General features: G+C 63.0%; 48 protein-coding genes, 3 pseudogenes and 1 riboswitch. Of the genes and pseudogenes, 24 read left to right on the forward strand and 27 right to left on the reverse strand.

All coding sequences use genetic code 11. The features are described from left to right. Positions 1–136: 136 nt before the first annotated feature. The 4 genes from FFS23_RS12415 to FFS23_RS12430 form a co-directional block, all read right to left on the reverse strand. Entirely contained in the window at positions 137–550 is a 414-nt protein-coding gene (locus FFS23_RS12415; protein WP_249340660.1) for a VOC family protein, read from the reverse strand. A gap of 317 nt (positions 551–867) precedes the next feature. Continuing rightward, entirely contained in the window at positions 868–2,157 is a 1,290-nt protein-coding gene (locus tag FFS23_RS12420) for a DUF3526 domain-containing protein (RefSeq protein ID WP_137898840.1), read from the reverse strand. After that, positions 2,154–3,593: an ABC transporter permease gene (locus FFS23_RS12425; protein ID WP_137898841.1), complete on the reverse strand. Its 1,440-nt coding sequence runs from the start codon at positions 3,591–3,593 to the stop codon at positions 2,154–2,156. The genes FFS23_RS12420 and FFS23_RS12425 overlap by 4 nt, the downstream gene beginning before the upstream one ends. Then, complete coding sequence (locus FFS23_RS12430) at positions 3,590–4,327, reverse strand: ABC transporter ATP-binding protein (protein WP_137898842.1); 738 nt, start codon at positions 4,325–4,327, stop codon at positions 3,590–3,592. Before FFS23_RS12430 ends, FFS23_RS12425 begins: the two co-directional genes overlap by 4 nt. 99 nt (positions 4,328–4,426) lie before the next feature. On the opposite strand from FFS23_RS12430, the gene FFS23_RS12435 reads away from it, so the two are divergent. From FFS23_RS12435 to FFS23_RS12470, 7 genes and pseudogenes are all read left to right on the forward strand, one after another. Next, entirely contained in the window at positions 4,427–7,063 is a 2,637-nt protein-coding gene (locus FFS23_RS12435) for a TonB-dependent receptor plug domain-containing protein (protein ID WP_212742964.1), read from the forward strand. A 90-nt stretch (positions 7,064–7,153) separates the two neighbouring features. Continuing rightward, on the forward strand, positions 7,154–7,555 hold the full coding sequence (locus tag FFS23_RS12440) for a DUF2946 family protein (protein WP_038658556.1): 402 nt from the start codon (positions 7,154–7,156) through the stop codon (positions 7,553–7,555). 83 nt (positions 7,556–7,638) lie between these two features. Further along, positions 7,639–9,852: pseudogene (locus tag FFS23_RS20465) on the forward strand (TonB-dependent receptor). Positions 9,853–9,896: 44 nt separating this feature from the next. Further along, positions 9,897–10,274, forward strand: coding sequence for a PepSY domain-containing protein (locus tag FFS23_RS20725; protein WP_212742965.1), 378 nt, complete (start codon positions 9,897–9,899; stop codon positions 10,272–10,274). Further along, entirely contained in the window at positions 10,177–10,497 is a 321-nt protein-coding gene (locus FFS23_RS12460) for a metallophosphoesterase family protein (RefSeq protein WP_212742966.1), read from the forward strand. Before FFS23_RS20725 ends, FFS23_RS12460 begins: the two co-directional genes overlap by 98 nt. A gap of 1,399 nt (positions 10,498–11,896) precedes the next feature. Continuing rightward, a complete protein-coding gene (locus FFS23_RS12465; protein WP_137898845.1) occupies positions 11,897–13,138 on the forward strand; it encodes a hypothetical protein in 1,242 nt (413 codons plus the stop codon). A 16-nt stretch (positions 13,139–13,154) separates the two neighbouring features. Then, on the forward strand, positions 13,155–13,703 hold the full coding sequence (locus tag FFS23_RS12470) for a hypothetical protein (protein ID WP_137898846.1): 549 nt from the start codon (positions 13,155–13,157) through the stop codon (positions 13,701–13,703). Positions 13,704–14,155: 452 nt separating this feature from the next. On the opposite strand, the gene FFS23_RS12475 is transcribed toward FFS23_RS12470, so the two are convergent. After that, the gene (locus tag FFS23_RS12475; protein ID WP_137898847.1) at positions 14,156–14,929 is read right to left on the reverse strand and encodes an alpha/beta fold hydrolase; all 774 of its coding nucleotides are present in this window, start codon (positions 14,927–14,929) and stop codon (positions 14,156–14,158) included. A 318-nt stretch (positions 14,930–15,247) separates the two neighbouring features. On the opposite strand from FFS23_RS12475, the gene FFS23_RS20120 reads away from it, so the two are divergent. From FFS23_RS20120 to FFS23_RS12495, 5 genes are all read left to right on the forward strand, one after another. Next, positions 15,248–15,418, forward strand: coding sequence for a hypothetical protein (locus tag FFS23_RS20120; protein WP_171009471.1), 171 nt, complete (start codon positions 15,248–15,250; stop codon positions 15,416–15,418). Positions 15,419–15,420: 2 nt separating this feature from the next. Beyond that, the gene (locus tag FFS23_RS12480; RefSeq protein ID WP_137898848.1) at positions 15,421–17,835 is read left to right on the forward strand and encodes a phosphoketolase family protein; all 2,415 of its coding nucleotides are present in this window, start codon (positions 15,421–15,423) and stop codon (positions 17,833–17,835) included. Continuing rightward, a complete protein-coding gene (locus tag FFS23_RS12485; RefSeq protein WP_137898849.1) occupies positions 17,823–18,890 on the forward strand; it encodes an acetate/propionate family kinase in 1,068 nt (355 codons plus the stop codon). The genes FFS23_RS12480 and FFS23_RS12485 overlap by 13 nt, the downstream gene beginning before the upstream one ends. 191 nt (positions 18,891–19,081) lie before the next feature. Next, positions 19,082–20,152 carry a DUF3500 domain-containing protein gene (locus tag FFS23_RS12490; protein WP_137898850.1) on the forward strand — a complete coding sequence of 357 codons (1,071 nt, stop codon included), beginning with the start codon at positions 19,082–19,084 and terminating at the stop codon, positions 20,150–20,152. Beyond that, positions 20,134–20,697: a hypothetical protein gene (locus FFS23_RS12495; RefSeq protein WP_137898851.1), complete on the forward strand. Its 564-nt coding sequence runs from the start codon at positions 20,134–20,136 to the stop codon at positions 20,695–20,697. The genes FFS23_RS12490 and FFS23_RS12495 overlap by 19 nt, the downstream gene beginning before the upstream one ends. Before the next feature lie 144 nt (positions 20,698–20,841). Here the strand turns inward: FFS23_RS12495 and FFS23_RS12500 are convergent, their stop codons facing one another. The 11 genes from FFS23_RS12500 to FFS23_RS12550 are packed head-to-tail and all read right to left on the reverse strand — an operon-like array spanning position 20,842 to position 31,463. Beyond that, entirely contained in the window at positions 20,842–23,316 is a 2,475-nt protein-coding gene (locus FFS23_RS12500) for a hybrid sensor histidine kinase/response regulator (protein ID WP_137898852.1), read from the reverse strand. A gap of 36 nt (positions 23,317–23,352) precedes the next feature. Then, on the reverse strand, positions 23,353–24,459 hold the full coding sequence (locus FFS23_RS12505; protein ID WP_137898853.1) for a catalase family protein: 1,107 nt from the start codon (positions 24,457–24,459) through the stop codon (positions 23,353–23,355). 44 nt (positions 24,460–24,503) lie between these two features. Then, positions 24,504–25,712 (reverse strand): zinc-dependent alcohol dehydrogenase, encoded by a 1,209-nt coding sequence (locus tag FFS23_RS12510; RefSeq protein ID WP_137898854.1) that lies wholly within the window; start codon positions 25,710–25,712, stop codon positions 24,504–24,506. A gap of 30 nt (positions 25,713–25,742) precedes the next feature. Next, on the reverse strand, positions 25,743–25,958 hold the full coding sequence (locus tag FFS23_RS12515) for a hypothetical protein (protein WP_137898855.1): 216 nt from the start codon (positions 25,956–25,958) through the stop codon (positions 25,743–25,745). Continuing rightward, positions 25,955–26,515, reverse strand: a complete 561-nt coding sequence (locus FFS23_RS12520; RefSeq protein WP_137898856.1) for a type 1 glutamine amidotransferase domain-containing protein — start codon at positions 26,513–26,515, stop codon at positions 25,955–25,957. The genes FFS23_RS12515 and FFS23_RS12520 overlap by 4 nt, the downstream gene beginning before the upstream one ends. A gap of 4 nt (positions 26,516–26,519) precedes the next feature. Continuing rightward, on the reverse strand, positions 26,520–27,026 hold the full coding sequence (locus FFS23_RS12525) for a DUF1440 domain-containing protein (RefSeq protein WP_137898857.1): 507 nt from the start codon (positions 27,024–27,026) through the stop codon (positions 26,520–26,522). Then, the gene (locus tag FFS23_RS12530) at positions 27,023–27,493 is read right to left on the reverse strand and encodes a hypothetical protein (RefSeq protein WP_137898858.1); all 471 of its coding nucleotides are present in this window, start codon (positions 27,491–27,493) and stop codon (positions 27,023–27,025) included. Before FFS23_RS12530 ends, FFS23_RS12525 begins: the two co-directional genes overlap by 4 nt. Continuing rightward, positions 27,490–28,104, reverse strand: a complete 615-nt coding sequence (locus FFS23_RS12535; protein ID WP_137898859.1) for a carboxymuconolactone decarboxylase family protein — start codon at positions 28,102–28,104, stop codon at positions 27,490–27,492. The genes FFS23_RS12530 and FFS23_RS12535 overlap by 4 nt, the downstream gene beginning before the upstream one ends. Further along, complete coding sequence (locus tag FFS23_RS12540) at positions 28,104–29,210, reverse strand: NAD(P)-dependent alcohol dehydrogenase (RefSeq protein ID WP_137898860.1); 1,107 nt, start codon at positions 29,208–29,210, stop codon at positions 28,104–28,106. The genes FFS23_RS12535 and FFS23_RS12540 overlap by 1 nt, the downstream gene beginning before the upstream one ends. Before the next feature lie 28 nt (positions 29,211–29,238). Beyond that, complete coding sequence (locus FFS23_RS12545) at positions 29,239–30,315, reverse strand: catalase family protein (protein ID WP_137898861.1); 1,077 nt, start codon at positions 30,313–30,315, stop codon at positions 29,239–29,241. Positions 30,316–30,371: 56 nt separating this feature from the next. Then, complete coding sequence (locus tag FFS23_RS12550; RefSeq protein ID WP_137898862.1) at positions 30,372–31,463, reverse strand: alpha/beta hydrolase; 1,092 nt, start codon at positions 31,461–31,463, stop codon at positions 30,372–30,374. A gap of 125 nt (positions 31,464–31,588) precedes the next feature. Here FFS23_RS12550 and FFS23_RS12555 point away from each other — a divergent pair, with 125 nt between their 5' ends. Next, positions 31,589–32,335, forward strand: coding sequence for a Crp/Fnr family transcriptional regulator (locus FFS23_RS12555; protein ID WP_137898863.1), 747 nt, complete (start codon positions 31,589–31,591; stop codon positions 32,333–32,335). Positions 32,336–32,548: 213 nt separating this feature from the next. On the opposite strand, the gene FFS23_RS20615 is transcribed toward FFS23_RS12555, so the two are convergent. Further along, positions 32,549–33,193 carry a helix-turn-helix transcriptional regulator gene (locus FFS23_RS20615; RefSeq protein WP_283214456.1) on the reverse strand — a complete coding sequence of 215 codons (645 nt, stop codon included), beginning with the start codon at positions 33,191–33,193 and terminating at the stop codon, positions 32,549–32,551. Then, positions 33,193–33,504: a cupin domain-containing protein gene (locus FFS23_RS20620; protein ID WP_283214457.1), complete on the reverse strand. Its 312-nt coding sequence runs from the start codon at positions 33,502–33,504 to the stop codon at positions 33,193–33,195. The genes FFS23_RS20615 and FFS23_RS20620 overlap by 1 nt, the downstream gene beginning before the upstream one ends. A 60-nt stretch (positions 33,505–33,564) precedes the next feature. Here FFS23_RS20620 and FFS23_RS12565 point away from each other — a divergent pair, with 60 nt between their 5' ends. Beyond that, entirely contained in the window at positions 33,565–34,314 is a 750-nt protein-coding gene (locus tag FFS23_RS12565) for an SDR family oxidoreductase (RefSeq protein WP_137898864.1), read from the forward strand. A gap of 61 nt (positions 34,315–34,375) precedes the next feature. Here the strand turns inward: FFS23_RS12565 and FFS23_RS12570 are convergent, their stop codons facing one another. Next, on the reverse strand, positions 34,376–35,242 hold the full coding sequence (locus tag FFS23_RS12570) for an SDR family oxidoreductase (RefSeq protein WP_137898865.1): 867 nt from the start codon (positions 35,240–35,242) through the stop codon (positions 34,376–34,378). A 101-nt stretch (positions 35,243–35,343) separates the two neighbouring features. Between FFS23_RS12570 and FFS23_RS12575 the strand changes: the two genes are divergently transcribed. Further along, on the forward strand, positions 35,344–36,237 hold the full coding sequence (locus FFS23_RS12575) for a LysR family transcriptional regulator (protein WP_137898866.1): 894 nt from the start codon (positions 35,344–35,346) through the stop codon (positions 36,235–36,237). 107 nt (positions 36,238–36,344) lie between these two features. Here FFS23_RS12575 and FFS23_RS12580 read toward each other — a convergent pair whose 3' ends face one another. Further along, positions 36,345–37,250 (reverse strand): NAD(P)/FAD-dependent oxidoreductase, encoded by a 906-nt coding sequence (locus FFS23_RS12580; protein ID WP_137898867.1) that lies wholly within the window; start codon positions 37,248–37,250, stop codon positions 36,345–36,347. A gap of 103 nt (positions 37,251–37,353) precedes the next feature. Between FFS23_RS12580 and FFS23_RS12585 the strand changes: the two genes are divergently transcribed. The 3 genes from FFS23_RS12585 (at position 37,354) to FFS23_RS12600 (ending at position 40,215) form a co-directional block, all read left to right on the forward strand. After that, positions 37,354–37,803: an Rrf2 family transcriptional regulator gene (locus FFS23_RS12585; RefSeq protein ID WP_137898882.1), complete on the forward strand. Its 450-nt coding sequence runs from the start codon at positions 37,354–37,356 to the stop codon at positions 37,801–37,803. A 249-nt stretch (positions 37,804–38,052) separates the two neighbouring features. Beyond that, positions 38,053–38,589 carry a DnaJ domain-containing protein gene (locus FFS23_RS20730; protein WP_137898868.1) on the forward strand — a complete coding sequence of 179 codons (537 nt, stop codon included), beginning with the start codon at positions 38,053–38,055 and terminating at the stop codon, positions 38,587–38,589. A gap of 1,137 nt (positions 38,590–39,726) precedes the next feature. Then, complete coding sequence (locus tag FFS23_RS12600; RefSeq protein ID WP_137898870.1) at positions 39,727–40,215, forward strand: Ros/MucR family transcriptional regulator; 489 nt, start codon at positions 39,727–39,729, stop codon at positions 40,213–40,215. A 167-nt stretch (positions 40,216–40,382) separates the two neighbouring features. On the opposite strand, the gene FFS23_RS12605 is transcribed toward FFS23_RS12600, so the two are convergent. From FFS23_RS12605 to FFS23_RS20735, 3 genes and pseudogenes are all read right to left on the reverse strand, one after another. Further along, positions 40,383–40,667 (reverse strand): hypothetical protein, encoded by a 285-nt coding sequence (locus tag FFS23_RS12605; RefSeq protein WP_137898871.1) that lies wholly within the window; start codon positions 40,665–40,667, stop codon positions 40,383–40,385. A gap of 284 nt (positions 40,668–40,951) precedes the next feature. After that, positions 40,952–41,269, reverse strand: a complete 318-nt coding sequence (locus FFS23_RS12610) for a hypothetical protein (RefSeq protein ID WP_137898872.1) — start codon at positions 41,267–41,269, stop codon at positions 40,952–40,954. Positions 41,270–41,501: 232 nt separating this feature from the next. Beyond that, positions 41,502–42,180, reverse strand: a pseudogene (locus tag FFS23_RS20735) (site-specific integrase); the annotation flags it as partial. Positions 42,181–42,521: 341 nt separating this feature from the next. Between FFS23_RS20735 and FFS23_RS12620 the strand changes: the two are divergent. The 3 genes from FFS23_RS12620 (at position 42,522) to FFS23_RS12630 (ending at position 44,099) form a co-directional block, all read left to right on the forward strand. After that, positions 42,522–42,746, forward strand: a complete 225-nt coding sequence (locus FFS23_RS12620) for an antitoxin MazE family protein (protein WP_038658627.1) — start codon at positions 42,522–42,524, stop codon at positions 42,744–42,746. Between the two features lie 14 nt (positions 42,747–42,760). Then, positions 42,761–43,066 carry a type II toxin-antitoxin system PemK/MazF family toxin gene (locus FFS23_RS12625; RefSeq protein WP_249340664.1) on the forward strand — a complete coding sequence of 102 codons (306 nt, stop codon included), beginning with the start codon at positions 42,761–42,763 and terminating at the stop codon, positions 43,064–43,066. 355 nt (positions 43,067–43,421) lie between these two features. Then, entirely contained in the window at positions 43,422–44,099 is a 678-nt protein-coding gene (locus FFS23_RS12630; protein ID WP_137898874.1) for an SDR family NAD(P)-dependent oxidoreductase, read from the forward strand. 188 nt (positions 44,100–44,287) lie between these two features. On the opposite strand, the pseudogene FFS23_RS12635 reads toward FFS23_RS12630, so the two are convergent. Then, positions 44,288–44,920, reverse strand: a pseudogene (locus tag FFS23_RS12635) (tyrosine-type recombinase/integrase). 385 nt (positions 44,921–45,305) lie between these two features. On the opposite strand from FFS23_RS12635, the gene FFS23_RS12640 reads away from it, so the two are divergent. Next, complete coding sequence (locus tag FFS23_RS12640; RefSeq protein ID WP_137898875.1) at positions 45,306–46,226, forward strand: VOC family protein; 921 nt, start codon at positions 45,306–45,308, stop codon at positions 46,224–46,226. A gap of 311 nt (positions 46,227–46,537) precedes the next feature. Beyond that, on the forward strand, positions 46,538–46,855 hold the full coding sequence (locus FFS23_RS12645) for a metalloregulator ArsR/SmtB family transcription factor (RefSeq protein WP_137898876.1): 318 nt from the start codon (positions 46,538–46,540) through the stop codon (positions 46,853–46,855). Positions 46,856–46,960: 105 nt separating this feature from the next. Here the strand turns inward: FFS23_RS12645 and FFS23_RS20490 are convergent, their stop codons facing one another. From FFS23_RS20490 to FFS23_RS12655, 3 genes are all read right to left on the reverse strand, one after another. Next, on the reverse strand, positions 46,961–47,899 hold the full coding sequence (locus FFS23_RS20490) for a PepSY-associated transmembrane domain-containing protein (protein ID WP_249340666.1): 939 nt from the start codon (positions 47,897–47,899) through the stop codon (positions 46,961–46,963). A gap of 78 nt (positions 47,900–47,977) precedes the next feature. Continuing rightward, positions 47,978–48,418, reverse strand: a complete 441-nt coding sequence (locus tag FFS23_RS20495; protein WP_249340667.1) for a hypothetical protein — start codon at positions 48,416–48,418, stop codon at positions 47,978–47,980. Then, complete coding sequence (locus tag FFS23_RS12655) at positions 48,405–50,495, reverse strand: TonB-dependent receptor (RefSeq protein ID WP_249340668.1); 2,091 nt, start codon at positions 50,493–50,495, stop codon at positions 48,405–48,407. The genes FFS23_RS20495 and FFS23_RS12655 overlap by 14 nt, the downstream gene beginning before the upstream one ends. A gap of 249 nt (positions 50,496–50,744) precedes the next feature. Beyond that, positions 50,745–50,985, reverse strand: a riboswitch (cobalamin riboswitch). A gap of 341 nt (positions 50,986–51,326) precedes the next feature. Here FFS23_RS12655 and FFS23_RS12660 point away from each other — a divergent pair. Next, positions 51,327–52,439 carry an FAD-dependent oxidoreductase gene (locus FFS23_RS12660; protein ID WP_137898878.1) on the forward strand — a complete coding sequence of 371 codons (1,113 nt, stop codon included), beginning with the start codon at positions 51,327–51,329 and terminating at the stop codon, positions 52,437–52,439. The last annotated feature ends 124 nt before the right edge of the window (positions 52,440–52,563 follow it).

The raw sequence follows: 52,563 nt of genomic DNA on the forward strand, positions 1-52,563 counted from the left end.
CGCTCGCCACCAATCAGCGCGACTGGCGAACGTCGTCTCGTGCTGGCGATCGATCCGCTGCCCGGCCCGCCCATCGCTTAACGGGCAAACGCCGGCCTGATGTCGGTCGTCGCGCCTTGCCGATTCGGTGACGAACCTATTCATCGTAGGACGAGATTTCGATCAGATTGCCGTCCGGGTCTCGCACATAGACCGAATTGATAGGGCCTCTGGCGCCTTGCTTGACGACCGGTCCCAGTTCGATCTTCACCGCGTTTTCGAAAAGATGCGCCGCCACTCGTTCCGACGGCATATCGGTTAGAAAGCAGATATCCTGGCTGCCGACGCAAGGCTGCTTGCCAGTGAACCAACTGTCCTGCGTCGCGTCGATGGGGCGAAGATTGATTTTGTTATGGCCGAAAGCGACGCTGGTGCGGTCATCACCGGCGTCCGACCGGGTCTCGAGCCTGGCCATCCCGAGGATGCGGACATACCAGTTCGCGGACACCTCGATGTCGCGAACGTTGAAGACGATGTGATCGACGGCGGTAATCTTCAGCATCGCGAGCATCGTCCCGTCCTGGTCCCGGACGGTCTGTCATAATTGGCGCGGGATCGACGCGCTATCCTGGGCGGCCATCGGTTTCGATATTTCCATGCCGACGGGTTCGTAATGGCAAGATCGATGCCCGCACGTGTTCATCTCGGCGGGCACGAACCGGGTGCAGATAGTAGGTCTGCACCGGATGGCCGGGTCATTCCCCGCGCAGACGATCTGATGCGAAGTCTGAAACACCGAACCTCGCAGAAAACGGTCGCTTTCGCGTTGGTGTCACGACTGGACGGTTGTGACACCAATAAGGACATATTCATACAGCTGAGGCGGGCTCACATCACCGGTGACGGCTGCCTCCCGCCAGCGGGCGTGACATCCATAAACCTTGGGGCGCGGGCGAAGTCTGCCGTGCCGAACGGTCGATCGCGGAAGAGATAGCCATAGTAGAAGGTGCGCAGACGACCATGAAACTCGCGGATGCGGTCTTGGTAAGCCAGCTGCGCATCGAGGTCCGTGCGCGCAAGGCGGGTCAGCAGCGCCTGCACCCCGACTGACGGCAGCACCCACCCGAACGCGCGTCCTGCCGCGTCGCGCGCCTCTAGGCCGGCTCGGTACGCGCGCACGCGTCCGGCCACGCTTTCGTCGCCGTTCTGGTGGAAAGCGAGGTACCATTTGTAGTGGAACTCGGGTCCGAGCGGGGGTGAATCCGCCCATTCGGGATGATGCGCGTAAAAGCGCCGCATGGTGTCGTCACGCGGGATATCCCAGGCCCGGTTGACTGCCTCGCGTTGCGCCAACGCAATCTCCGCACCCTGATTGACCGGTATGGCCTGGTTGATCGCGACATTGGCAAGGGTCGGCACCACCAACACCAGCACCAGCCACGACGCTGCGAGCGTCGCGGCATTTGCGACCGAACTCCAGCGCAGCCGTCCGACCAGCGCGGCGAGGCCGGTCCAAAAGAGCAAATAGGCGATGATCGAGAGCAACACGATCAGGATGGTAGCGAAACCGACGCCCTCGATAGTAGCTGCGGCCACGAACGGTACCGCCAGGGCGGCCCAGAGCAGCATGAGACGTAGCCATGTACGCCTACGCCACAACGCTCGCCCGCCGTTTGGCAGCGCCTCCAGCATCCGCGCGCGGCCTGCTTCGCGCTCGGCGGAGACCAGGTCGTGGAAGAGCGCGATCACGAACAGGGGCGCAAGAAACACCAGCACGAACGCGAAGTCGAACCGGCCGGGCAGCGCGAGTTCAGGGTTGAAGGTATCGCCATCGTAAATCTGCGCCTCCAGCCCCAGGGCACGCACCCGCAGGATGTACGGAGACACATCCCGCATGCCCAGCGCAGCGAAGGCTAGCGGGGAAGGAGCGTCCCAGGTCGGATGAAAGCTGTAGTAGGCGGCCGAGCCGGCGTCTTTTTCCTTATCCACCCAGGCGGCGATCGGGCCGATGTCCTGGGCCTGCGCGGCGGGAATGGCGGCGATCGCGGCGCGCTGACGCGCCACCTCCGCCATCCCCGCGACAAGCGCAGCGACGGTCAGTGCTGCGAGCAGCCCAAGAGCGATGACGGTCAGCCGCTGCCGGAGGAGCAGGCGGAGTTCATGGCCGAACAGGCTCATCGACGGGCTCCCAGCTGGCGGGTAGCGAGCATGAGCAGCGCCGCAGCGACAGCCAGCCAACCGAGCACGATTACGAGCCCCGGCACCGCGCCCCTCGCGAGCGTGGCGCCGTCAGGTGCCGCAAAGACGAACGCAGGCATGGCCTGCCAGTTGCCCGCGTCGATCCGCTTGCGGCGGTCGGCGCCGGCGTCCTTTGCAGTGTCGTCGGCATAGCTGACCGCGTCTGCCTGAAGTCGATTCAGTCGCTGGACGAGCGCATAGCGATACGCCTCCGCCTGTTCGAGAAAGCGACGGTGGCCGGCGAAGTCGGTGCCGGCCGCCGCCATCGAGAGCGAGCGGATTGCGATGGCAGGGCTGAGCATCCCGGCGGCCTCGACCAGCGCGTTCTGGCTGTCTTGCGCGGCGTAGCTCTGCCCGGCGTAGCGTTCGAACAGACCGGAACTCAGCCGCTCGCCTTCCAGGCCCAGCAAGCCCTTGTAGTTCACCGGCAGGTCCTCGACCCGGCTTACGCCATAGCGCGCGAGCACTTGCGCCTTGAACGCGGCGAAATGCGGGTCGTCAGGGTTATGGCTGTCGCCCATCGCTCGCAGGTCCCGCGCAATTGCCACGTCAGTCTGGAGACGATTCTGGAGCGGCACGACCGCGCTCGCGACATCAGGAGCAACACGCGGCAACAGCACCACGGTGACCGCCCACAGCGCCACCAGCGCAAGCAACGCATCGCGGCTGCGCCGGACCACCGCGGAGACGAGCAGGATCGCGACGACCCATAACGTGAGCCATGCAAGATAGCCGAGTGCGATGACCAGCATCGGCAAGGCCAGCGCACCCGGCTGTCCCGCGATCAACACGAAACCGATCATCGCCGGCAAGCCGGCCAGCAAGGCCACGGTGCCGAGTGCGAGCAGCTTGCCGCGCACGACCTGCCCGCGAGAGACGCCTTGCAACATCAGCAGGCGAAGCGTGCCGCGCTCCGTTTCCCGTGCGAGCCCGCCATAGCCAAGAAAGATCAAGAGCAGTGGCGCGACCACTTGCAGCACGAAGGCGGGGGTGAGCTGGCCGAAGCGCACCAGAAGCGAGCTTTGCCGCACGTCGCCGAAGTTGGCGGTATTCTGGCGATGCCCCTCCAGGAACATGCTGTTGCCCGTGAAGGCGTCGACACCGGGATCAAAGGCGGCTAGGGCACCCAGCGGACGGAAGATGAAATGGCCGTAATGTACCATGCGGTGCGGATGGCGGTCAGGCTGGGCGTCGAACGCCTGCTCGGCAACTGCTGCATGACGGGCGCGAAGCTCGGCAATGTCGCGCTGGTGCGACCAACTGCTCAGCACCGCCACCAAGGTCAGCAGCACCAGCAGTATAAGGGCGATGACCGCAACCCGGTTGCGCGCCATCAGGCGCAGCTCGTCGCGGGCGATCAGACGGGCGGCGCTCATGCCGCAATCGCCGCGGTGCCGGTCTGGAAGCGCGCGTGAAGCGCACGCACGTCGAAGCGCTCGGGACCGCTTGCCGCAATGTCGTCCACCACCCGACCGCCCTCAAGGAACGCGATCCGATCCGCGACGTCAGCCGCGGACAGCAGGTCGTGAGTCACCATCAGCACCGCCGTGCCACGATCACGAACCGCCGCGACCAGCGCGTTGAAGTCGGCGGTGGCGCGAGGGTCGAGGCCGGACGTCGGTTCGTCGAGCAGCAGAACCGGCACCTGCCGAAGGAGTGCGACCGCGATCGCCACCTTCTGCCGCATACCCTTGGAGAAACCACCTAGCCGCTGGTCCCAGGCGCGCTCCTGGAGGCCCGCTGCGGCAAGGGCGTCGGTGATAGCGGCACGTGCCTGCCGCTCGCCTGAAAGGGCTAGCAGGTAGTCCGCGTTTTCGACCGCGCTCAGATGCTCGTAGAGCGCTACATTCTCGGGCAGATAGGCGATCTGCCGGCGCGCACCGTCCGGGTCCACAGCGGGATCGATCCCGCACACCGAAACCTCGCCGCCTCCTGTTTTTGCGAAACCGAGCAGCACGGAAAGGGTCGTGGACTTTCCTGCGCCGTTCCCACCCAGCAGCGCAGTGACGCTGCCGCTCCTAACGGAGAGTGACAGACCGTCGAGGACGCGGTGATCGCCGTAGGACAATGTCACGTCGTGGAGGCGGATGGGTTCGGCTCGATCAGTCATGCCCCTCACTTGCCAACCTTCATGATACAGTGCAACATATCATTGATAGGAACCATCGGTTGCGGACATGCAGCCTTAGGGTTCGGAAGGGGAATACAAGTGACACGCACGGTTCCGCGGCTCGCCGCGACCGCAATGATCGCGGCGCTTTCGGCCGCACCGGCGATGGCGCAGACGACGCCGGCGGAGACGGCCGATACAGAGCCGACCGAGCCAACCGATACGACGCTGGGCGAGATAATCGTGACCGGCAGCCGCTTCGGCGGGCGCACCGCGACCGGTTCCGCAACACCGGTGGACGCGATCAGCCGTGAGCAGTTTCAGCAGAGCGGGCGCGTCGACCTGATCCAGCAGCTCAAGGTCGAGGTGCCAAGCTTCAACACGCCGCGTCCGCTCGGGTCAGGGGTCGGCGATTATCTGCAACCACCATCGCTGCGCGGCCTGGGTCCAGGTGAGGTGCTCGTGCTGGTGAACGGGAAGCGACGGCACACCTCGTCCGATCTGAACGCCTCGAACGGGGTCGGTCGCGGCGACGTGTCAGTCGATTTCAACGCGATTCCTGCCTTTGCGCTCGACCGCGCGGAGGTGCTTCGCGACGGTGCGTCGGCGCAATACGGCTCCGATGCGATCTCGGGTGTTATCAATCTCATCCTCGACCGGTCGGTGGGCACGCGCGCGCAGGTCACTGGCGGCATCACCACGGCAGGCGACGGCGCCTATGGTGAGGCGAGCGTTTCGTCGGGTATTCGCGTCGGAGACGGCGGCGCCTTTCGGCTGACCGCGTCGATCCAGAAGGCCGAAGGCACAAACCGCTCCCGCCCCGACACCCGCCAGCAGTATTTCGGTACCAATGCGGCCGGTCGGCCTGTTGCGATCTCCGGCAACTACGGCTCCGGCACTGGGCTGACGCCCGCCAACGGCACGCTCGATCCGCGCGAAGCGACAATCGACCGCAACGTGTTCCGGTTCGGCGACCAGCCGAGCACCAACAAACAGGTGTTCGTCAACTTCGTCACGCCAGCCGCACCGAACGTCGAGGTGTACAGCTTCGGCGGCTACAGCCGCCTCGACGGGGATATCGAGTATTTCTTCCGCCGCGCCGGGCAGAACGAAACGCTGCGCGCTTTCGACCCTGATGGATATCGGCCGGTGCTGGACTCTCAGTTAGAGAATTTTTCGGTGGCGGCCGGCATTCGCGGCACCGAGCTTGCCGGGTTCGGGTGGGACCTGTCGAGCAGTTACGGCGTCAATACGCAGGACCTTTTCTACGACAACAGCGTCAACGTGACGCTGGGCACGGCTTCGCCGCGCCGCTTTTACCGGCTCGGTTCAGATTTCTATCAGTGGACCAGTAACCTGGATCTGACCCGCGCCATTCCGCTGGGCGACGACGCTCCGCTCAACGTCGCCGTGGGAACAGAATATCGCGAGGAGACCTATCGCCTCTTCTCGGGCGACATCGACGGTTTCCGTGACGGCGGAGTGCGCATCATCGATGGGCCTGCGGCAGGCGCGATAGGACCGATCGGCGCCCAACCCGGACCAAGCGCCGGCCCTGACGATCGTGCCAGCATCGGGCGACGAAGCTGGGCAGTTTATGGTGAACTCGAGAAAACCCTATTCAACCGGCTGCTCCTCGAAGGCGCGGTGCGATATGAAAACTATTCGGATTTCGGCGACACCACCAACTACAAGGTCGCTGGTCGGCTGGCGCTGTTCGGCGGCCTTGCGATGCGCGGCTCCTATAACACGGCGTTCCGCGCGCCCGCGCTGGCGCAGCAAGGCTATAATGCCTCGAACACCCTGATCCTGACCGGTGCACAGGCGATTGTGCGGGTCGCGGCCGTGAACAGCCCTGCCGCCCGTCTGGTCGGTGCGACCGATCTCCGGCCCGAGCGGTCGGACAACCTTTCAGCAGGGCTGGTGTTCGAGAGCCGCGGGATAACCGCGACTTTGGACGCCTATCAGATCAAGCTCCGCGATCGCATCGCGATTTCCTCGACCTTCCAGGATACGCGCCTGACCAACTTCCTTGTCAGTCGCGGCGCCGGCAACTTCAGCGCGATTTCGTACATCACCAACGCGGTCGACACCGACACCAAGGGCATCGATCTCGTGGTCAACGCGCGCCACCGCTTTGACGATGGCAGCCTGTTCACCGGCACGTTGGCGGGAAATTATACCAAGACAGAGTTCGACCGGATCGCCGGTACCCCTGCGCCGCTCGCCGCGCTTGGGATCACGACGCCGTTGTTCGACCTGACGCAACAGCTGCGGTTTTCCGACAGTCTGCCGCGCACCAAGGTGACGCTGGATCTTAACTACACGCGAGGGCTGGTGACGCTATCGCTCACCAACACCCGCTACGGCGAAGTGGCGACGGTGGCGCTGACAAACGTGACGATTACGCGTGCTGACATTCTGACGCCGGGCTATCAGACGAGGCGGGTCGCGGCAGCGGCCAATCCGGCCAACATCGACATCATTCAGGAATTCGGGGCCAAGGTGCTGACCGATGTGGAACTGTCGTGGCAGGCGACGCGTGCGTTGCGCCTAAGTGCCGGCGCGCAGAACCTGTTTGATGTCTACCCGGACGAGAACATCGCCTCGACAGTCGCGAGCGTCACAGCCGGTACGAACGGCGCCGACAATGCGGGTACGCAACCGTATAACGCGATCTCGCCGTTCGGCTTCAATGGCCGAACCGTCTTCGTGCGAGCAGGCGTAAGCTTCTAGGATTCATCGGCCCATACGGTGGTGGAAGCAGGACGGAATGTCCAAGTGACACGACCTGCCGGCAACGGTAGGTCGCTCTCCGTGCAGACCATGCGGCATCTCCTCGCGCAACGCCAGCTTGCCGTGCTGCTTTGCGCCGCGACGCTGCTGCTGAAGCTGCTGGTCCCCACCGGTTATATGATCGACAGCGATCATGGCCGTATGACCATCACCATCTGTTCGGGCACCGCGCCGCGCACGATGACGATGGCCATGCCGGGGATGCACGGTGCCATGACCGGCCACGGCAAGTCGAAGGATCATAGCAAGGCGGAGATGCCTTGCGCCTTCTCGGGCCTGTCGGCCGCGATGCTGGGGTCGATCGATCCCGTCCAGCTCGCGGCACTGATCGTCTTCATCCTTGCCCTCGGCCTGATCGCGACCGTCCCGCGGGTATTCTCACGTCCGACCTATCTACGGCCTCCGCTGCGAGGACCACCGGCCTACCTTTGACCTGTCATCCCGCACCGCTTCATCCGGCGCGACCATGAACTGCGGCCCGCGCCCCCGGCGTCAGGCCGGTCAAAGGTATTACCATGATCCGAACACATCTTCTGGCAGGCGCGGCTGCGCCCTGCCTGCTGCTGGCCGTCCCGGCCGCGGCACAAATCCGCGACACCGCCGATGACCGCACCGATGTGACGATCGTCGTCACCGGCCAGCGCGATCCGCTGAAACTGGACGATCAGGCGCAGGCGAGCAGCCGGCTCGGACTGTCGATCCGCGAGACGCCGGCGAGCGTCGAGGTGCTGACGCAGGACGATCTCCAGGCTCGCGGCCTGCGCACCGCGCGCGAGACGTTCAACGACGTGGTGGGTGCGATCGCCGGTAACGTGCCGGGGAACCCGGCCGTCGTCTCCTTACGCGGCTTCGCCGGCAACACTGTATCCATCCTTCAGGACGGCGTGCGGGTGTCGGCATCGACCGTTGTCCAACGCGACAGCAACAACTGGCACTATGATCGGGTCGAGGTGCTGAAAGGACCGGCCTCGGTTCTCTATGGCGAGGGCGCGCTGGCCGGGGTCATCAACAAGGTTACGCGCAAGCCGGCGCTGGGCGATCGCCACCTCGACACGCTGCTGTCGGTCGGGAGTTTCGACACGGTGTTCGCAGCCGGCGGGGTCAACCTGGCGATATCGTCCGAACTCGCGGTGCGGGCGGATGCCAGTTACGAGCGATCGGACAGTCTCTACGACGTCGATAACAACGATACCTTCTCGGCCGGGCTGACAGCCAGCGCGCTATGGAAAGCGAGTGATCGCCTCTCGCTGCTCGTCGCGGTCGATCACTTCGAGGATCGCTACGACGCCACCTATCAGGGTCTGCCCCTGATCCCCGGTCAATATGCGTGGCGCCCGACCGACGCTGTGACAAGCGCGATCGGCCTGGTCGCCGATCGCGCGCTGCGTCGCCGCAACTACAATCCCCAAGGCGCCTATTCCGGTGCCGACGAGACGACGGTGCGCGCGCGGCTCGACTGGGCGATTGGCAGCGGGTGGACTTTCGCGCTCGACCTGACCGGTTACACCGCGAAGCGTGCGTTTCTGCTCGCCGACAGCCAGACCTTCGTTGCGCCCACCGGGGCATTCCCGAATGGCAGCTTCCGCCAGACCTATCAGGATTTCCGGCACGATCACCAATTCTGGAACGCGCGCGGGGTGATCGGCAATGACAGCCGGATCGCGGGCCTGCGCAACCGCTCCAGCCTCGGCATCGAACATAATGACACCGATTTCGTCAGCCTGCGCCAGACGGCCGCCACCTCGGCCCTCCCGGCAGTGGATATCCGCAACCCGGCCATCGTGCCGCTGCCCACTGGAACGGCGATCTTCACTGCCGGCAATGTCACCTTCGACTCCAAGCTGAAGCAGACCTCCGTCTTTGCAGAGGATGCGCTGAACCTGACGCCCAGATGGCTGCTGGTCGGCGGGGTGCGCTGGGACCACATGGAGCTGGACCGCGCGACGATCTAAAATGTGGGCGGCGCGATCGACCGCAACAGCCCGACCTTCAACCCTGTGTCTTGGCGGGCAGGCTCGACCTGGGACGTGACACCGGGCCTGACGCTCTACGCGCAATATACGACCGCGGTATCGCCGGTGTCCTCGATCCTGCTGGCCTCGATCGCCAACAGCCGGTTCCGGCTGACCAAGGGCCGCGCCTACGAGGCCGGGTTCAAGGCGAGTGCATGGGGCGGCCGGGCGAGCGTCACCGGCGCGGCTTACCGGATCGAACAGAAGGACATCCTGACGCGCGATCCGACCAACCCGGCGCTGGCCGTCCAAGGCGGGCGGCAATCCTCGCAAGGTGTCGAACTGTTCGGCGTCGTTACCCCTGTGAAGGCGCTGCGCCTGTCGGGCGGCGTGTCCTACACCGACGCGCAATATGACGAGCTGTCCGAACTGGTGAGTGGCGTCCGGATCGATCGTAGCGGCAACCGCCCGATCAATGTTCCCTCGACCACGGTCAACGCCTCGGCGCTTTACACGGTCGCCGACAAGGTGACGGTGGGTGGCTTCCTGCGGCACGCCAGCGCCTTCTACACCGACACCGCCAACACCATCCGGGTCGCCGGGCATACCGTCCTGGATGCCAGCCTGTCGTTCCCGGTCAGCCGCCAGGCGACCCTGATGCTGCGCGGCCGGAACCTGACAGACGCCTTCTATGGCGAATATTCCGGCTATCCGACCACCAACGTCTATATCGGCGCGCCACGATCGTTCGAGGTAGCGCTGGCGACGCGGTTCTGACGACCGCGCGCCGCCGATCGGCAGCATCACATGCGCGCATCCTCGTGCGCCGCGTCCACCTCTGGCTGGGTCTGAGCCTGGGGCTGCTGTTCGAAGTGCTAGGCCTCACCGGGTCGGCGCTGGTGTTCTACACCGGCATCGATGCCGCACTTCATCCTGCCGTCCAGACCGGGCAGGCCGGTCCTGCGCCGAACCTGGCCTCGCCCATTTGGTATCGAGCGCTGGCGACCAGGCGCGCCCGCTGGCACGATCCGGCCGGCAAATGGACGGTCGAAGTGACGGGCGAGGGCGGCACCATTCCGGCGCGCTTCGCTGGTCACCGCAATGCAATGCTACGAGCCCGGATCCTGGCTCGATACGCCACACAATTGGACCTTTGTCGTCGACGGCCGCGAGGTGCTGCGCATCCTGCACGATTATGACGTCCTCGCTGTGCTTCAGGCGCACAGCCACGTCTACGAACGGATCGAGCTGAATGGCATATCGTTCATCACCACGGGTGCCGTCGCCGGCGCAGACTGGCGCGGCGCGTTCCTCGGCACGCCCGAAGGCTATACCGAAATCGCCGTCTCGGGCCGTGCCCTGACGAGCCACTACCGGACGTACGGTTTTGCCAGCGTGAATCTGCAACCCGTAGCGATCTGATGCTTCCGATTGCCACTTCGAGGCGTAGTGCGAGAGCATGTGCACGCCGTGGCGCTCGACGATGGTCGCGACATCGTTGACCATCGTCTCGACTCTCTCCTTCTGCTCCGTATCGCTAGGGTTTGAGTTAAGCGATCGCCAAGCTTGTGCTTGTACCCATCGAGCGATGAGTAAGATGTCATTTTTCGCTAGGATTTTCGGACTGCCGCTGCTTGCGGTTCTGGCGCTCCTAGGCTTCCTTACACCCCGCTACGTGCCTAGCAATTCGCTCTTGAGCGCGGCCGCCTCGACACCATCGCCGGCACTGGGCCAAGAGCGAATGATCGCCAGCTTCGTAGGGCATTGTCGTTCAGACTGGAGCTTCGATCGGTTTCGGCTTCGTGGCGAGGCCAGCCTGCATTCTTGGGAAAACGACGCCGGGCTTCTTGCCCGAACTCGGATAAGTTGTGTGCCCGGTCGACGATGCTCAGTTATTGCACGGGCGCTACTAGAATGGCCTTTTCCTTCGCAAGTAGGGGGTAAGCCCCTGCCAACTCACATTTGGGGATGTCGGAGCCCTACCCCGAATTGGACGAAAGATAGTTACCTCGGGTGGCATTAGAGAGGGAATGAATCGGAATACCGATATGTCTGGTGTATTGCGCATGGTGTGGCGCGCTACCTCCGCCAGCAGGTCGGCGCTTGTTTCCGGCTACATAGATCAAACTCTTCGCCGCACGATCGTGCTCGCAAGAGCCGGTTGGGCCTAGCTTTTTTCCAGCATCCGCTTGCCGGTCGCCGATGTCGCGACTTGGGAGGAAAGCTGCCTGACCGCTTTGGGGACGGGTGGTTCGGTAACCGGCCCTTCGTTCACCGGCGCCCACGTCGGTTCGCGACCACAATGTGCCGTTTAGCCATGTCGCCGCGAACGTCCGGATCTGCCAGAAGCCGCCGTCCGATGATGCATTTTCCAGCGCCAGAGGTATGGCCGACATTGGGGACAATAGCGTCAGGTAGCTACCGGGCGCGTCGATGCGGATAGCGGACGTAGGCGCTCCTTTCCTGCAAATTGTTTGCCGAAAGGATCAAGGGACGGTGGCTACGGCAACTGCCGGGTCTGGCCCGGCAGTTGCCGGTGTTTGGGAATGCAGGTTTCTGGGCAGCAGCTAGCGACCGTCTCGTCACGGCGGGGCAGGATCTTGTACGGTGCTGAGACCGATTGGCCATCAAGTGTCCAGCTCGAAACGCTTCATTGACTATCATCTGTTTGTAGAGCACCTTCACGTGAACTGCCGCACCGCCAGATACAATGTTGGAGGGGGACCGCATGGGCAATGTTCTCAATTTCGGGTCAGTGGGTACATCCGAGCAACTCCGGGCCGAGCTGCAAACTGTAGCACAAGACCAGCGGTTCGCTTGGATGAAGCCGATTACCGAATGCACCTGTGACGAGTACGTCCGCCGGGGCTTGCTCAACGATGTCCAGAAGCACAGGTACGCTGCGTGGACAGTCGAGGAGAATCTGGCCGAGATTAGCAAAATTCTGAATAATGCTCTTGACCTGAGAGCGGAGGTGTTGGGATTGGAAGCCCAGGCTGTTCAGGCCGCCCTTGACCTTCAGCTAGCCGAGCAGATCCAAGTTCCGGAAACACGAATTTCCAAGATTGGGATCGCCGCGGCAAGAAAGCAATCTCAGACTTCCGCCGGATCGCAGCCCGACCCGGTTGATGAGAGGTCATCTCTGTTGTCAGCAGCACGCGCAGCGCAAATAGCACTTCATAATACGACTGGGCACGCACTCAATTACGGAGAGCGCGTTTCATTTTTGCGAAGCTTATACTCAGACAACATTAATATCGCGCAAGAGCGGGCTTGGGCCATATGGATTGGGGCAACGGCATACTTCGGTATAACCGTAGAGGCGCCTCCTACGTGGACTGGCGCCTTTGACTCCCTTTTCAAATTCGTCATATGGGTCCGAAAAGTAAATCGCCTGCTTGATGAGGGGCGAAGGTTTGAACGAACTCAGGACGTGTTTTTTGCATTGGGGCGTCACGGCTTCGTCGGCAAGGACCCGAGCGAGATCACGCAACAGCTAAGAACCGCTGGGAAGTCTGTTTTCAGATTTAAGATGGTGAGGGATAACATTCCCGGCATTAAGCAAGACGATGTCGCTAGGGTCATTGGGTGTGGAGTTACAATGACTTATGGGGAGCTGCACGAACGCTTCAATGCGGTCTTTCCAACAAACGCCGATGAGCGAAGTAAGCTCTCGTTTGGATTGGAATACTTGTCCAGCGCGAGGCGCTCAATGGGCCTATCGTTCGATTTACAATTCCCAACTCAGACAGTCGCGAGCGACAAACTTGAAACAGTAGAGAAAAGCTGGGTTCTTGAGCGAGCGAACCTTAGCGGAGTGCCTCCATGGTTTGGTGGCTCGCCCCAAGATAGCATTCGTATAACTCGTGACAGCCAATTTATAAATATTGACCCGTTTGGTGAGTGGGAAGTCTCAGTCGGGGACAATGCAATGCTCCCGAGCCACAGTTTGCCTAGAGAAGCTGCGGGCGCTGGCTTTGCCGCTCCAGGCGAGTTCGATGAATTCAAGAAGCCGGTAGACGTTATTCTGGCCCTGCGAATTGCCACTCGCAAACGACTCTAGCGGACGGGATTGCTGGATGGGATATTTACTCGACCGCGACCTCCGAAACGAAGTCGGGGCTGAAAAGGGAAATCGCGAACCTGGCCGAAGCCGGGAATACGGCTTAGGGGGCGGCGAGAACCGCAACTTCAATAGAGAGTTCAATGTCCGGGAGCGTGAGGTAACTAGGCGCTCTGACTATTTAGGGGTTGGGCGGCGCTTCGATTATGAAGCGATGAAGCCTTTTTACGAGGGATGGAAAAATGGAGGTGTCAGTGACTCTGGGCGGTATGACGGTTTAGCTCTTGGTAAAGGATGCGGAACAAAGGACAACGACGGACTAGTTCCCGATCGACTTTTCGAACTAGACCTTACCGACGCCTGTATGGGTCATGACTCCTGCTATGCAGATGCAGAAAAGTCTCGGTTTGAATGCGACTGGGAGTTTTCCCAAGAGATATTTCGCAGCTGCCTTGACAAGAATTACAACAAGTATGCCTGTGTAGGTATCGCTGACACATACTTCTATGGCGTTAGAATGGGTGGATCATCAGCTTACGGAGGAAATCGAAAGAAGCATGACTAGGCTTATTGTATAACGTGACCTGACCAGAGGCGGGCACTGTAAATTGCCCTGTGGGCGAACAACTTTTCCGCTTTTGCAAACATTCGCCGTCCCTCTGCGTCGTCAAGGCTGCAGGGAAGCGCCTGTCCCGCGTCCCCCTCCCGGTTCAACAAAGGGTAGTGTTCTGGACAGCGGTGCTCAAGCGAACCAACGGCAGCTTTCAGGCATCGATTAGCGCCGCCAGGACGGCGTGGAATGCGTTTGAAGCTGCCGAAAGGCTAAACCGCCACGAACGGCCGGTTTGTTCCAATTCTCGCCGTTTAGCACCGGGAGCGGCCTGGGCCTTCGAACCCGATTCAAAACATGAATGAATGGCGGAAGTAGGGGAGCGGGGAGGGCGGCCTGAACAACCAGAAATGGGTCTTAGCGGCTACACTCCCCTTCCATGCCGCCGTATAAAGCGAAAGACGAGCTCACCTGGTCGCCTGGAGTATAAGCGCTGCTGTTTCGCGCGGCATGTCCCACATTGGAAAATGGCCGCTGTGGTCAAACCAGTGCAGCGTTGCAGACGGAAACGCCGCTGCCGCGCGAGTTGCCTGCCGGGGCAAGCACAACCGGTCATGCTTGCCCCAACCGATGACAATGCGTTGCGCTGGATCAGCGGCTGGGCCTTTCTGCTCGGGGCCCGTGGCAAGGTCATCGACAAGGCTATCGAACGTTGCCGTATCCGTGATGCCGGTCAATTCAGTGCACACCAGCTCAGGTGGCAACGCAGCAGGCTTTGCGGAGAGCTGAGCCAATAGCGCTGTGCGCGCCGCGGCACTGCGGCTGATCACCGGCAGACGCGATCGCAGGACGCGGAGCAGCTTCGCAGAGAGGCCAATCGTGGTGCGGAAGAAGGAACGCTCCCAACCCCGCCAAAAACCACCCGGATCAAGCGAGACGACGTTGCCGGCCTTCCCCCGGCGAGCCAGTTCCAGCACGATCCGGGCGCCCATCGAGCTGCCCACGACATCGATACCGACAAGATCGTTCACGACGAGGTAGCGCTCGACGCTGCCGACCAACCCTTCGAACGTACCGCTGTCCTGCTCGGCCGCTGTTGCACCGTGGCCGGGGAGATCGATGGCGATCACCGATCGTTCTGCTGCCAGGTCGTCCAGGATCAACTGCCAAGCACGCCAGCTGCTACCCAAACCATGGATGAGCAGAAGCGGCTTGCCGACGCCGCGAGTGATGTGATGCATGAACCATGATCCCTTCAGGGATCTTCAACGTTCGAACGGCCGTAATGGCTCGCGCATGCAGGAACGCTGCCGCGCACGCGTCGGCATGCTTGCTTTGCTAAAGGCTGAGCTACGATGCCGCGATAGCTGGAGCTTCATCCCTACTGTTCCTGAACTAACGTCCGCGCGTGCATTCGAACTGACATGCCGGCTCGGTGCCCGAGAGATCATTAGGGCAAAAGGCTGGGACGTGGTAATTAGGCACATCGTCGCTTCCGCCCTGGGCACCGCGACGGCTGAGAGACCGCTAGCGCTCCCGCTTTGATATGGGAGACGGTTATGCCAATTATCCGCAGCAATCATTTGGCGCGCGCACGTAGCGAGCGGCAGATGGCCGATCGATCGGCCAGCAACGTCGAACGCACCATTCATAACAAACTGGCCGATCTCCATTCGGCGGCCGGCCAAGCGCGCCCCACTGAACCGCTGGTCGACAGCGAGGCCGTTTGAACATGGATGCGTTGCTGCAACGCCCGCCCTTCGTCGATCCTCATGTGGACATCCGCGCCGCAGAGGCGTCGCCGCTGTCGCCGGATTTACTGCAGCGGATGCACGGCTATTGGCGGGCCGCGAATTACCTCTCGGTCGGCCAGATCTACCTGCGCGCCAATCCGCTGCTGGACCGCCCACTGACGCTGGCCGACATCAAGCCGCGGCTACTTGGTCATTGGGGCACCACGCCGGGGCTGAACCTCATTTACGTTCACCTCAACCGCCTGATCGTCGAGCATGATCTCGACATGATCGCCATCATCGGCCCTGGCCATGGCGGCCCCGGCATCGTTGCGCAGACCTATCTCGAAGGGTCGTACACCGAACTCTATCCGGCGATCGAGCGTAGCCGCGGCGGCATGGAGCGGCTGTTCCGGCAGTTCTCCTGGCCGGGCGGCATCCCGAGCCATGTCGCGCCCGAGACGCCGGGATCGATCCACGAGGGCGGCGAGCTCGGCTATTCGCTGGCGCACGCGTACGGCGCCGCGTTCGACAATCCCGACCTGATCGTCGCCTGCGTGATCGGTGACGGCGAAACGGAGACGGGGGCGCTGGCGGCGAGTTGGCACAGCAACAAGTTCCTCAATCCCGCGCGCGACGGCGCCGTGCTGCCGATCCTGCACCTCAACGGCTTCAAGATCGCGAACCCCACGGTGCTCGCCCGGATCAGCGACGAGGAGTTGGCCAGCCTGCTGCGCGGCTATGGCCACGAACCGTTCTTCGTCGAAGGCGACGATCCGATGCTCGTCCACCAGCAGCTGGCCGGGGTGCTCGAGACAGTTCTGGAACATATCCGCACGATCCAACGCGAAGCCCGATCCGCCACGTCGAGCGGCATAAGGCCACGCTGGCCGATGATCGTGCTCCGTACGCCAAAGGGGTGGACCGGACCGAAAATTGTCGACGGCAAACCGGTAGAGGGCACGTGGCGCGCGCATCAGGTGCCGATCGCCGACTTCGAGGATCCCGAGCATCTCGTGCAGTTGGAAGACTGGCTACGCAGCTATCGCGCGGAGGAACTGTTCGACGCAGCCGGCAAGTTCCGCGAGGAATTTGCCTCGCTGGCACCGACCGGGCACAGCCGGATGGGCTCCAACATTCATGCCAATGGCGGCGAGGTGATGCGCGCGCTCGCGCTGCCCGATTTCCGGTCGCACGCGGTTGCGCTCGCTGCGCCGGGCGCCGTTAGAGCGGCCGCCACGGCGACGCTCGGCAGCTACCTGAAGGAGGCGATGGCGCTCAACCTGAGTGCGTCGAACATGCGGCTATTCGGCCCTGATGAGACCGCCTCGAACCGTTTGCAGGCGGTGTACGACGTGACCGGCAAGACGTGGATGGCCGAGGTCGAACCGAACGATACGGACCTTGCCCCGGACGGCCGCGTCATGGAGGTCCTGAGCGAGCATCTCTGTCAGGGCTGGCTGGAAGGCTATCTCCTTACCGGCCGCCACGGCCTGTTCTCGTGCTACGAGGCGTTCGTCCACATCGTCGACTCAATGGTGAACCAGCACGCGAAGTGGCTGAAGACCACGCGCGCGATCCCGTGGCGCAAGCCGATCGCATCGCTTAACTACCTGCTGACGTCGCACGTCTGGCGGCAGGACCACAATGGTTCGTCGCATCAGGATCCAGGATTCCTCGACCATTTGGCCAACAAGACCGCGGAGGTGGCCCGCATCTATCTCCCGCCCGATGCCAATTGTCTGCTGTCGGTCGCCGATCACTGCCTGCGCAGCCGCAACTATGTGAACGTGATCGTCGCCGGCAAGCAGCCCGAATGGCAGTGGCTGACGATCGACGAGGCAGTGCGCCACTGCACGATCGGCGCCGGCATCTGGGAATGGGCGAGCGATGCAGGCGAGCCCGACGTGGTGCTTGCCTGCGTGGGGGACGTGCCGACGCTGGAGACGCTTGCTGCGGCGATGCTGCTGCGGGAGTATGTGCCCGATATCCGCATTCGGGTGGTCAACGTCGTTGACCTTATGGTGCTACAACCGCAATCCAAGCACCCGCACGGCTTGGACGATCGCGCGTTCGACGCGATGTTCACCACCGATCGCCCGGTGATCTTCGCCTTCCACGGCTATCCGTCATTAGTGCACCGGCTGGCCTATGCCCGCCATGGCCATCACAACTTTCACGTCCGCGGCTACAAGGGTGAGGGGACGACGACGACGCCGTTCGACATGGTCGTGATGAACGATCTCGACCGTTATCGCCTGGCGCTCGACACGATCGAGCGCGTGCCGCGGCTTAAAGATCGCTTGCCGAAGGAGACCGCACGCTACTGGGCGATGATCGAGCGGCACAAGCTCTACGTCGCCGAAGAGGGCGACGATCTGCCCGAGGTGCGCGACTGGCGATGGAAACGTTGATCCTGTCCATCAACTGCGGGTCGTCGTCGCTAAAATTTGGTGCTTTTATCGTTGGGAAGGGCCAGGCGGAAACGGTGGTGTCCGACGCGGTTGAGAATAGACCCGATCACACCGCCAGTTTCGACGAGATCGCGGCAAAGCTGGACGGAGCGCAACCCGATGCGGTCGGCCACCGCATCGTGCACGGCGGGCCGACGCTGTTCGGGCCGAGGCTGATCGACAACGGTGTCATTGCCGACCTTGAGGCGGCATGCAAGTTTGCGCCCCTGCATGGGCGCGCCGCCCTGGACTTGATCGCAGAGGCGCAGCGCCGCTATCCGGGGACGCCGCAGATCGCCTGTTTCGATACCGGCTTTCACGAGCACCTGCCGGCGATCGCTGCGATCCTGCCCGTGCCTAAGGCGCTCCAGGCTGCCGAGGTCAGGCGCTACGGCTTTCACGGTCTGTCCTGCCAGTCGATCGTGCGCCAGCTCGGCGCCAACCGGCCCAAGCGGTTGGTGGTCGCGCATCTCGGCAGTGGCGCGAGCGTCACCGCGGTTCTAAACGGCGTCTCGGTCGATACCTCGATGGGACTGACGCCGTCGGGGGGCGTCGTGATGGCCACCCGCAGCGGCGATCTCGATCCGGGGCTGCTGCTGTTCCTGCTCCGCAAGGACGGGATGACGGCCGGTCGCCTGGAGGAGTTGCTCGATCATGAATCCGGACTCCTCGGCATCTCGGGGCAGAGTGGCGACCTGCAAAAACTGCGGCAATTGGCGCTCGCCGTTCCCGACGCCCAGCTCGCCATCGACATCTTCTGCCGATCGGTCGCCAAGCAGATTGCGGCGATGATTGCCAGCCTGGGCGGCATCGACCTACTCGTCTTCAGCGGCGGCATCGGCGAGCATGATGCCGAAACGCGGAACGCGCTTTGCGCCGATCTAGTCTGGGCAGGGGTCAAGCAGGGCGCGGATGCGGGGAACGTCAGAGCCTGCTCGGCTGACGAGGAAGAGCAGATCGCGTGGGATACGTCGGCGCTTATGCTGGCAGGCGGCGCGCACAACGTGTCGGTGTGACATCACCTGCCGTTCGCAGTGCACTGATTAACGAATGGCCGAAGTTGGTAAGCCGGTACATCGGCTTGGATGGCCGCTTCTGGGTCGACCAGCCGCGAGAGCGGCGTCCGCATATCTGCGAGGTGCGCCAAGTGATTGGACCGGTTCTGATAAGGCGGCTTGCGGTCAGTGCATCCGTCAGGAAGAGTCTGATGATGAAGCGTCGTCAGTCCTTTTCCTTCATCACCGCATTTGCCATGCTTTCAGCCTGCGGCAGGGGCGGTCCGCCCGTTTCCACACCCGTCGGTGACGGCGCGCCGGGATCGTTGATCCACTCGGAGGCTCCTGACGATCAATCGCGCCGCATCGTCACGGCAGCGCAGGAATTTCTGAGCAGCCTCGATGCGTCGCAGCGAAAGGCCGTGCTGTTTCCGTTTTCGGATGGGGCGCAGCGGGTAAAATGGTCCAACTTTCCAACTGGCTTCGTGCCACGTGCGGGCACGCCCTGGGGCAAGTTGACGGCGCAGCAGCGCGGCCGCCTGACTGCGCTGCTGCGGGCGGTGCTGAGTCCGCAAGGCATGGAGATGGTCATCGAGCAGATGCAAGCCGACGACATCCTTGCTCGCAAAGAACCCACGATGTTTGGAGCAGATCGCTATTTCGTCAGCATGGTTGGCATGCCGTCGCTCGACCGTGCCTGGACGTTCCAGTTCGGAGGACATCACCTGGCGATCAACGCTACCGTGGCGGGGCCGCAGGTCACGTTGTCGCCTAGCCTCACCGGCGGTGAACCGCTGAAGTTCATCCGCAACGGCAAGCGCATCTACATCGTCGAGAACGAGGTCCTCCAGGCGCAGGCGCTGATGCGGGCATTGACGCCCGGTCAGACAAAATTGGCAGTCCGCTCAACGCAGAAAATCGATCTCGTGCTTGGTCCTGGTCATGATGGCCAGGTACTCCAGCCCGAAGGCCTGCCGGGCAGTGCGATGACTCCGAGGCAGAAGCAGCAATTCCTTCGGCTGATCGAAGCGCGGCTCGACTTCCTCAACGCGGACGATCTGGCTCCGCAGGTGGCTGCAATACGCGCGACGCTGGACCAGACCTATTTCGGTTGGTGGGGAGCGACATCGCCGCTCGGTGCTGCCTACTACCGCATCACAGGTCCGCGCGTGCTGATCGAATTCTCGCCGCAGGACATGGACGGCGACGCCACCAATCACGCGCACAACATGTTCCGCGATCCGACAAATGAATATGGCTCGGCATGGACGAAGCTACGTTGAAGGCGCTCCGAACGACGCTGGCGCTGACAGCGGCAATGGTGACTGGTGCGGTCTCTGCCCACCCGGTGCACGAGGTCGTGCAGAACGCCTATCTGACCTTATCGCCGGGTAAGGTCGGGTTAGAGCTGGAGTTGACCGCTGGACCGCAGGTCGCCGGCCGGCTTATCCGCGCGCTCGACCGCAATGGCGATAAGCAGATCAGCCCCGCCGAGGCACACGCATTCGCCGGCCGCGTGCTCGCGCAATCCCGGCTTACGATCGACCGCCGCCCGCTCGTGATCCGGGCCTTGTCCGTCGATATGCCCTCCTACGCCGCGCTGCTTGGCGCGCATGGCACGATCCGGATCGTCGCCGTTGCGGCGCGGCCAGCTCAGCGCGGGGGAGCGACGCTGGCGTATCGGAATGTCTATAGCCCGGCGGAAAGCCGCTGCGATGCCAATATCTTCGTCAAGCCGGGGAGGCGGGTGGCCGATCGCATAGAGGGTCAGGACCATAGCCCAGACGGACGAGCTCTGATCGTCCGCTACGTGAATGCGACCCGCTAAAGGCGGCGGCCGAACCTCCGGCCATCCGCAGCTATGGCCAACCCCTTGTCTGCGACCAAAGCCTGCGTTCCGACGCCGTTCGACCTGCGAGCAGCGCCTTCCGAACGTCGCTTGATCGGCATCCTGCATGTTTCGCGAGCGGGCCTACCCAGCCGTTCCACTACGCATCATATCCGAGACCTTCGACGTCAGCGCCTGGATCGTAAACGGCTTGGTCAGCAATTCCATGCCCGGCTCGAGATGGCCATTACCAACCGCTGCATTCTCTGCATAGCCGGTGATGAAGAGGACCTTGAGCCCGGGTCGCAAAGCGCGCGCCGCATCAGCGACCTGCCGGCCGTTCATCCCGTTGGGCAGGCCGACGTCGGTGATCAGCAACTCGATCTTCGCCCCCGACTGCAGCACCTTGAGCCCGGCAGCGCCATCCGCCGCACCGATCACGGTGTAGCCCTCCTCGTCGAGCACTTCGTCGATGAGGTGGCGGATAGTGGCTTCGTCATCGACCACGAGGATCGTCTCGCCCGCAGCGGCGGCGGCGCTGGCGATCGCCTCCTCTTCTTCCAGCAACAGGGCATCGCCCGCGTAACGGGGCAGATAGATGCAGATCGTCGTGCCTTGATCGATCTCGGAGTATATTCGTACCTGTCCATGTGATTGGCGAGCGAAGCCGTAGATCATCGACAGCCCAAGACCGGTGCCCTGCCCGATCGGCTTGGTCGTGTAGAACGGTTCGAACGCCCGTTCGATTGTCTCCGCGGTCATGCCGGTTCCCGTGTCCGACACGCAGATGGAGAGATACTGTCCCGGCGGCAGATCGCGCTCGCGCGCCACCCGCTCGTCCAGCCACTTGTTCGCCGTCTCGATCGTGATCCGTCCGCCATTCGGCATCGCGTCTCGCGCGTTGATGCACAAATTGAGGATCGCGCTTTCCAGCTGCGTCCCGTCGATCATTGCCGGCCATAGTCCGGCGGCGCCTACCGTCTCGACGTCGGTCAGCGGACCGACCGTGCGACGGAGAAGATCCTCCATGCCGAGGATCAGCCTGTTCACGTCCGTCGGACGAGGATCGAGCGTCTGCCGCCGGGAGAAGGCGAGAAGGCGCTGCGTCAAAGCCGCGGCGCGCCGGCCAGCCCCCTGAGCAGCTAGAATAAAGCGTTCGGCGTCGTCGAGCTTGCCGCGGGTGAGCCGCATTTGGAGCAGCTCGAGATTGCCCATCACGCCGGTGAGGAGATTGTTGAAGTCGTGCGCAAGCCCCCCGGTCAACTGGCCGACGGCTTCCATCTTCTGCGCCTGGCGCAGCTGCGCTTCGGTCGCGACGATCGCGTCGGCGGCAGCCTTTTCCTCGGTGGCGTCGCGTCCGACCGCGATAATCTGGCCGTCGCCCGGACCCGCGTTCCAGACGATGTCTCGGTAACTGCCGTCCTTGTGTCGATACCGGTTCTCGAAACGGGCATAGGCCTCGCCGGACGCGATGCCAGCTGCACCGGAGACAGTGTGGTCCAGGTCGTCCGGATGGATCAGGGAGAAGAGGGGGTGACCGACAAGCTCGCTTTCCGACCACCCCAGGATCCTCGTCCAGGCCGGGTTCACCGCTTGAATACTGCCGTCGAAGCCGGCGATCAGCATGAGATCAGAACTGAGCTGCCATAGGCGATTACGGTCCTCGGTCCGCTCGGTCACCTGCTGTTCGAGGTTGGCGTTCAGGCGCTCGAGGTCCTTCTGCGCCTGCCACCGGGCAGTTTCGTTGCGGGCGATCTTGATGAAACCGCGTTCCTGTCCCTGCGCATCGACGGGAAGGGGGTGGACCGACCCGTTCAGGAAAACGCGCGTCCCGTCCTTGCTCAGATGCCAGCGCTCGTCGTCGGCGCACCCCTCACGCGCCGCATTGGCGATCTCGCGGATGTCCGCACCGTTGGCGCGATCCTCGTGGGTGAAGATCATCGAGGCGGGCTGGCCGATCGCATCCTCCGCGGTCCAGCCCAAAACCGCCTCGGCACCGGCGGACCAAGTGTTGATGACGCCGCCGGCGTCGGTCGTGAAGATGACGTGGTCGCGCGCACCTTCGATGACCAGGCGCAGGCGTTCCTCGCTGCCCCGCAGAGCCGCATCCGCCAGAACGCGCTCGGTCGTCTCGTTCGTCAGGATGAATAGCCCGGCGACCTCTCCGCCGGCGTCTAGAACGCGCGAATAGGAGAAGGTGAACCAGGTGTTGGACTGCCCTCGGTCCGTGTCGAGCGTCCAAGGCAAATCCGTGAACCGCTGGCTGCGACCAGCGAAGGCGTCGTCGATGATCGGCTTCGCCTGCGCCCAGGCGTCGGCCCAGACGACATGGAACGGGGCACCCATCGCCCAAGACAGGCGGGGTCCAAGCAGCGGAAAATACGTCTCGTTGAAGAAGAAGGTAAGCTCGTTGGTGCCCCACGCCAGGATCATGGACTCAGGCGAGTTCAGAATGGTGCTCAGATTTGATTTTAGGATGTCCGGCCAGGTTGCCGGCTGTCCTAGCGGGTGGGAAGACCAATCACGCTCCACGATCAGGCGCGTCGCTTCGCCCCCGCCAGCAAGGAAGCGGAGCTCGGCTGGTAGCGAGGAAGGGTCACGGAAAGCGTCGGAAATCATGGTCCTCAATTGTTCGTTTGTTTTCGCCGAGCGCGGCTATTCCGCTCTGAAAGGCAATTGCGCGGGTATCTGATCGATTGAACCCGTATTCTGCTCGTCGATGCCGTTTTCACGATGGCGAAACGCGCTTAGCGCCCGATATACCTGCAGGCGGGCACGCATCACGCCGCCGAGCGGACGGTGCGCGGCGAGGCTGTGTGCTGGCCGGAAGGTCATCACCTCGTCGAAGTAGCGCACCCGCTCCGCGCCATAGGCCGCTTGCCGCGGCAGGCGGATGGTAGCGACGGTGCGATACTCGCTGTCCTGCGCTGGCCACTCTACGGAAGTGTCCTCAATCGGCTGTGTCTCGGCATTGGCCCAGAGCTGGGCACGCAGTTCAAAGACCGCGTCATGCTCGTCGAAATAGGCGATCGCAGCGTGCCGGAAGCCGTCCTCGTCCTCGTGCGGGTCGAGCTGCCAGTCGTCCAGCGCAAGCTGTTCTGGCGCGACCGGGAAGGCCCCCAGCTTTGCAACATAGTCGCCGTAGCGGATCGGGCATTGGCTGAAGTAATAGTCATCGAGCGGGTGACTGTAGGGGTGGCCGTAAAAGTCGAGCGTCGGGCTGGGACCGCCAGCTACTGCGTTGAGCACCTTGTTGATGTTGCGCGCGATCGAGGAAGCGGCGCTCTTCACGCCTTCGGGCATCGGCGTCGTCAGGCCGATCTTCTTGGCCTGGCTCAGGAAGCCCGCCGGGGTGCCTGCCGGGAAAGTCGTGCCGCTGGCGAACACGAAATCCTGGGTGTCGACTTCGTGGCCTGGCAGCTTCTCGCCCTCGACCCCGAACACCTTGATCGCCATTCCGCGATGGGTGGACACGCGGTCGCCAAGGTTCTCGCCGGGACCCTGTGCGAAGCGGACGGCGACCTGGAAGGTGCCGGCCTGCGCGAACAGCCCCTGAGCCAGTTCGCGCGGCAGGTCATCGGCGACCGTCAACTCGCCGATGACACAGGCGGTGCTCTTGGCATGGCTGGCGCGGACCGCATGGCCTTCGCGTTTTTCGACGGTCTGGCTCTCCTGGGTCATACCCTTGATGATGCCGTCGATCGACTCCTGCTCGTTCTCCTCAGGGGTCTCAATGTCGTCGCTGTAGCGCAGATAGGTCATGCTTGGTCTCCGGGGGGCAAGCGGTATGTGGTGGACGATGCCGGTCAGCTGGCAGGTTCGAGCTCGACCTTCATCCAGCCCGGCTGGCGATCGTCGAACGCCTTGTAAGCTTCGATCGCGTTGGTCATCGGCTCGACTTGCGTGAGGATTTTCACTGGGTCCAGCCGGCCGCTTACGACATGGTCGAGCAGCACATCGTAATAGGCGCGGTGATTGGCGTTGCCCATACGCAGCGTCACGTTCTTGTTCATCGCCATACCGATCGGGAAGGTGCGGTCGGTGGGCGGGTAGACGCCAATGATCGAGATGGTGCCGCCCTTGGCGACGCATTCCACCGCCCAGTCGAGAACCTGGCCCGGATTATCGCCGGCCTTGAAGTGGGAGGCAAACTTCCGCGCTGCGGGTTCGATCGCGTACTGCTCGACCAGTTCCTTGGCTTTGCCGAGCAGGCCCGGCTCGTCCGGTCCGCCGTGCGCATGCTGCGCGTCGACGCCGACCGCGTCGATCACCCGGCGTGCGCCGTCACCGTCGGTCAGCTTCAGTACCGCGTCCGGTACGTCGATCTCGTCGAAGTTTATGGCCTCGGCTCCCTGCGCCCGCGCCATGTCGAGGCGATCGGGCAGGCGATCGACCGCAATGACGCGCCCGCCCATCAGCTTGGCGCAGGCAATGGTAAGCTGGCCGACCGGACCGCAGCCGAACACGAGGACGTGGTCGCCCTGCTCGATTTGAGCCAAGTCCGCGCCGAACCAGGCGGTCGGCAGGATGTCGCTCATCAGGATCGCCTGATCGTCGCTGATCGAATCCGGGATCGGCACGAGGTTGACGTCGGCCCAGGGCACGCGCGCCTTCTCCGCCTGCAGCCCCTTCAGCCCGCCCGCACCCTCGGGCCCGCCGAAGAAGGCGGTGCCCGCGCGCTTGCCCGCCGGATTGGCGTTGTCACACTGCGCGTAGAACTGCTTGGCGCAGAACTGGCACTCGCCGCAGCCGACGGTCGACGGGATGATCACCCTCTGGCCAACCTTGATGTCCCGGACCTCCGCGCCGACGCTTTCGACAACACCGATGCCCTCATGGCCAAGGATCTGCCCCTTTTTCATTCCGCTGAACGTGCCACGGACGAAGTGGAGGTCGGTGCCGCAAATCGCGGACGCGGTCAGGCGGATGATCGCGTCTTTTGGGGATTCGATGACGGGCTCGGGTACATCCTCGATGCGGATGTCACCGATGGCATGGAAGACGACGGCTTTCATGAACGGCTCCTCGGGGTGCTCACAATCTGGTCAGCGACGCGGCTTTACGGCCGTGCAGCAGAATGCGACCGATCGGACGGCATCACCATCGGTCTTGGTCGTGAACGACGCTGCGTTGGCCAGCGTCGAAGCGGCGGCATGCTCGGCATCCGGGCTGTCGACCGGTAAAATGTGCTCCACGATGGTCTCTCCGCTGGCCGGATCGAAGACCCGGATCGTGCAGGCAAAGGACTTCAACTCCGTCATGCCCGGTCTGCCTGCGCGCCCTCGCAGAACTCCTTGACGAGCTTGGCGCAGAAGGCTGGCAGATCGTCGGGATCGCGGCTGGTGATGAGCCCCTGGTCGACGACGACCTCCTGATCGACCCAGGCGCCGCCCGCATTGCGAATGTCGGTCTGGAGCGTGGGAAAGGAGGTGAGCGTTCGCCCCTCGACTTCATCCGCTTCGATCAACGCCCACGGCGCGTGGCAGATCGCGGCGACGGGCTTGCCCGCGGTGAAGAAGTCGCGGACGAACGCCACGACAGCCTTGGAGCCGCGCAGCTTGTCCGCTCCGACTGCACCGCCCGGGATGATGAGCGCATCGAACTCGGCCGCGGATACATTGCCAATCGCCCTGTCGACCTTAAAGGTCGCGCCAGGGTCGAGGTCGTTGTTGACCGTCTGCGCATCCTCGGTGCCGAGGCTGATGACGGTGACCGCACCCCCGGCCTCCTCAACCGCTGCCTTGGGCTTGGCAAACTCGGGCTCCTCGGTGCCGCGCGGCGCGATGAGGATCGCAATCTTCCTGCCATCGAGTTTCATGGTTCTACTCCGCTGATTTGGTGAGCGTACCGTCGACCTGCCGGCGAACGATCTCGGCTGTCCCGCCGAAGACGAGATGGGAGGCGTAGGCGTAGAGCGTGGTCGAGAGCGGCGCCTTCCACGGTGCGTCGCCCAGACCGACGGCGGGGACCGCTGCCTCGTCGAGCAGCGTTGCCGTGCCGAGCCCGAAAGCGGTCCCGTAGCCGGTGGTCACCGAAGGACGGAACTCGGCAGCGATGCCGTAAGCGATGCCGAGACCGATCCCGAGCGCATAGTGGACGCTCTGCCCGGCCAGCGGTTTGGCGGCGTCCGGCACCTCGTGGCCAGTCGCAGCCTTGGCAACGGCATCTGCTGCCTGCTCAGTCGCAGGTTCGTCATCGCTGCCGTTGGAAGGAAGCAGCGAAGACGTCGCCGCCTGAAAGCGATCCATCGCGAACGAGGCGACGGCGCCGGCGATTGCACCCGCGACGATCCCGCGAGTAATGCGAACGGGCGTGGAGAGGTCGCTCATGCCGCAGTCCTCGTTGCCAGCTTGGCACCGGCAGCGGTCGCCAATCCGAAGGCGACATGGTTGACCGTATGCATGCCGATCGTCTTGGCGTCCGAGCGCCACTCTGGCTGCTTCACCCCCAGCAGCGGACCCGTCAGCCAATGCGCCACCCCGTAGAAAGCAAGTCCGAAGGCGATGCCGCTTGGCACAGCACCGGCATCATCGTCGGTCGCTGCGGCATAGGCAACGCCAGCCAACGCCGACAGCAGCAGGTGACCACCCTGCACGACGGCCTGCTCCTGCGGGTCCGGCGGGCCATTGCCCGTCGGCACATGGTGCACGCTGAGCTGATGTGCGAATGCTCGGCCGAGGTCGGTCAGCTCGGACGCTTTCCGGGTCTTCTTCTCCTGCGCCATCATCATCGCGGTGAGGCCGAGCCCCGCCACTAGCGCACCCGCGACCGCACCCGCCGTTCGCTTGCCGTTCATGGCCGCCCTCCCGCCGTTTCTTCCTCGGGATCATCGGGCAGGCCTTCCTCGCGACCGGGCACCGACATGTCGTAGGCATTGAGCAGCAGCGAGACGAGGCAGTAACCGCCGACCAGGTAGATCAGCTCGGCGGTCTGCTCCTCGCCGAACGCCCGTACGGCGCGATCATAGGTGGAAGCAGGCAGTTGCCGCCGGCCGGCGAGCACGGCCGCGACGTCGTAGGCGGCAGCTTCCTCTTCGCTAAGGTCGGCGGGACGCTGGCCGGCAGCGATCGCCGCGACCTTCTCCGCCGACAGTCCGGCGGCCTCGCCGACCCGCTCGTGCGCATATAGTTCGTAGCGCGAGTTGAAGGCGGCGCCCGTCACTAGGATCGCCACTTCGTGCGCGGGCTTCGGCAGCTTGGAATTGTCGATCAGCGCCTTGGTGTAGGTCCAGGCGGCGCGGCCGAACGCGGGGAAGCGCAGCATGGGGGCGAACGGCCCGACCAACGCTCCGTCCTCTCGCTTCGACACGAACCCCTTCAGATGCTCCGAAATGTAGCCGGCCATCTCGTCGTTGAGCGTGCGCAGGTCGTCCGGCATCTGCGCCGGCGGGAACGGAGGCGCGCGCATCAGGCCGCCTCATCCATCTCGCGCTTCAGCGAGGCCATGTCGATCACGTAGCGGAAACGGACGTCCTCGTTCTTCACCTTCTTGTAGGCATCGTTGACGTCCTGGATGTCGATCACCTGCACGTCGGGCGCAATGTTGTGCTCGGCGCAGAAGTCGAGGACGTCCTGCGTCTCCTTGATCGAGCCGATCAGCGATCCTGCCAGCGTGCGGCGATGCATGATCAGTTCCTGGTTGTTGTACTTGGGCTGCTCGTTGAGCGCGCCCACCGCGCAGAAGGTCGCGTTGCGCTTCAGTAGCGTGATGAACGGGTCAACCTCGTGCTTCTCGGGCACGGTCGAAAGGATGAAATCGAAGCTCAGCTCGAGGTCCTTGTAGGCCTGCTTGTCGCCTTCGACGACGACCTGCGTCGCACCTAATGCCTTGGCCGCCTCGATCTTGTCCTTGTCGGTGGTGAACACCGTCACTTCGGCACCCATCGCCTTGGCGAGCTTCACCGCCATGTGGCCAAGACCGCCAAGGCCGACGATTCCGACCTTGTCGCCCGCCTTCACGCCCCAGTGGCGGAGCGGCGAGAAGGTCGTGACGCCCGCGCACAGGATCGGTGCGGCCGCCTCGACAGGAATGCTCTCGGGCACCCGAAGGACGAAATCCTCCGGCACGACTATCACGTTCGAGTAGCCGCCATAGGTGTTGTCCTCGGCGTAGGTGTTGACCCCGTCGTCGGTCTGCGCGGCGGGTTTCATCGGACCGTTGTAGGTGGCGAGCCAGCTATTGTGACCTTCGCAGTGATGCTCGTCGCCCTCGCGGCAAGGCTCACAGCTCCTGCAGCTGTCAATCATGCAACCGACGCCGACCAGGTCGCGAACCTTGTGCCGCGTCACCGATGGGCCCGCCTCGCTGACGCGGCCTACGATCTCGTGCCCCGGCATGCAGGGGTAGACGGTATTGCCCCAATCATTCTCGACCTGGTGGATGTCCGAGTGGCAGACGCCGCAGTAGAGCACGTCGATCTGAACCTCGTTGGCCTTGGGCGCCGGCCGCTCGAACTCGAGCGGCTTCAGACGGCTGAAAGAGTGCTTGGCTGCGTAGCCGAGAGCCTTGGTCATGCTAGATCCTTTGCAGTGCGGTTCAGGCCTAGGCGGCCGAGGGTTCATGATACGGGCAGCCGTTCACGCGCGCGCGAAAGTCGGCGGAGTGGCGGTAGGTCGCGTTGCGCGCCCGGTTGATGTTGCCGAGCGGCTGGTGCGCAGCGAGGCCGGTCCAGATGCTGAACCGCATCTCCTCATTAATCTGCTGGACCTTGTCCTCGGTGAAGCTGTCCTGCTTCGCAGCGCGGATTGTCGCGACGGTCTGGAAGGGCGCATCATCCTGCTTCCACTCGGTCGTGGGATCCTCGATTGGCTGCTTATCCAGGTCGCGACAGAGCTGGACCCGCAGTTCCCACTCCATGTCGAGCACCTGGGTCTCGGACCGGATCACCTGGCGTAGCGCATCGGGGCGGTTGGTGGCATCGATCGTCGTGTCGGTCTGGTCGGTGAGATCATTGGACACGGGGAAGACCGCGAACTTGGCGATATAGTCGCCATAGCGGAACGGCGTGACGCTGAAGTAGGTCTCGCCGAGCGGGTCGGTGCTGGGAGCGCCGCCGAGCGTCTGCACCTTGGGGCTTTCGATCCCGACCGCGCTCAACACGGTGTTCACGCCGCGCAACACCTTCGACATCGTCTCCTTGGTGCCCTCGAGCTTGTCGGTGGTGCCGGCGAGGAGCTTGAGGTTGCTCAGGAACTGGTCGGCGGTCTTGTTCTGGAACACCGGACCGTTGACCATCACGAAGTCCTGCGTAAGTCCATCGGCATCGGGCAAGCGTTCGCCCTCGACGTCCATAACCTTCAAAGCGAGACCGCGCGGCAGACTGATCGTGTCGGGCAGGATGTCACCAGCGTTTGTCGAGAAGCGCATTACGACTTTGTGCTCGCCTGGTGTGGCGAACAGCCCCTGGGCCAGCTCTGCCGGTAGGCCGTCACGGACGGTCAGCGTGCCTTCGAGGAAGCCGTGCGCCTTGGCATGAACCGAGCGGACGGCATGATCATAATCCTCCGCGGTCTTCTTGAGGATCGTGTCGAACGTCTCATTGAGCTTCGCGATCGTCTCGGCCTCGTCGGGTTTGACGTCCTCGACGTCGGGAGAATAGCGGACTGGTGTCTGTGTCATGGGTGCAAGTCCTAATTAACATGGCCGGCGGCGGCTTTAGACCGCCGCCGGCACGCTCAGCGGCGCGGCGCAGGAGCCGCGAATGCTGCCTTGAGCCGCGCAACCGCGAGGTCGTTGGCCTGCTTGGCGCCGCCCACGACCTTGGCCATGCCGAAGAACTCGTGAGTGACACCCGGGAAGGTCTTCTGCTCGACCTTGTCGCCGGCCGTGCGCATCGCCGCTGCCAGCGTCTCACCGTCGGAGCGCAATGGATCGATCTGCGCGTTGATGATCGTCGTGGGCGGCAGCCCCCGTAGGTTCGCCGCAACAAGGTTCAGGCGCGGGTCCTGCGCGTCCGCCTTGCTGGTCTGATAGTAGTAGCCGAACCACGGCAGCATCGCGCCGTTCAGAGGCTTGGCATTGGCCGAGTCCCGGCGCGAGGGCAGCGTCATGCTGCTGTTGGCGATCGGGTAGACTGAGACGATGTAGCGCGGTGCGGTCAGGCCGTTGTCCCGTGCGTAGATCGCGGTCGCTACCGCGAGATTGCCGCCCGCGCTCTCGCCTACGGTGGCGATCCGGGCGGGATCACCGCCCCAGCTCGCCGCGTTCTGAAGCGTCCAACGATAGGCAGCGGCCGCATCGTCGTGCTGCGCCGGGAACTTGAACTCGGGAGCGTGACGGTACTCGACCGATACGACGATGGCGTTCAGCGCCTTCGCCATTGCACGGGGAGCAGCGTCATAGGTATCGACGTCGGCGATCACCCAGCCGCCGCCATGATAGTAGACGACTAAGGGCATCGGCTTGCCGCTAGCGGATGCGTTCGCCGGCTTGTAGATGCGCGCGAACTGCTTGGGATCGCTGCCGTAAGGTATGTCCTGCGTCGTCACCGTTGGATCGGGGGCAGTCGACATACCCTTCTTCTGCATGACCGCCTTGGCACCATCGGCCGCCGACGGCTGCATCCGGGCTTCGGCAGGAGTCAGCGTCTCGATCGGCTTGCCCCCGAGCGACGCGAGCGCGTCGAGGACCACCTGCATGTCGGGTGCCGCCTTGGCGGGTTGGGTAGCCGTCGCGGGCGGCGGAGGGGGAGGAGGTGCCGTAATCGAGCGCGGCGATTGAGCGGCTGCGGGGAAGATGGCGATCGCGGCGGATGCGGCGATCAGCATCGAAATGGTTGTGCGCAATGGTCCCTCCTGTTGGTGTTAAATCATCAACACCAAACGGGACCCAGTGTTTCGGTACGAAAGTAGACCCAGGTTGAGAAGCAAGCGTCGAGATTGTAGGCGGACGCATGGACGATCGGTCTTTTGACGCGGAAGGTGAAGGCTCGCTGCGAGCGCGGCCAATTACGGATAATGCGCTGCTGCGCGTCTTGAGCGAAGCTGATCGCGCCGCGCTCGTGCCGCATCTGGAGATGGTGCCGTTTCGCAATGGTGACATGATTGCGCGCGCTGGCGACCCGGCGAACAGCATCTGCTTTCCGCTGACCGGGATCGCCGCGGTGCTCGATTCCCTTGAAGGCGACCGCCGGTACGCCGTGGCGCTGGTCGGGAACGAGGGGTTCATCGGTTGGCCGCTGCTGCTCGGTGACGGCCGATGGCCACATGACGTGGTGATGCGAGCCGAGCACGGCGTGGCGCTGAGGCTCTCGGCTGCAGCATTGCACGAAGCATTGGCTGAACACCCGAAGATCCGTGCCGTGTTACTCCGCTTCGTGGGCGTGCTGATGACCCATATGAGCAGGACCATCGTCTCGTCGCTCGCGCATTCGATCGAACGGCGGATGGCGCGTTGGATCCTGCTCTATCACGATCGGGTATGTGAAGATGACATCTGCATGACTCACGAGGAGTTCAGGCTAATGCTCGGCGTTAGGCGCAGCAGCGTCACGGACGCACTTCATAAACTCGAGCAGGAAGAGGCAATTCGATCGCTTCGCGGCCGAGTGATCGTGCGCGACCGAGAACGTCTTCTGCGTCTGGCAGGCGATACTTACGGCTTTGCCGAAGCGGAGTACCGACGCCTGCTAATTGAATAATACCAGCGGCAAGGCGCCAGGAACTTTCAAACCAACAACATCCGGTTCTCTGAGATTTCGCTTGTTGGGAAGCCGAGCCTAATCGGGTGTAGTCAGCATGTCATGACTCCATGGCGAGCTACATGAATGAGTGTCCGTAGTTGGGGAGCATGAGAGCAGGCCGGAATGGCGGATTGTGGGTCGTTCGCCCCACAGGGCTGTGCCACTCATTCGTCATTGGGCCGTGTCCGATACTCGCGTAAAGCGCATGGGCGGCATGCCGACGTGCCGGGTGAAGGCTGTGCTGAACGTGCTGGCCGATCCATAGCCGACTTGGGCAGCGATCTGACCGATCGCGAGATCGCGTGTCCGCAACAGGCGCTTCGCCAACGCCATCCGCCAGGTAAGCAGATACTCGATCGGCGGTATGCCGATCGTGCTGGTGAAGCGTGCGAAAAAGGCGGAGCGGGACATGGCCGCTTCGGCCGCCAAGTCCGAGACCGTCCACGGATGCGCGGGGCGTGCATGCATGACTCGCAACGCCGCAACCAGTCGTTCGTCGGACATGCCCCGGGCGAGGCTTGGCATGGCGGCGGGACCGGAGCCGCAGCGCAACGCCTCGATCAGGAGGACCTCGAGCAGGCGTTCCAGCACCAATTCGCGTCCAGGCCTTGCCTTACGGGTCTCGTCCCCGACCAGATCCATCAACGTGGCCAGCCGCGGCTCGCCGCGTGCCACCACCATTGCGGGCAGCAGCGACAGGAGCAGAGCGGCGTCGGGTGATGCGAAACTGCAGATGCCGACCTGCATGCGCAGATTGACGGGCTGATCCACCTGTCCGATGCGGAACTGGCCCTCACCGATGTCTGTCGGGGTCATCACGGCGCCGTCCGGCGGTGGGCCATGCTCTCGATGCCGTCTATGGCCCGATCGCCAGTAGCCGGCAGCAGCACGAAGTCGCCGGCCCGCACAACGATCGAGGCTTGGCCGGCGTTCACCACCCGGCATTCGCCTTCCCGCACGGCGAAATAGACGGGCTTGCCCTCGACGTCGCGGCGGATGCGCCAACGACCGGCATATTCGACCAGTTTCGAGAAGCTCGCGGAGGGCCGCAGCAGGGTCACGATCTCGGCAAGCGGATCAATGGTCATATCAGGACGATCGCCAATGAAGTCGGGATTGTCGACCATAGCAAGTCTTGATCCTGGAAACCATCTTCGGCGCTCCCCCACTCGTCAACGGAGCAAGACATGCCCAGCGTCCTCATTACCGGCTGTTCCTCGGGCTTTGGTCTCGAAACCGCAAATCTGTTTCTCGACCGCGGCTGGAGCGTCATCGCGACGATGCGCACGCCTGACCCCGGCCTGCTGCCGTCGTCGGACCGGCTCACCATCCTGCCGCTCGACGTCACCGACCGCGACAGCATCGCCAGCGCGGTTGCGCAGGCGGGGCCGGTAGACGTGCTGGTCAACAATGCCGGTTTCGGCGCCGCGGTCCCGATCGAACTCATCGAGTTTGAGACGGCGCGCCAACTCTTCGAGACCAATACGCTTGGCACGCTTGCGATGATGCAGGCGGTCCTTCTGGCTTTCCGCGAGCGCCGATCGGGCGTGATCATCAACGTGACCTCGACCGCTACGCTGAAGCCGCTGCCGCTGGTCAGCACCTATCGCGCCAGCAAGGCCGCAGTGAATGCGCTCACCGAAAGCCTGGCGGTTGAGATGCAGCCGTTCGGCGTACGCGTCCATATCGTGCTGCCCGGCCGCTCCCCGACGACGCAGTTCGGCGCGAATGCGAGACCGCACCTGCGCGGTTTCGACGATCCCGATTACAAGCCGATGATCGAGGGCATGATCAAACAGTTCCAGGAGGACACAGGGCCGGTCACCTATGCCGAAGACGTTGCAGCTGCCGTGTTCGAGGCCGCGACCAACCCGTCCGCACCGCTTAAGATACCCGCCGGCGCCGATGCGATTGCCTGGATGGCGGACGCCGCCTGACGTGTGAAACCCGGCGGCCGGCGGGTACCTACCCGCCGGACACCGGGCCACAGCCCGAACATTAGGCGGAAGCCAGCCGCACTGCCGTCTCGCGATAGCCATGCAGGGCCCGACCAAGCAGGCTAGCCATGCGCTTGCGGTCGCCGGCCTCCGGGATCATCCCGTCGCTGACGTAGCGCTCGGCCATCAGCCGCATCTCATAGGCCATCCAGCGTGGCATAAACGTCGCCATATTCTGTTCGAAGCCGCTGGGATCGTCGCCGCCATAACCAACGGGGCGGCCGAGGACTTCGGACCATATCGCTGCCACGTCCTCGCCGGTCAGCGTCTCCGGACCGACCACATTGATCGTGTCGATCGGAAGCCTGCCGGTTGCGCGATCGCGCCGGATCAGCTCGATCGCGGCGACCTCGGCGATGTCGCGCGCATCGACCATGGCCACGCCCTTGCCGCCGATCGGCATCGGATAGACGCCGTGCTGAAGGATGACGTCCTTCACCATCGCCTCGTTGTCGATGAAATAGGTCGGACGCAAAATAGTGGCGCCGAAGTTCATCGCCTCGAGCATCCGCTCGGCACCTGATTTCACCGCGAAGTGGGGTACGTTGACGGCGCAGTCAGCATCGAACACCGACAGATAGACGACGCGATCGACACCGGCCTCTCGCGCGACGTTTAGCGTGACGATCGCTTGGGTAAATTCGTCACTGGTCACCGCGTTGAGCAGGAACAGCGTCCTTACGCCGACAAAGGCCCCGCGCAGGGAGTCGATGTCGAGCAGATCGCCCTTGGCAACATCGACGCCAGCCGGAAACGCCGCCTTGGTAGGGTCACGGGTGAGGACGCGGACAGAAGCGTCGCGAGCGACGAGCTGTTCGACGACATGGCGGCCGACGCGTCCGGTGGCGCCGATTACGAGGATGGTCATGTGGCTTCTCCTTGGGTCTTGCTGACCCGAGCAAGATGCGTGATCCATCTTCAGGCAAATAGACGCGCAATCTAGACACGCCGTCTCATGGGTGAAACGATATGGACCTGCTCGCGCTTGCCGATTTTACGCTCGTCGCCCGCCATGGTGGCTTTGGCAAGGCCGCGCGCGCCGCGCGCAGGCCTAAGGCGACGCTGTCGCGCCGCGTGTCGGAGCTGGAGGCCGCGCTCGACCTGCGCCTGTTTGAGCGCGGCAAGCGCGACCTCAAGCTGACCGAGGAGGGGCGGGCGCTGGCCGAAAGGGCAGGCGCTCTGCTCGCCGAGCTTGAGGAGACGACGGTCGAGATCGCATCGGGCAGCACAGCGGTCTGTGGACGCCTAAGGATCAGCGCACCGCTTCTCTTCTCCCAGACCGCGATGGGGCGGCTGGCGGCCGGGTTCGTGCAGTGCCATCCCGATGTTCGGCTGGAGGTCACGACCGACGATCGCGCGGTCGACATGATCGAGGAGGGCTATGATCTCGTCATTCGGGTGAACCCGGCAGCGGACGATGCGCTGGTGGGCCGGCCCTTCCTCCACGACCGACTGGTCGTCGTTGCTGCACCTGACCTATCGCCGCTGACAGGCGGCATCTTTCCTGCCGTAGTGCGCGACCGCGACTTCGAGAGCAGCTGGATGATCGCCACCGCGGATGGGCAACGCACAATGGCGATCGATCCGGTGCTCCGATTGTCCTCGCTGGTGATGATCCGGGATGCGGTGCGTCTTGGTGCTGGCGTGGCACGCTTGCCCCTCTCGCTGGTCAGCCGGGACATCGCAGGAGGGCGTCTGATTGCGTGGGGTGATGTCCCGGCCTCGCGCGTCGCGCTATGGGCACTCTACCCCTCGCGACGCCTGCTCAACGCCAGGGTGTCGGCATTCTTGGAGTTCCTGCGGCAATCCTTTCCGAATGGGACGGCCGAGGAACTCGCCGCCTATCTGGATGATCGCTGCTGACCTTCAGCAGCTAGCCTGTCACGAGGCGTGACTTGAACGAACGCGACGGCTTTCGGGCAGCGCCTGCCTGGCTACGAATGGCAGGATGTGGGTTTCATCGCCCAATATCATCTACCCGTTGCCGATCGAACTCCGGCCTGATGGGCGCCAATACCGGCAAGAACTCCAGCGGCTGACGCAAGGGTAGCATTGTGCATGGGAGCAGCAGAGTCACCGGCGGCCCATATGCCGGGCACCGAGGTCGCACCCCATGGGTCGACCCTGACGTAGGGTCCGGTCGGACCCTCTTCGTGTTCACAGCCTAAAAGCTTAGCTATCGGCGTTGCCGGTTTTGTCCGGGGGGCAGTGAACAAAGCCGCTACCTTAACGATCCGCCCGTCAGCCAGACGGACACCGTCCAGCGCCGGTGCGTCACCTAGCAACTCGACGACCGGTGTCCGCTCTACCGTTACGCCGCGCACCTCGAAAGCGAGCATGTCGGCGGGGTCAGGATCGTACTCGCCTTGTGTGAAGTACGTCGTCGGCCCCCAGTCAGAAATAAGCAGCGCCTGATGCGGTGACATCGGATGCGCTGCGAGTACCCCGAGAGGCTCGTTGCGAACCTCATAGCCATGGCAATAAGGACAGTGAAGCACGGTCGAACCCCAGCGCTCTTGGATCCCCGGAAGGGCCGGTAGTTCGTCCGCCACCCCGGTAGCCAGAACAAGCCGCCGGGCAAGACGCTCTCCGCCCGATGCAAGCCTAAGGCTGTAGCCACCAGTGACGGATCGGGCATCCACGACCTGGCCAGACTGGATTTCGGCAGTCGAGTAGCGACAAAGCTGATGGCGGGCGTCGCGCATGATTGCTGCAGGCGCGCGTCCGTCCTGCCCTAAAAAGCCGTGCGCTTCGTCCGTAAAACGATTTCGCGGCAGCCCGGCGTCAATCACCAGCACGTTCTGCCTTGCACGTGCCAGCTGCAGGGCAGCCGACAGGCCCGCGAAGCTGCCACCGATTACGATCAAATCGAACACGCCATTACCTTTCACGACACTACTCGTGTTACATGAATTGGCATCGAGAGTTTTGCAACAGTGAAAGTGGCGTGATAGGCTACAAAGGATGGTATGGAGGTCGATATCCTTGGACGCGCGCTTATCTAGAATGCTGCACCTGCTGATCCACATGGCACGAGCCGAGGGACCGCTGACGTCAGAAGCAGCTGCGGTCATGCTGAATACCAATCCGGTGGTAGTCCGCAGGACAATGGCTGGCTTGCGTGAGGCCGGGTATGTCAGCTCAGTCAAAGGCCACGGAGGGGGGTGGTCTCTAACGCACGGGCTCGAGAGCATCACGATGCTGGATGTTCACCGGGCGCTTGGAGAAAATCGGATTTTCGCGCTCGGCCCGGCCAATCCCACGCCTGATTGCCTTGTAGAACAAGCGGTCAACGGATCGCTGGAGGACGCGCTGCAGCAAGCGGAGGCTGTGCTGCTGCGGCAATTAAGCGAAGTAACGCTAGCTGACATTGCGATGGATTTCGATCGTCGGATGGCGGGATTATGCCCCGAGGGCGTCGCGGAATAACGACGTTCTCATCCGCAAGGCCCTGAACCAATGTCCGGTGTTGGGATGCTGAGAGGGACGGCTAAATGACCGCATGTGGGTCAACGCTGGCGCGGATGGTGTCGTCGAAAGCAGGAAGTTGCGGATTGGAATGGTAGTCATCTGACTGTTGGTGCGTAAAGCCGCCCTCCGGTTCTCCGAGATGGCCGGTTATGATCATGCGCTAGGCGGACTTTTCTTTTTCGTGTTTTGGCCGCAAGTAACGGCTAGATGGCTCTATCACCCGACTATTACTCTGTTTTAGGGGTGCCCTCGACGGCAAGTCGCGACACTATCCATGCCGCGTGGAAAGCGCTGCTCCGTCAATATCACCCCGATGCCAATCATGGTGTGGATGTTTCTGCTCGTGCGAAAGAGATCAACGAGGCGTATTCCGTTTTGGGAAAGAAGGAAGCACGCGCCGCTTATGATCGGTCGCAGATCAGGCCGTCTGCCCACCGAGCGACGGCGGACCGCCCGTTTCACCCCAGGAAAGCCGGCAGACGCCCGATGCGACCTAGCCCGTCAATGCAGCCCAGCGGTAGCTTCTCGCAGCCGCTAGAGACCAACGAATGGCTGATGGGCCTTTTCCTGCTGATCCTTACCGCCGCACCGATCGCTACAATCCTGGTTCTATGGAACGAGGAATCCGGATTGGCACCTACGGTTCGACGTAGCGTCACCGCTCATCCCGTGCCTGAGCCTCGTGCAAAAGCCGTCCGCAACTCATCGGGCACAAAACTCGGACTTGGACAGCCTGCTTCCTAAACTATCGCCCGACCGCGACATTCGAGTTTGCAGGTTTAGGCACCAAAAGCGGTCGTGACGTGGAGATGAACGAGCGGCCGAAGTTGGGAAGCTCGGAAGGGGGCGAGGACGTCTGAATATGGGTCATGCCGCTTTATCGAAAGCCTAGGCTCCTACGGGTGATGCGGGGATCTTCGTAAAGGTCGCGGCAGGCACGTGGCCGGAACCTGTTCCACCATCGCTGCCATCGATGTTCCGCGGCATCGTGGAGCAGGTGGCAGCGCTGGCACAGCGCTTTAAGATTGCCGGGCGCGCTGTTGCTGGGGTCATAATCAAGGTGTGCGCAAGCCAACACGACCTTCGTGACCCGGACGGTAGTTAGCGCGACGTAACCCTTAAGCGTCACCGGCCTGCCACGACCGGTGCGCCATTGGCCTCCCTCGACGTCCCACCAGCGCCCATCGCCGAGATGCGCCACCTTCCGCAAGTGCGGCCGCCCGCAATGCTCACAGCGGGCGCCTGCACGCCGGAACCGGATGTTGGCCGAAAGCTGGTCCCAGTCGATCGGGTAGAGCCAGCGGCTTTCTGGGCGGATCGGCATGACCTTTCTATGATTCAGCAGGGTCTAGAACAAAAGGGAAATCTAGCCTGGTAGGCGCGGCCCGAAGGCAGCGGCGAACCCGGATGAACGAATGACCACTTCCGGACCGCGGCGAAGCGCACCCGAACGGCGTCTTGTGGGCGAAAGCGGAAGGGCCGCTTCGGGCCTGCGAAAGACGTTAGCGGATCTTGGCGTAGGCCGCTCCAGCGGCTTACTGCAGGACATGTCAAAAACGTTTCGCTTCGGACTCTATATGCTCGCCGGGTTGGGCGGCATCGCTGGTGCGGCTTACGGCTTGAGCAAAGGTGTCACGCTCCTGCTAATTGCTCTCGTTGTAATCCCGATCGAGATATTCGTGCGACGTTATTTAAGATGGGCACACGACCGTTGTCGGGCAACAGCGGAGCGGGCGCTTTTGCGGATGGCTTTTCAACCTACGAATGTCGCGGCGTGGCGAATTGTGGCCCGATCCGATAATGATAGCACATTATTGATTAGCGCTTGTCTCCTTTGGCAAACTTAATATCCAAATCTCATCACCGCCAATGGAGCACAACATGGCTGACCAAGATGATTTCGACACGGGGCTGAGCACCGTCGAACTTGCAACGGAACTGACCGTCGCGTGGCTGAGCAATTCAAACAATCGGGTCAACGCTGATGACGCACCTTCGTTCTTGCAGCGTATGCACGATACCGTGCTAGGCCTGTCCTCTAACAAAGCCGCAGGCCCGACGCAAGAATACATTCCAGCAATGTCGGTGCGAAAGTCACTGGCTTCACGTAATCACATTATTTCGATGATCGATGGTGAGCCTTACAAGACGCTGCGTCGTCATCTTGCCACCAACGGCATGACACCAGACGAATACCGGACACGCTACGGCCTTAAGGCTGACTATCCTATGGTCGCGCCGGCCTACAGTGAGAGCCGCAGCGCCATGGCAAAGACGATCGGGCTGGGACGTAAGCCTGGCCAGACGATTGCAGCGAAGGGCGATGCCAAGCCTACACGCAAGGGCAAGGCAGCAGAGACGAACGACTGAATCTTCGCGGCTGACATGGACGGACTGGTGCGCTGTCACCAGTCCGTCCATGCCTCCAAGCACGATACTATTCTGCTCCGCGGTGAGCCAAGGCTATCGCGACGGCGCGGGCATTCCCGAAATGATGGTGAAACAGGAATGACCGGGTTTGGTGGGCAGACGTAGCTTTACGGAGCGGCGATAGATATCAATGCTGTGGAAACGACGGACCAGCTTAACGCAAACAAGACGACGGTGAGGCCGACGCTGTGCTTGGACAGCCTGAGACCGAAGAACAACGCGACCGGGGAGAGAAGAAGGCCGGCCTGTAAGGTCAGGCCCGCGACGTTTGATTCAGTCGTCCAGATCGAAAAGCCGGATACTAAAACGAGCATCAACCAAAAGAGAGCAACCAACACCGCCGCAACCAGTAGCAGCCAAAGGGACATTCTGATCAAGGTGACAATGTTCACCGGCATAATAGCGGATTACGGCATACGCCGAATGTCTGCAACTGGGCGAGGGCGGCCGGGGCCTAACTGACCCTGACCCAGTCGCCACCGGTTCGACGTTCGAGTTCGTTTTCGCGAGATCAACTGTTGCGTAGATGCCGGTCAAGACCCGATCTTTCATCCAATCGGGTTGCGAACCGTCTGGTAGCTTTGCGCCGTCATAAACAATCTGAAACAAGTCATCGCTGCGCCTACGAATGGAGTAGTGCACCGCTCCATCGGGCTGTGCGAAACGACGGACGATCTCACCTGCGAAGCTCATGACGCCCAATTACCGTGTTCAAAAGGTGTCCGCTATTGGGCGAAAGCTCCCAAAGCCGCTTCTCATAACCAGCCGCGTAGGGAAGCAGCTCTAGGATCGCCAGCTCGAAAGCTTCGCGAATTTTAGTTTGGCTGAATCTACGATGCCAAAGCTCGGTCGCCAAATATCTCATGGCTACTGGTAGCGCCGAGATGTGCGGCCACGGATTGCTTAGGTGCTTCTCGCAGAGAGCCACCCCGACGCGGTGAACGGTCTCCATCCACTCGTCCTGCCATTTGTCGTCGGGATCGTAGTCGGCCATGCAGGGGTCCGTTCCGGCTGAGGGCGGAATGACACTCTAAGCATTGGCGTCCTTGGGCCAGAGGTATTCGCCCGTGAGGGGTCCGGTGAGAGAATGGTCAAAATCGTACGCTAAGTGTAGCGGCTCGCAATGATGATCGCCCGGAACTGCAATAAACAGGGCAAGGCGCTGATCCGACGCTAAACAATGGTAAGCAATTATCGGTATGTCCGCCAATGCGCGGAGACGGACCTCACCTCCGCACCCACGCCAGCACCCGCGCCGCGACGTTGCTGCGCGTGGCGAGATTGCGCCCGTAGCGCAGCGTGGTGGATGGCGACGACCAGCGCAGCGCCTGCGCGATCCTGACCCCGTCTTCGCCGGCGGCAAACAGATCCTGTGTCAGCCCCACCCGCAGCGAATGCGTCGAAAGGGCATGCCCCGCCGCCTCGACCTCGCCGACCGGCATGGCGGCCAGCCCCTGATCGTAAGCGGCCAACGCCACGCGGCGGTAGATCGCATTGACGCCCTGGCGGGTGAGCGCGGTCGTGCCGACGGTGTAGACAATGCGCGCGTCCTGCGCCGGCGTGCCGCGAAGGCGCTCCTGCCAATGGCGGGTGTTCCCGGGAATGGCGTCATACGCCATCAGCGGGACCGCCGCGCGCGCGCCTGCGATCGATCCCGACCCGCCGGAAGATCGGGCCGCTGCGGATCTCGCTCGCCTCGAGCCACGCGCCGAACCGGCGCATGGTGTCGGGCGACAGCCACGCCCAGGCGCCTTGCCCCTCCTGATCGGTCTTCGACGAGGCGATGAAGAGCAGCGCCGAGCCGTCGTCATGCGGATCGATCCGCTCTTCCTCGACCACGACCAACTCGCTGACCCGCAAGCCCGCATCATAGCCGAGCGACAGCAGCGCGGCATCGCGCAGCCCCTATAGATGTAGCAGCTTGCGTTGATGATTGCCCGGAACTGCAATAAAGGGTGGTTTCCGGCTCGCATTGGGTGAGACGGATGGGTGCGGCAGGCGCACATTCGTTGAGACACAGCGCACGATCAGTGCGACGGACGCACAATATTGATCCATCCGCACGCGATACCTAAAAATCGTGAGGAAACACCCAACCGCGCGCTGATTTCCGGCTTGACTTTTCTGGAGTCAACACGGCGTCCGCCGAGGTGGTTCGCGGATCACAAGACAACCGGCCGTTTTCCTTGCGACGACCGTTGGCATGGCCTATGTTACATGTAACGGATTGGATTGGAGTAACCCCGGTGCCGGCACCAGTGACACAACGAGTCCAGAAGCGTCGCGACGCCCTGCGCGCGGCCGGTCTGCGCCCCATCCAGATATGGGTTCCCGATACCCGACGACCGGGGTTCGCGGAGGAATGCCGGCGACAGGCGCTCGTGGTCGCGGCGGCCGACGTGGCGGACCATGATCTGGACGCCTTCATGGATGCAGCCCTGATCGATCTCGACCCCGAGGGCGAGGCGTGAACCGGGGGGACCTGGTGACGATCGCGCTGCCCGGTGATTTCGGCAAGCCGCGACAAGCCCTCATCATCCAGTCGGACCAGTTCGAACAGACCGGCACCGTCACGGTGCTGCTGGTGTCGGGTACGCTGGTGGACGCGCCCCTCATCCGCACGACGATCGACCCGACACCGGCCAACGGCTTGCGCAAGCGGTCGCAGGTCATGGTGGACAAGGCCATGTCGGTGAAGCGCGACAAGATCGGGGCGACGATCGGCCACCTCGATGCCGAAACCATGCTGGCGGTCACGCGAGCGCTTGCCGTCTTCTTCGCCATCGCCTGATCCGACGATGGCAAAAAATGCGGCTGCCCCGCAGAACGGCCTCTTTCCTTCTGAGGACAGGATGGGCTTCGCGGTTCCGGTTTCACCCGCCCATTCGCTGCTGCTCCTGAACAGCTACATGCGGACGGACCTGCTGCTCGGTATCCACCGGCACGTTCATTGAATGAGGGACCAGAACGTGGCGGGATCGCCGATCCACCATCTGGCGGACAGCTTCGCCCATGTCGTTAACGCCTATGACGGTATCAACCTGTTCGAGTGCGTTGCCCACAACACCCTGCACCAATCCCTATGTCGAGTTCTGCCCCGAACCAGAATATGCTCATGACATCAAACTCATGAAGCATCGTCTCCGTTGTCTGCGACGGACAATCAGGAATTTGGCGCGCTTCGACTGAGACGTGGCCAAACGGCCAAACCTGTCGTTTCCGGTATCGCGCGCGGACGGACTATTATTGGGCGTCCGTCGCATCGATCGTGCGCCTGCCGCACCCAAGGCGATCTTGAGCGGGTGGTGGCCGAGGCCAAGCGTCTGCATGGTCGCATTGACGCGCTGATGCTGAACGCCGGATTGTCGGAACCGGCAACGATAGTCGAAGAGACCGGCGAGCATTTTGACCGGCACTTTGCCGTCAACGTGCGCGGTGCACTGTTTGGAATTCAGGCGGCGCTGCCCGTGATGAGTGACGGAGCATCGGTGGTGTTAATCGGCTCGATCGCCGACGTAATGGGCGTGACGCCGTTCAGTACCTATGGAGCGACCAAGGCGGCACTGCGATCCTATGCGCGAAGCTGGGCGGCCGAGCTCATGCCGCGTGGCATCCGCGTTAACGTTGTCGCGCCGGGCCCGACAGATACGGACATGATGGCTGCGGTATCCGAGGAGATGCGGCAGATGCTCATCAAGCCTATTCCGCTCGGGCGCATGGCACGCGCCGACGAGGTTGCCGCCGCTGCCGTCTTCCTCCTCAGCGGCGATGCCAGCTTTACCGGCGCCGAACTCTGCGTGGATGGAGGCATGCGACAGGTGTAGCCAGATAAACGAGCGGCGCCTGACGCGTGGGTCGTCTAGACCGCGCGATCAGCATCGCCCGACTGCAGTGGCAGCGAAATCGGCCGATCCCCCCGAAAACGCTGAAGGAAGTACGTCTCGCGCGGCTGAACGAATGACCAAAGTTGGGCGGCGAAGAACAAGCTGTGAATGTCTGAATGTGGGCTAGGTCAGACCTCAGTGCGTTCGGCCAGTTCCAAAGCGTCCTCCACATCAACGCCCAAGTATCGGACCGTGCTGTCGATTTTGGCATGGCCGAGAAGGATCTGAACGGCGCGGAGATTGCCAGTCGCCTTGTAGATGATCGATGCTTTCGTGCGCCGAAGCGAGCGCGTCCCGTAATCCTGAGCCGGAAGGCCGATGCCGACAACCCACTCGTGCACGAGGCGGGCATATTGGCGCGTGCTCATGTGAGCCATGTAGTCGTTTCGGCTCGGAAAGACGAAGTTGTTCAGTGTCCCGCCGCGTCGCTCCAACCAAGCCCGCATCGCTTTTCTTGCGGTGTCCATCAGCTCGAACTGCACCGGTCTTTTGGTTTTCTGCTGAACCACGACGGCGCGGTCACGGACGCGCCCGCCGGAAACTACGTCGCCGATCCGCACCCTGACCACATCACAGCCGCGCAGCTTGCTGTCGATGGCGAAGTCGAACAATGCTCGGTCGCGCAGTCGTCTATGCTGGTCGAGCCAGAAGCGAATGGCCCAGACCTGTTGCTATTTCAGCGCCCGCTTCGCACCGATAAGCCGGCCCTCATTCCAGGGTCGAAGTTCGTCAAAGGCGGGGTCCATCGGCGAGTGCCCCATCGATCATCTCCATTGGGTCGGATCGGCCAATCGAGCGTACGCAGCCGCGGTAAATCGACGGTTCGGAAATGTGGTTGATCGGCCGTCGGTGATGCTGAACGAGCGGCCGGTTTCGCGCGGCGCTTCGTAGTCTCCGAGCGGCCGAAAGTGGGGAACCGAAAGCGACCTGCCGATGACCGCATGTGGGCCAAAGAGCGGCGGTGTGGGTCAGTGTTTGGCACTGAGACCGCTTCTTGTTCCTACGCGGCGCCGTAGCAGATGAAGGCATCACACTCCTCGGCAACGGTATTGACGAGAACCAACACGTCAGCACGTGACAGTGCCTACATCGCTGCCTAGGCTGCCAGCCACGGCCCGAAACGCGGCCGGGTGAGGAGAGGCTGCCATGGCCCGTCGTATCACAGTTCTTGCCTGTGCAGCTGCCGCTCTGCTCGGGGCCAAGGCGCCGCCGGGTCCGCGTCCAGGCATCACCGGCATCTCGCACCTGGCTGTTTATGCTCGGGACATGGCAAAGTCCGAGCACTTTTACACGCATGTGCTGGGCGCCCGGAAGGGCACGGACCCCGAGAACCCGGCCGGCGTCCGCTACTATCTGAGCTCGCGCCAGTTCGTGGAGGTGCTACCCGCCCCCGCCGGACAGGGCCCCAGCATGCTGGCGCACGTCGCCTACGCGACAACGGACGCGGCGACGCTGCGCGCCTGGCTGGCCGCGTCAGGCGTCTCTGGCCTCGGCGCGATGCAGCGCTCTCCCGAAGGGGATCGTTGGTTCGCCCTGCGCGATCCAGAAGGCAACGGGATCCAGTTCGTGCAATCTGCGAGCGCTGACGCCAACGCCGTTCCCGGCGCGATTAGCGGGCGCATCATCCACGTCGGCTACGCCGTCCACGACCGGGCCAAGCAGGACGGGATGTACCGCCGCCTGCTCGGCTTCCGGCCGTATTGGTATGGCGCATTCGAGCCCGACAAGGTCGACTGGGTGTCGCAGCAGGCGCCCGACGGTCGGGACTGGCTGGAATACATGATGATCGGTCCGGGTTCGGACGTGCCGCTGACCACGGTCGACGCCCGCCAGCTGGGCGTACTTAACCACTTATCTTTGGGCGTTCCCAATATGCAGGCCGCCGTCACGACGCTGCACCGGGAAGATCGCCTGAGCCCGCGTCACGACGGTCCACAAATGGGCCTGGACGGCAAGTGGCAGACCAACCTCTACGACCCCGACGGCACGCGCATCGAGTTGATGGAGTTCCAGCCTGTGACCAAGCCGTGCTGCTCATCCTTCACGGCCGAGAGCCCGACCGGGTAGGTGCTGGCGACGTTGAACGACCGGCAGAAAGACGGAGCGAGGAAACGAGGTTCGAGTGACCGCATCGGGGCCCCAACGCCGCATTGAGTCTTGCTCTGGTCTGCCGGCAGTTAAGCGGTTGCGATTTCACTTCCGGCAGCAGGCGTACGCGGTGACAGTTTCCACCTTGCCCGCTCGAGCGTCGCTATGCGGGGACGCGATCATGCGGGTGGTCGATGAGCAGGCCAAGGTTCACTCCTTCGGTAATTAGGATATTACCTAAATTATGGATGCTGTTTGTCAACGCTTAGCTTATTGCCTAAATGCCAATCATGCAGCGCGTGTTTGAAGCCTTGTCGTCGTCCGTCCGACGCAAAATTCTCGCCTATCTAGCCCACGCTGAGTTGAGCGCAGGAGATATCGCTTCCCGCTTTGCAATGTCGAAGCCGTCGATCTCTCAGCACCTTTCGATTCTTGAAGCTGCCGGGTTGGTCGTCAGCGAAAAGCGGGGTCAGTTCGTCTTCTACCGGCTTGTACCTGAAAGCCTTGCCAACACACTCAACGGCTTTGTCCAAGAGGTCTGCCCAGTGTCGCGTCCGCTTAAGCGCGAGAGCGCCGCGCTAGCGACCAAGACCGATGGTGAACCGTAAGATCGTCCTGCTAAGGGGCTAATTTCGTTTGGTCCGTGATGAACAAGCGTCCGAAGTTGAGGAGGGGGTAAGGCCTCCTGAGCGTCCGCATCTGAGTCCGCCCAGTCAGCGTATAAGTCGTTTCCATCCCAGCCAGACACCGCTTATCGACGTCAACACACCGGCGATGGAGAACAGCCAGATCAGACCATCCCAAGCCGGGCGATGCAGCGTCAGTGTGTTCAGATCCCATTTATGGAGGAGATCGAAGACCCAGCGGTACGTCCGCTGCCGCTCATCGACCGTCCGAAGAACCTCTCCAGTAGCGGGATCGATATAGAGCCAAGTCTGTGCCGGATCCGCGAATCGCAGCTGCAAAACCGGCAGATGCGGGCGCGTTCCGACCGCATACCAATATGCATCGGGCGCCGTCAGGCGATGGACCGAGAGTAGCGGCGCAGCACTCTCCAGTTGGCGTGCGGCCCTCACGATCGCCACCTCTGTAGCTTGGGATGGCGCGAGTGTGACCGCATTCAACACTACTCGCCGCCCGTCGTGATAGGACAGAAGGACGAGGGGGGTTCCCGCATGGTCAGTCAACTGCGCTATCACCGCACCCTCGCCTGCTATGCGGAGCCGGTCGAGTGCTAGGTCCGGCATCGGATCAGATGCCTGATAGATCCGCATAGCCGCCTCGTCTGGCTTCGTCCCGCGAAACAGATGGCCGGGATCGACCGACAGCCATCCGCTGAAGATCCAGGCGATCAAGGATAGACCACCCACCAGCCCCGCGACATGATGCCAGAGCATCCAGCCGTTGTAGGGCGTCATTCGCCCACCTTTGAAGCGCCGTGCGCCGATGCGGGTCCGCAGTATGCCAATCCACATCCCCGCGAACGCCGCGGCGATGCAGGGACCAGACACCCACAGCACGACCTGACGCCAGGCCGTTTGATCCTGTCGTAGAACCGTCGGATAGAACCAGTGCGGCACCGAGCCGAGCCAGTTCCAGAACCGCTCGCGACGGGTGGTCACTTGAACGACGGCGCCAGTATTCGAAGACACATAAGCCTCCGTGCCGGACGCGTCGGCAAGCGCAACCTTCCAAAGGGGACGGTGCCGATCGAAGCCGCCAGCAACCGTTCACTGATCCCGGGTCAGCCGTTCTACGTGCTTCGTCGGTGCGTTGCCAAAGCGGCCAGCGACCCGACCGGCATAAAGAGCATCGACTGGTCGCAGGACGGTACCGCGACTGGCGGCGAAAGTGGTGTGCGTCCCATCCCACCCGGTCACGCGCCAAACAGGCGTGCCGTCGCGCATCTCGAGCAACAGTTCCTGCGGTAGCCGTCCGCCGTCTAGCGGGGGCGGCACGTTCAATGCTGCCCAGTCGATCGCCTCGCTCCCAGCCAGCTTGTGCGTTGGCGAGAGGGAGGGATAGGGCACGTAGAGCATCACCAGCCCGGACAGAAACCACATGGCGAAGAACAGGCAACTGGCGATGCCGATCCAGCGATGAACGAGGTACAGCCAGCGCCGGGGACTCTTGCCAAGCCCCGGCCACCTGAGCGCGTTAAAAGCTGGCACGAAGTGACACGTCGACCGAGCGGGGACGGCCAAGGACCCACTGCTGGCTATTGTACGTGCTGAGCGCATAGTCCCGGTCGAACAGGTTATAGCCGTGGATATCGACCGCGAGGCGTGGTGTCACCGCAAAGGATAGCGTGGCATCGACCGTGGTGTAGCTGGGGACGCGGAAGCTATTGGCGTTGTCCGAATAACGACGTCCGACGTAGCGTAGCCCGGCACGCGCCTGGAGCGAGCGCGTTGCGTTCCAACGCAGCCAGAGATTGGCAAGCGTCTCGGGGACGTCTGGCGGGGTATTGCCGTCGAAGCTCGAGCCGCCAGAGACGAAGTCGTCGAACGTCGCGTTGAGTACGCTGCCGTTTGCATCGATCTCGACGCCGTAAGGCAGATCGAGCGACATCGCAGCCTCGATACCCTTGGCCGATCGCTGGCCGACCTGCTCGACCGGGCTCGTCGGGGTCAGCTGCGCCAGCAGGCGCTTCTTGACGATGCGATAGGCGGCGAGCGTTGCGGCGCCATGCCCGTCGAGGAACATCGCCTTGGCGCCGACCTCGACCTGGTCGCCGACCGCGTTGCTGAACTGCACCTGCCCGGTCGAATAGGTCGTCAGCGTCCCCAGCGGGTCCACGCCGGTAGCATATTGCGCATAGAGCGACACCGTCGGAATCGGCTGATAGACGCTCCCGATCCGCCAGGCCACGTTGTGCAGCCGCTTGTCGAGCACGAACGTCTCGGTGCTCGCGCCGCCCGGATAGTCGATCGACCAGCGGCGAATCGTGTCGCGCTCGTAGCGGACGCCGCCAACGATCGAGACATGCGTGCCGAGCTTCAGTCGATCCTCGGCAGAGACGGCATATTCAGTGGTGCGCGTCCGATAGCGCGGTGCGATTCCCTGTGTGTCGGTGATCAGACCGGGATCGAACGCGAAGGGATCGACCTCCAAGACCTGCGGGTCAGAGCCAAAATTGTGGGAGTAGGTCAGTTTGATGAGGTTGACGTCGAAGCCCATCACAAGGTCGTTGCTGACGCCATCGGCGACGTCCGTCCTGAGCGTCACGCTGCCTTGATCGCCCCACTGCGTCTGGTCGTGGACGATCCCGGTCATGTCGGTGCGCAGGATGCGGCCGGGTGTACTGGTGTTGCCGCTGCCGTTGGAACAGACGCCGTCGTCAGCGATCCAGCAATAGCTTTCGAGATTGAGCCAAGAGCGTTTGGAGGTGAGACGATAGGCCTGGTTGCTGACGGTGACCGCGTTGCTTGGCGTCCAGTCGACCTGCAGGCTGGTGCGGTTGTCGCGGTAGCGGATAAAGCCGTCGCGTGTGTTGTAGTTGCGGTCCCGGATGCGGTCGTCGAGCCGTCCCTCGATCAGCGGCGTGCCGAAATAGCGCATCGGATTCTGGTCTCCGTAATCGTCCCGCGCGGTGACGACGAACGTATCGGTCGGTGTCCAGCGCAGCGTGCCCGAGACGGCATGGCTGAGCGACTGGCCACGATCGACATAGCCATCCGATCGGCGATAGCTGCCATCGATGCGGTAGGAGAGGCGCTCGGTGATCGGCCCGCCGGCGCCCGCCGCGACATGGAAGCTGTCCTGCAAGCCATAGCCGATCTCGCCCTCCACCTGCGTCCGCTGCGTATCGGGTTTGCGCATCAGGACATTCACCGCACCGCCCAGCGCGCCCTGGCCGTAGAGCACGGAGGCTGGGCCGCTCAGGATGTCGATCCGCTCGACCATCCACGGATCGGTCGGAAAGGTGATCGTGCCGGCAGCCGGGAACAGCCTGATGCCGTCGATGAGTTGGAGCACGGATCCCTGACCGCTGAAGCCCCGCGCGGCGAGCGCGGTGCCACCGTTGCCGGGGTTGCCGGCGTTGCTAATGCCCGGCGCACGGCTTGTCGCGTCGATCACCGATAGGTCGCCACGTGCGCGGATCGTGGTGCCATCGATGACCGAGATCGTCGCGGGCGTCTCGAGCGGCGTGAGGCCCAGGCGGCTGCCGGTCGCGTTCGGCGTGGTGAGCGTGTCGCGCGCCTGCTGGCCGACGACCAGAATGTCCTCATTGTCGGAGGCAGGCAAAGACTGCGCATTGAGCGGTGCTGCGACAACAGGTGACAGCAAAGCGCCCGCAAACGCGAGGCGAGAAGACAGGAACAGCATTACGGTAATCCCCGGGGCGTCGAGCGAACCCGGCAGGGACCTCCCGCGAACGGCCGACATCCGCGCCAGCCGGACGCCATCGCGACCGGCACGCATGCCTGTGCGGTCCCCACCGCACACGTCGTCGCTCGACGGAGTACCGTGCCGCGGCCACCCCCTGGGCCAGGCAAGAGCGACCAGACGCCGGCAGGTCTCCTGGCTCACGGGTCATCACACGATGCACGGCCTTCCCAGGCCTTTATGAGGTAACGTCCGGCCCAGTGGCTGCCCCTCCCAGTGAAGGAAGAAGCGATATGCATCGCGCTCGCCGCTTACAGTTGCAGGGACAGCCTCGGATTCAGGCAGCGAACCACCTTCACCGCGTTCCCTATTAAGCCCCTCTCGGGGCACCGACGCGATCATGCCGGCCGTCTCCAGCGGAGCAGGTCAGCGGGGACGGTGTATCCTGACCAAGACGATCCGGCAATTGGTCGACGCGGCGATCGCAAAAGTCCAAACGGAGTGTCGGTGCCCGTTTACGAATGTCGGAAGTTGGGAAGCGACAGATGCGTCGAGAACGACCGGAATTGGGTCGTTGAGCCCATCACCTTGCGATTGCCTGAAACGTGATCTCGTCCTAATTAGATCACGCTGCAAAAAACGATGGCCTGGTTGTGACCACCCCTCGCGCACAGGCAGGCGGTTTCGCCGGCCAGCGGCTCCATAAACTTCGGCGCGCGCGCGACCCGTGTGAGCGAGGAGCGCGTACACATGCGAGAACACGTCACCATCATCGGCGCAGGTTTGGGCGGCCTGGTGCTTGCCGGCATTTTACACGGGCACGGGATAGCAGTCACCGTCTACGAAGGAGAGGTATCGCCAGATGCGCGAGCGCAGGGCGGCCTCCTCGACCTGCACGAGCACAGCGGCCAGCGTGCGCTTCGCACGGTCGGTCTGCTCGACGCCTTCCGGCGATTGGTGCGGCCGGGCGAGGATGCCAAGCGGATTGTCGATCAAGCCGGCACGGTGCTGCTCGACCGGCCTGGCGACCGCGCCTCGGCACGGCCGGAGGTGGACCGAGGTGAGCTTCGCCGGATGCTGCTGGATGCCTTGCCCGCCGGCATGGTTCGCTGGGACCAGAAGGTCGTCTCGATCCAGCCGATCGCACGCGGTCGCCACGCGGTCGTGTTCGCTGACGGCTCGCAGACGGAGGCGACGCTGCTGGTCGGCGCGGACGGCGCCTGGTCCCGGGTCCGGCCGCTCGTGACCGCTGCCCGCCCTATGTATACTGGCACCTGCTTCCTCGAGCTTGACCTAGCTGCCGACGATCCACGCGCGGACGCCGCGGCGGCGGTGATAGGCTCGGGTACGCTTATGGCGGTGGCGCCTGGTCAGGGCATCCTGGCGCACCGCAACGCCGACGGGAGCATCCATACCTATGTCGCGGTAAACCGGCCGGAGGCTTGGCTGACGAACGACGTGGGTTCCGCGACCAAGCGGGTAGCGGCCTTATTTGATGGATGGGCACCGCCGCTCCGAGCGCTGATCGCCGGCAGCGACGTGCTGCCGGTCGTGCGTCCCATTCACGCGCTGCCTCCTTTGCTCACTTGGCCGCGAGCGCCGGGCGTCACGCTGTTGGGTGACGCGGCGCATCTGATGTCACCTTTTGCAGGTGAAGGTGCAAACCTTGCTATGCTTGACGGCGCGGAGCTGGGGCATGCACTGGTCCACAGCTCAGGTGACCGCGAAGGTGCGGTGGCTGCTTTTGAGAGTGACATGTTCGCGCGCAGCGGTCCGGTCGCACAGCGCAGCGCCGCCAACCTCTCGCGCTTCTTCGGACCGGACGCGCCTACGGATGCCGTTGAGCTCTTCGCCAGCCGATGAACAAACGTCCGGTTTGAGGAAGCGCGGATTGTGCCGTGGATGACCACATCTGGGTCAACTGGACAGGCTCGCCGCCAGCGACGAACAAACCTCGGTCGCGCGAATTTGTCATTAACCTTCATAG

Origin of the sequence: Sphingomonas sp. 2SG (genome assembly GCF_005503285.1) — a bacterium.
Classification (GTDB): domain Bacteria; phylum Pseudomonadota; class Alphaproteobacteria; order Sphingomonadales; family Sphingomonadaceae; genus Sphingomonas; species Sphingomonas taxi.

Coding starts and splice junctions, on each gene's coding strand:
- FFS23_RS12415 (WP_249340660.1), bottom strand. CDS start 550: ATGCTCGCGATGCTGAAGATTACCGCCGTCGATCACATCGTCTTCAAC.
- FFS23_RS12420 (WP_137898840.1), bottom strand. CDS start 2,157: ATGAGCCTGTTCGGCCATGAACTCCGCCTGCTCCTCCGGCAGCGGCTG.
- FFS23_RS12425 (WP_137898841.1), bottom strand. CDS start 3,593: ATGAGCGCCGCCCGTCTGATCGCCCGCGACGAGCTGCGCCTGATGGCG.
- FFS23_RS12430 (WP_137898842.1), bottom strand. CDS start 4,327: ATGACTGATCGAGCCGAACCCATCCGCCTCCACGACGTGACATTGTCC.
- FFS23_RS12440 (WP_038658556.1), top strand. CDS start 7,154: ATGCGGCATCTCCTCGCGCAACGCCAGCTTGCCGTGCTGCTTTGCGCC.
- FFS23_RS12460 (WP_212742966.1), top strand. CDS start 10,177: ATGCAATGCTACGAGCCCGGATCCTGGCTCGATACGCCACACAATTGG.
- FFS23_RS12465 (WP_137898845.1), top strand. CDS start 11,897: ATGAAGCCGATTACCGAATGCACCTGTGACGAGTACGTCCGCCGGGGC.
- FFS23_RS12470 (WP_137898846.1), top strand. CDS start 13,155: ATGGGATATTTACTCGACCGCGACCTCCGAAACGAAGTCGGGGCTGAA.
- FFS23_RS12475 (WP_137898847.1), bottom strand. CDS start 14,929: ATGCATCACATCACTCGCGGCGTCGGCAAGCCGCTTCTGCTCATCCAT.
- FFS23_RS20120 (WP_171009471.1), top strand. CDS start 15,248: ATGCCAATTATCCGCAGCAATCATTTGGCGCGCGCACGTAGCGAGCGG.
- FFS23_RS12480 (WP_137898848.1), top strand. CDS start 15,421: ATGGATGCGTTGCTGCAACGCCCGCCCTTCGTCGATCCTCATGTGGAC.
- FFS23_RS12485 (WP_137898849.1), top strand. CDS start 17,823: ATGGAAACGTTGATCCTGTCCATCAACTGCGGGTCGTCGTCGCTAAAA.
- FFS23_RS12490 (WP_137898850.1), top strand. CDS start 19,082: ATGATGAAGCGTCGTCAGTCCTTTTCCTTCATCACCGCATTTGCCATG.
- FFS23_RS12495 (WP_137898851.1), top strand. CDS start 20,134: ATGGACGAAGCTACGTTGAAGGCGCTCCGAACGACGCTGGCGCTGACA.
- FFS23_RS12500 (WP_137898852.1), bottom strand. CDS start 23,316: ATGATTTCCGACGCTTTCCGTGACCCTTCCTCGCTACCAGCCGAGCTC.
- FFS23_RS12505 (WP_137898853.1), bottom strand. CDS start 24,459: ATGACCTATCTGCGCTACAGCGACGACATTGAGACCCCTGAGGAGAAC.
- FFS23_RS12510 (WP_137898854.1), bottom strand. CDS start 25,712: ATGAAAGCCGTCGTCTTCCATGCCATCGGTGACATCCGCATCGAGGAT.
- FFS23_RS12515 (WP_137898855.1), bottom strand. CDS start 25,958: ATGACGGAGTTGAAGTCCTTTGCCTGCACGATCCGGGTCTTCGATCCG.
- FFS23_RS12520 (WP_137898856.1), bottom strand. CDS start 26,515: ATGAAACTCGATGGCAGGAAGATTGCGATCCTCATCGCGCCGCGCGGC.
- FFS23_RS12525 (WP_137898857.1), bottom strand. CDS start 27,026: ATGAGCGACCTCTCCACGCCCGTTCGCATTACTCGCGGGATCGTCGCG.
- FFS23_RS12530 (WP_137898858.1), bottom strand. CDS start 27,493: ATGAACGGCAAGCGAACGGCGGGTGCGGTCGCGGGTGCGCTAGTGGCG.
- FFS23_RS12535 (WP_137898859.1), bottom strand. CDS start 28,104: ATGCGCGCGCCTCCGTTCCCGCCGGCGCAGATGCCGGACGACCTGCGC.
- FFS23_RS12540 (WP_137898860.1), bottom strand. CDS start 29,210: ATGACCAAGGCTCTCGGCTACGCAGCCAAGCACTCTTTCAGCCGTCTG.
- FFS23_RS12545 (WP_137898861.1), bottom strand. CDS start 30,315: ATGACACAGACACCAGTCCGCTATTCTCCCGACGTCGAGGACGTCAAA.
- FFS23_RS12550 (WP_137898862.1), bottom strand. CDS start 31,463: ATGCTGATCGCCGCATCCGCCGCGATCGCCATCTTCCCCGCAGCCGCT.
- FFS23_RS12555 (WP_137898863.1), top strand. CDS start 31,589: ATGGACGATCGGTCTTTTGACGCGGAAGGTGAAGGCTCGCTGCGAGCG.
- FFS23_RS20615 (WP_283214456.1), bottom strand. CDS start 33,193: ATGACCCCGACAGACATCGGTGAGGGCCAGTTCCGCATCGGACAGGTG.
- FFS23_RS20620 (WP_283214457.1), bottom strand. CDS start 33,504: ATGGTCGACAATCCCGACTTCATTGGCGATCGTCCTGATATGACCATT.
- FFS23_RS12565 (WP_137898864.1), top strand. CDS start 33,565: ATGCCCAGCGTCCTCATTACCGGCTGTTCCTCGGGCTTTGGTCTCGAA.
- FFS23_RS12570 (WP_137898865.1), bottom strand. CDS start 35,242: ATGACCATCCTCGTAATCGGCGCCACCGGACGCGTCGGCCGCCATGTC.
- FFS23_RS12575 (WP_137898866.1), top strand. CDS start 35,344: ATGGACCTGCTCGCGCTTGCCGATTTTACGCTCGTCGCCCGCCATGGT.
- FFS23_RS20730 (WP_137898868.1), top strand. CDS start 38,053: ATGGCTCTATCACCCGACTATTACTCTGTTTTAGGGGTGCCCTCGACG.
- FFS23_RS12600 (WP_137898870.1), top strand. CDS start 39,727: ATGGCTGACCAAGATGATTTCGACACGGGGCTGAGCACCGTCGAACTT.
- FFS23_RS12610 (WP_137898872.1), bottom strand. CDS start 41,269: ATGGCCGACTACGATCCCGACGACAAATGGCAGGACGAGTGGATGGAG.
- FFS23_RS12640 (WP_137898875.1), top strand. CDS start 45,306: ATGGCCCGTCGTATCACAGTTCTTGCCTGTGCAGCTGCCGCTCTGCTC.
- FFS23_RS12645 (WP_137898876.1), top strand. CDS start 46,538: ATGCAGCGCGTGTTTGAAGCCTTGTCGTCGTCCGTCCGACGCAAAATT.
- FFS23_RS12660 (WP_137898878.1), top strand. CDS start 51,327: ATGCGAGAACACGTCACCATCATCGGCGCAGGTTTGGGCGGCCTGGTG.